Here is a 53,424-nt window from a genome sequence, read left to right on the forward strand (position 1 = left end):
ATGAGGTTCATCGGGCGCTGTAAAAAAGTGTCAACTTATATCAGGACTAGACACTGACATTTGAGATCCCCCCTCTTTTAATTTTTCTCTGCTCACGATCCTTGCCCGATAGGTGACTTGGCTGTCACGAATAAAACAAACGACTGTTTGAATTTGTTCGGAATTGGTTTAGGCTGATCTATCCTGCAAAACAGTCCTGGCCATTATTCATCCGGGAAAACAATAAAAATGAAAGGAGATTCCTATGGCATTCCGATTCCCATGTCGGGGAAAGACCAAAACCAACGTGTTGAGCGGATTTTTCGCTGCGTTATCTAAAAGTGCATTACTGGCACTGATGCTGGGTTTGTCCTGGCAAAGCCATGCCTCGGTCACACCCGATGCGCCATTACCGACAGTAAAGGTGCAGGATGGTGGTGAGCTGGTGCTTAAGGCTGGTGATATTGAATACCGTCCGTGGCAGAGTCAGCAGCTGACCGGCAAGGTTTATGTGATTCAGCATATTGCGGGCCGTTCTTCTGCAAAAGAGTTGAACGCTCCGTTGATCGACCGGATTAAAGCTGCCGAGCTGCCAAAAGACCGCTATCAGACCGTAACGGTCGTTAATACGGATGATGCGATCTGGGGGACCGGTGGCATTGTTAAAGGTAAGCTGGAAAACAGTAAAGAGGAGTTTCCCTGGTCAATGATGGTACTGGACGAGGAAGGGGTTGCCCGATCTGTCTGGAATCTGCAGGAGGAAAGCTCCGCTATTATCGTTGTGGATGGTGAGAACCGTGTTCGCTGGATGAAGGATGGCGCACTGAATGATCAGGAGCAGCAGGAGGTTATGACATTGATTCAGGGGTTGTTGCAGTAAGTCAGGCAAAAACTCTGAGAGGTTAAATAACCCGTTGAACCTGCTTTTTTCTCGCCCGGGGTTCAACGGGTTTCTTGTTTCAGGTATTCCGATAAAGATATCGGTTCTGCCGATAGCAAAATGCTCCCGAAGGAGCATCTGTTCGAATGGCGTGCGGGTTAGCGATTGCCCCAGGGAGAAGGTGCCCCTGATTTGGCAGAAAAACTGCGTTTAGGCTTGCTCTCAGAGCGCCTTGTCTGTGGTTTTGCGGTGGTTTTTTCAGACGCCTGATTTCCGGTGCCTTGTTTATCAGAACCACCTCGCGGGCTGTTCTGATTGCCTCCTGCTGCTTGTCCGCTGTGACGACGGTTCTTTCCGGTTGGCTTGTGGCCTCTGGCGTTTTCACCGGAACGTTGCCCGTCTTTGTGCTCTGACTGAGGGCGTGCGCGACGTGGCTTCTGATGTTTGGGAGCCTGAGGTTCCGGAGACGATCCCAGTTCATTGACAGGCTCGTAGCCTGATACGGTTTTGCGCTCAAGGTTTTGCCGTATTACTCGTTCGATATCTTTCAGTTGCTTAAACTCATCGGCGCTGACCAGCGATACCGCTTGTCCTGAAGCTCCTGCGCGCCCGGTACGGCCAATACGGTGTACATAATCTTCCGGAACGTTAGGCAGTTCAAAGTTAACCACCTGAGGCAGCTGGTCGATATCCAGACCGCGTGCCGCGATATCGGTTGCTACCAGTGTACTGATTTCACCGCTTTTAAACGCTGCCAGTGCTTTGGTGCGGGCACCCTGACTCTTATTACCGTGAATTGCGGCAGCGGTAATGCCATTTTTCTCCAGAACCTTGGTCAGCTTGTTAGCACCGTGTTTGGTACGGGTAAAAACTAGCACCTGATTCCAGCTTTCGCTTTTGATCAGGTGGGAGAGCAGAGCTGATTTGCGGTTCTTATCAACCGGGCTGATCCACTGGGTCACCGTGGTTGCTGTCGAGTTCGCTGGAGTTACTGAAACTTCTACTGGCTGGTGGACAATGCCTTTGGCCAGCGTCCGAATCTCGCTGGAAAAAGTGGCAGAGAACATCAGGTTCTGACGTTTTGGCGGCAGAATCGCCAGAATTTTACGAATATCGTGAATAAAGCCCATGTCGAGCATGCGGTCGGCTTCATCCAGAACCAGCACCTCAAGATGGTTAAAACGCACCGCGCCCTGTTGGTACAGATCCAGCAGTCGGCCCGGTGTTGCCACCAGAATATCGCAACCCTGACGTAGTCGGCTGATTTGCGGATTGATCTTCACCCCGCCAAAGACGACGGTGCTGCGAATTGGCAGATGCGTGCTGTACTGTTCAACGCTTTCAGCAACCTGAGCCGCCAGCTCACGGGTTGGTGTCAGGATTAACGCACGCACCTGATTGCCTTTGGTGGCTTGGCCCCGGCTCAGAACCTCCAGCAAAGGGAGTGTGAAACCAGCAGTTTTTCCGGTTCCTGTCTGCGCGGCTGCCATGACATCTTTGCCGGCAATCACGGGAGGAATCGCCTGGGCTTGAATCGGGGACGGTGTTTCGTAACCCTGCTCGCTGACAGCGGCAAGGATAGGGGCCGATAAGCCCAGAGAGGCAAAGCTCATAGAAGATGTTCTCTTAATGTATAAATGCAGGCTGCAAAGAGGACCGCGTTAAGCGGTGGTGCAGCTTACAGCATCAGTCTGGTCAGGGCTATGGGTTAATGTGTTTTTCTCTTCGTGAAGACTGCCAAGCAGGGATTTTTATCTGTGAGTCGATAAAAAAACACCCCGACAGAATGCCTGCCGGGGGAGGAGAGGGCTTAGGGTTAAGCCCGGGAGGAAGCGGTAGCATGGGGTGTTTACCGCAATATCTTTCTTTTTGGTGGGGGAGTTCCTTTTAATGATAAATGTCTGCAGCGTTACTCGGTTTTGGGGCCGACCCAAACCTGCTGAGTATTTACAAACTCCTTAATGCCGTGAGGGCCAAGTTCCCGACCAAAGCCGGAGCGCTTTATACCACCGCTTGGCAGTCTGGGGTCTGTTTTAACGATACCGTTAACCACGACCTGACCGGCCATGATCTCTCGGGCCATGGCTTCTCCCCGCTCTGTATCGGTCCAGACTGATGCTGCCAGACCGTATTCGGTGTCGTTGGCAATTTTAAGCGCTTCATCAGCGTCAGCGGCCTTCATGACCACTGCGATAGGACCGAAGGTTTCTTCCTGGCAGGCGAGCATCTCATTGGTCACACCGGTGAGCAGGGTAACCGGATAGAAGAAGCCGTCATGGTCCGGCACCTTGCCACCGAGCAGGCATTGAGCACCGGCATCCAACGTTTGTCGTACCTGACGATCCAGATTGTCTCTCAGGTCTTCACGGGCGATGGGGCCTATGTCGGTGGTTTCCTCTTTGGGATCACCCATCTGAAGTTTCTCCAGACGCAGCTTTAACTTATCCACAAAGCTGTCATGCACACTCTCTTCCACAATAATGCGTTTGGCTGCGATGCAGGACTGGCCGGCATTGATAATGCGGGACAGCGCAATGGCATCGGCGGCGGCTTCAAGATCAGCATCCGCCAGCACAATGGCAGGGTCGGAGCCTCCGAGTTCCAGCACAGAGGGTTTAATCTCCGATGCTGCAATTGAAGCAACGATGCCACCCGCCTTTCCGGAACCGGTGAAGGAAACCGCCTGAACCAGAGGGTGGCGAATTGCGGCTTCCACATCCGGGGTTTGCAGTGGCAGATTCTGCATGATGTTTTCCGGTACACCGGCCTGCATAAAGAGGCCGGCAATCGCTTCGGCACAGCCGGGAACATGAGGATCATGTTTCATCAGGCAGGTATTGCCTGCCATTAGCGCCGGGGCACAAAAACGAAACGCCAGCCAGAAAGGGGCATTCCACGGCAGCACGCCCAGAACCGGCCCTAACGGCAGATGCTGTACATAGCTGTGTGTTGCATCAGAAGACAGGGTCTGGTCACTTAAGTACTCTTCGGCATGCTCAGCGTAGTGCTCAGCACACCAAGCTGCTTTAAGGACTTCTGCACGGGCTTCTTTAATAGGCTTGCCCATCTCTTCGGTCATGGGAACCGCCAGCATTTCGACGCTTTCACGCATGATGCGCGCAACTCGGGTCAGTACGTCGGCTCTTTCTTTAAAGCTGCGTTTACGCCAGAGCTGCCAGGCATCAAAAGATGCCTGAATCTTGCTGTCCATCTCTTCCGGAAGAAGGGAGGGCTTCTGGTAAAGGGTCTGACCTGTTGTTGGATTAGTAACGGTGAACATATCAGGCTCCTTGTGATTTTTTGGCGTTAGCGTTTTTTCCACCGCTTTTTTTCGGTTTCTCCTGCTTGGCGCTTTTCAGGGCCTGTACCGTTTGCTGAGCATTTTCTGTTGTGAACGTGCTGATGACATCCTTGATTTCGGTTTCAGGCTTGATGACAAAATCTTCTTCCATACCGTCAAAGAAAGATGCGCAGCCCTTGTCGGTGATATAGATGGTGTCGGAGATACCGCAGGTTTTATCGCCATCAACACCCCACATCCAGGGGATGATATGGAAGGTCATACCAGGTTCCAGAATGGTACTGTCACCCTGTTTCAGGCTGATGATATAACCTTCATCCCAGCTTGGCGGGAAGGCGATACCGATGGAGTAACCGGAACGGGTAATCAGGCGGGCACCCACATCATTATCGGTAATGATGGTGCGTACCAGATTATCGGCATCGGATACGGTCATTCCCGGTCTCAGTTCCGCCCGTACATGTTTGAGGGCATTTTTCATGGTCTCCTGAGCTTTATACATGGAATCGGACAGGTCTCCGCAAACCACTGTCCGCATCATGGCGGTGTGATAGCGGCGGTAGCAACCGCCGACTTCCAGAAACACATGTTCTCCGGCCTGCACTTTGCGTCCTTCCCAGGTGGCGTGACCAATCATGGAGCGGGGGCCTGAGGTGACGTAAGGCATGACTGCCGGAGGTTCGCCACCAGCCCGGAACATCGCCTCACTAATTGCGGCACCGATCTCATTTTCGGTAACGCCGGGGTGAACGGCATCAAAGCCAGCACGCATGCCTGCCACTGTCGCTTTTGCAGCGATGCGCATAATCTCAAGTTCTGCCTCAGATTTGCAGGCACGACCCTCTTCGACGATGCCGAAGCAGTCCATCAGGCGGCCTTCAGTAAAGGCGGTATGCAGATAGTCCTGATGATAAGCAGGAAAGAAGTAACTGTTACGCTCATACCCCAGCACTTTGTCAGACAAGCCAAACTCCCGCAGAGACTCGATCAGCATCTGGATCGCATCCCCGGTATCCGGGTAGGGGCGGGTTTTCTCTACCCAGGTACGGGCATGGATGTTGGACTCTTCCATCTTGCGGGTGATCATGAAGGGCTCATCATCCAGAGGAACCACCAGTGCCTGAAAGTATGAATATCCTGTGGTCTGATAGTCCGTCAGGTACATCAGATTTTCCGGATCGGTGATAATCACGGCATCCAGTAACCGTTTTGCCATACGCTGGCGCAACTCGCTCAGCCGGCGTTCGTATTCGGCAAAAGGAAACGTCATGTCATCTCTTTGCTTCATGCGCGGCCCTCCATCACAGTGGCAACAGCACGTTCCAGAATTTGCAGGCCTTCCTCAAGATCGTCATCCGGAATGGTGAGTGGCGGAATCAGCTTGATTACCTGCCCACCAACACCGCATGGACCGACTAAAAGACCGGACTCGAAGCAGGTTTTGGCGATCGCTTTTGCGGCATCGCCATCTTTGGTATCCAGCGCCTGAATCATACCTTTGCCCCGGGAGGTAACGTTGGGGTAGCGGGCTGCAATATCTGACAGACGCGCAGCAATCATCTGGCCACGCTCTTTGGTCAGATCCATCAGCGCGTTATCTTCGAAATAACGCAGTGCCTCGCGACCCGCGACAAAGGAGAAGCCCTGTCCCCGGAAAGTGCCGGTATGTTCACCGGGTTGCCAGTGGGCATCATGCTCTGGTTTCACCAGATTCATCGCCAGAGGGGTACCAAAACCGCCGATGCCTTTGGCAAGGCAGATAATATCGGGATCGAGTCCTGTTTTATCAAAACTGAAGTAACTGCCCGTGCGGCCACAACCGACCTGAATTTCATCGATAATCAGCAGGGCACCCAGGTCTTTGGCCAGCTGTTGCAGTTCCATAAGCCAGGCTTCACTGGCGATGTTGACGCCCCCTTCGGCCTGAATGGTTTCCACGATAAAGGCAGCTGGAGGTTCGAAACCGCTGGAACTGTTTTCGAAACCTTCCCGCAGGGTTTTCAGGCAACCGGAACCACAGCCAAGATTGGTTTCAAAGGGAGCGTGGCTGACGTTGGTTAGCGGTACACCGGCGGCCTTACGGAAGTATTGGTTTGCTGTGCAGGCAAGAGCGCCTAATGTCATGCCGTGAAAGCCTTGGCTGAAGGCAACAACATGATGACGTCCGGTAACCCGACGGGCCAGTTTCAGAGCGGCTTCTACGGAGTTGGTACCGGTTGGCCCCATAAACTGCATTTTGTAGTTCATCTGACGGGGTTTGAGGATGGTTTCGGCAAAAGCGCTGATGAAGTCCCGTTTTACCGTGGTGCTCATATCCAGACTGTGGGCAACACCGTCTGCCTGTATGAAATCGATCAGAGCCTGTTTCATGCGCGGATTGTTGTGACCGAAATTGAGTACACCGGCACCGGCAAAGAAGTCGATGTAGCTTTTCCCCTGCTCATCAACCTGTCGGGCATTTGATGCGGATGCAAACACCGTTGGGTAAGCCCGGGAGTAGCCCCGGATCTCGGATTCCCATTGCTCAAAAATTTCCATAACCCCTCCAAAACTGCCTTAATGGGACAATAGTTGTTCCCTTTTAAGTCAGTGTGTCGGTACCACCGTTGCGGTGGCACGGTATTTAAATGCAGCCAGTTATGAACAAACAAAGCCGGGCAGATTGTGACCGGGTCAAACTTTGTTACCACTGACCAAAATGATGACAGACCGTGCCGGATACAGAGATCCGGCTGAAAAAAAGCCGCCGGTTGCAAAGTCCCTTCAGCCAGAATTGGCAATAAAATGAAAGGGCGCAATCGGCGGTTTTTTAATGGTCTGCCTTCACCGTAGGTGATATAGCGCTATCCTGCAAGCCGGTATAAAAAACTCATCTATTGATGGTGTTCAGGCTAAAAGGTGCGCATTTTTATGCTTTTTACTGGCTTTTAGCCTCTTTTGTGAGCATTTGACTCCGCAATCGGCAGGGCTTGATTCCAGGTCAGACTTTTAAAACATGAGTTGGCGGTAATGGGGCTCCGGTCAGCCGGGCGAACAGAGCAACAACCTGTGGCAGTAAACGGTCATTGAACTGATAGTGTGGGCTGTGGCATGGGGCGGTAAACTCATTGTTTTCGGCCATGCCGATTAGGGCAAAAGCACCGGGAATCTTCTGCAGGTAATAACTGAAATCTTCTGATGCCATGATGGGGACCGGTGTGCTGCTTTGCCAGTTATCTCCCAGCTGTTCTTTCAGCGCCTGCCGGAAAGCGGTTGCAGCTTGCGTGTCGTTTACGGTCGCTTCATAGCGGGAACGGATTTCGACATCTACCTCAACACCGTAGGTGCGGGCGGTATCCTGACAGATCTGTTCAATCAGGCTGTTGATGGGTTGGCGCTGGTCCGGTGATGAGAGGCGAATACTGCCTTCGATCAGGGCTTGTTCCGGGATAACGGTCGCGGCACTTTCCGCCTGAAACGAGCAGACGCTGACCACGGCGGCATCCTGTGGGGCAATGCGACGACTGATAATTTGTTGCAGGTTAAGCACCATCGCAGAGCCTGCCAGCAGAGGATCGCGGCAGAGTTCCGGCTGACTGGCATGGCCGCCTTTGCCCTTTACCCGGATATGGAAGGTACCGTTGCCCGCCATCACGGTGCCATCGGGACAGACCGCCTGACCGTAGGGGATTGCAGGCCAGTTATGCCAACCGTAGATACGGTCAATGCCTTTGAGGGCTCCGGCATCAATCAGGGCTTTTGCACCGTGACCACCTTCCTCTGCAGGCTGAAAGATCAATGTGACCGGGCCGGGGAGCTGATCTTCGTGAGCTTTCAGCCAGGCTGCGGTCGCCCAAAGGGCTGCGGTGTGGCCGTCATGGCCGCAGGCGTGCATACAGCCGGAGGTTTCTGACGCAAAGCTGACGTCGGCTTCTTCCTGAATCGGCAGGGCGTCGATATCTCCTCTAAGGGCGATATGCGTGCCGGGAGCATCTGCTGCCAGCGTTGCCAGCGTGCCGACTTTTTCATATGCCCGCCAGGGAATCTGCAGTTGATCAAGATGCTGTCGAATGGTTTGGCTGGTTTGGACTTCCTGCCAGGTCAGTTCCGGCTGACGGTGCAGTTGCTGACGAAGCCGGGTGGCCTGTTGAGCGATTTCGGACCAGTGGTCTTCAGCTGTTTTTTTGTTATCTGTTTGATCTTTATGGGTTTCTATCGAATTGTTCACAGGATCCTCCTAATCGTTGGCGTCATTACCTCATTCTGTTATTGCTCCCTTTACCCTAGTCATGGGGCGCAAAACTGCAAGCCCTGTGCCCAATGTTGTATTTCGTAAGAATATTAATCTTCATCTTTGAACGGTTTCTTATGGAGTATTTCTCTCATTGCTTGAGTAACGATTTGTTACACTTTGTATTGCAAGATAACAATAATGTGGGGACGTACTTATGAATCAGATAAAATTTCCGACAGTTCTGAAGCAGAGCAATCTTACTCAGTAACCCAAAGCTTTACTGGCACAGAAGCCTATCTTGCGATCCACTTTGAATCCTTTGGTAACTGTTTAGAAGAATCTGAGGGTGGTAATGGCAACTTCTGCCCTAAGAAAGATGAGAGTGAATAAGGCGGTCTGACTAAACCTGCCTAAGCCCCACCAAAAAAGCCCCGTCAGGGGCTTTTTTGCGTTTGGGTGATGCGATAAATATGAGAATCAGCGGATATATTTGTTGGCCAGTTTTTCAGCCAGTTCCTGCTGAACTTTCGTTTGTTCTGTCCAGATTTTCTCGGCCAGCCAGGGCTTTTTGGCATAGAACTGCCGGCTCAGCATCAGGTAATAATCTTCTTCATACAGACTGTATTCTGCCCGGCTGATCAGATCGCTCAGTTCCGGGTGCATGCGGGCAAGCGTTTCGACATGCTCTGCAACCAGAACGGCTGCCGGTACTTCACGCTGCAGCATCGCCTGTAAGGCTTCGGTGGTTGTTGCAAAGCTCACCACCGGATAATTGTTCTCTTCCAGTAGTGGAATCACCGGGCTGTCGGTTTTTACTGCCACACTTTGACCTTTCAGGCCATAGATACGGTCGCCGTCTGTGGTGACCCGGCGATTGTCCTTGATGCGATAGAGGGCGTATTCTTCACCGTAAAGCTTTTGGCGCGGATCAACTTTCGCTTTTGTGAAGGGGTACTTCCCGGTAAAAAGCCAGTGTTCACGGTAGGGAACATTAAAAAAACCATCCAACTTGCCGGTTTTGACCTGTTCCAGGCAGTCGTTAAATTCGCAGCGGACCAGCTGAAAGCGGACTTCTTTGACCCGCTTACCCACTTCCTGCATCACTTCCACGCTATAACCAGGGTTGTTAGCAGGAATTTCTTTACCGGAGTCCAGATAGTAAGGTGCATCGGCTTCGGTTGGATAACCCACCAGAAAACGTATCGGGGCAGCATCAGCCAGAGAAACAGGCAGTAAGGTCATCAGGCCGAGGCTAAGTAATGAGGCGGTTTTTTTAACCGCTTTGAAACGTGGAAAAGACATGAATGATGCACCTCCGGCTTATCAGTCGGGCTTTGTTACCTGTGTCGTTCTAAAGGAAAACAGGTGAGAAAGCCGTTTGCCAGCACCTCTTGTGATGGCTCAGGTATTAAGTGTCATGGTTCAGTTGTTGAGTGTCATGATGACCGTAAAACAGATTATCATAAGCGCTGTCAGAATAACCTTCTGCTTTCGCTTCAATGTGCCGCAGAGTTGTTGTTTAGCCTTGTTGATTGGATTGTTCTTATATTATGAGCCATAAGCCGGAATATTTTATGCACAGAGCCTTAGAGTTGGCTCAGCAGGCGGCGGATGAGGGTGAGGTGCCTGTTGGTGCTGTGGTGGTCTATAAAGGTGAGATTGTTGGCCGTGGTTGGAATCAGCCGGTTGCCGGATGCGATCCTACTGCTCATGCTGAAATTATGGCATTACGGGATGCCGCCAAGCAGTTGGACAACTATCGCCTGAATGAGTGTGATCTGTACGTCACGCTTGAACCCTGCACCATGTGTGCTGGTGCGATTATCCACAGCCGTATCCGTCATGTGTATTACGGTGCGGCAGAGCCACGAACCGGTGTTAATGAGAGCATTTGCAATTTGTTTGCTCAACCCTGGTATAACCACAGAGTCGAGGTGACAGGTGGTCTCTTATCGGGGAAAAGTAAACAGATCATGAAGGCTTTTTTTGCTACGCGCAGAAAGGATGGCTGATGAAACCATCCTTTACTGTTCTTTCTGATATTCCCTTAAACCGGGCTTTCAGAATCAGAGCGTTTCACCGCTAAAATTCAGGTGATAGCTAATGCCTGCCTGCAGCTCGCTGTCCTGCTCGTCCTGCCACAGATCACTTGTTTGACTGACATGCAGTGACCAAAACTGATCGTTTTCCGGTTGCCAGTTAATGGCCATTGTCACTCTTTCCGGAGTCTTTTCGGTAGGGAGACCAAATTCTGAGATGAGTTCCTGGTGACCGTCAGTACTCAGATCTGTTGTCAGGCGATCATAGCGTCCCAGAATTTGCCATTGAGGGGAAATCCTGAACGCTGCAATTGAATAAAAGCCTGAGCTTCTATCGTTGATATTCAGTAGCTGGCTGGTGGTGGTCGCTTCTGTATCCCGGGAGATCTGAAAGAATTCTCCACTTAGCTGCAAGTATTTGTTCTGCCATCGTCCTGACAATATCCACAGATCGAACTCCCCGGAGAGGTCGTAGCTCAGATCGGAATCCCCATGACTGTGACTGCTGTCGCTGGTTTGGTAGTTTTGCTGGCCGAATAGATAGGCGAGCCGGGTATCCAGATGTCCCCAGCTGCTCAGGTCTATGCTCTGATCCAGGTAGAGCGTTTGAGTCTGGCTGAAATCATCCGTTTTTTCACCGGAGATGCTATTGGTGCCGGAAAAAGCCTCGATACCGATCAGGGTGCCTGAACCTGCGCTTAGACTGGCTCTCAGGCCGTTATCACGTAACTCACCACCAAGGGCGTAGTGGTAGATTAAGGGCGCGTCAGGCATTAAGACGTTGCTGTATCCCTGTTCATTGTAGTAACCGAGGGACGAGTAAAACTGTCCTGCACGAAGCTGCAGGGCGCTCAGCGGGTTACCCTGAATAAAGCCCTGGTCGAGCTCTAAGCCGGTTTCACCATCGTGACTGTGATTGCTGATAGCCGCGTGAGCCATCCAGCGCCCGTTGAGCTGGGTGCTGACTGATAAACGGATCTCTGCAGGGTTAACACCGGATTCAAGGGATTCGGCCGTGTACATAAGAGGCGTTGTTAGCTGGTACTTTTCGCCGCTAACGTCCGATAGCAGATGTTGTTCAACCGACAGATCGAGAAGTAACCCGGTATCCGGAACCTTCAGTTGGTTTCCGTGGGCTGCCACATTCTCCGAAAAAAGCATCAGAAGTACCGTCACCGACGTCAGGGTCCTGGCGTACAAACCGGTGGATTTACTCATATGGATTTGCAAAACGTTCATCCTTATTAAAACTGTCGTCCGTCAGAGATTTAAGGAAGTTAATCAGGTCTGTTTTTTCCTGATTTGAAAGTTCGAAGCCGCCAACAAAACCACTTTTGTTCGGATTGAGGCGACCATCGCCAGTAGCCTGCCCATTAACGGTTGTTGGTGCTCGCCCTCCGGCTGCGTAGTGCTCGATGACTGCTTCCAGCGTAGCGATGGAGCCGTCATGCATGTATGGCGCAGTGACTTCGATATTGCGCAGCGAGACGGGGCGGAATTTTCCTTTGTCTGATGCTTTACCGGTCAGCTCAAACAATCCTTGGTTTTCAGCAGGGTAGCTACCGTTTCCGTCCAGGTTGTACAGGCCGTTATTGAAGAATGGCGCTTCAAAAAATACGGTTTTGCTATGCCGGGTCGATTGGGAGAAGTTAAAGCCTCCGTGACAATGGAAGCACTCTGTTCGCTCACTGAAAAACAGATCCATTCCTCGTTTTTGCGAGTCGGTCAGTGCCGTGCTATCCCCTGCTTCGTAACGGTCATAAGGCGTGTTAAATGAGACCATTGAGCGGATAAAAGACGCCAGAGCCTGTGATATTTGCTGGTAATTCAGGTCACTCTTGTCCGGGTAGGCAGCGCTGATTAGCTTTTGGTACTCGGGGTCCTGCGTTAGGCGTAAAAGGATTTCGGCCTTGTTGCTGTCATTCACTCCGAGCTCGACCGGGAATTCACCAAATAAAGGGACGGCATGCTGAGTCTCAAGGTCGGTTAATGAGTGATTACCCCAGGTGAAGGTCGAGTTATACGCAACATTTAATAAGCCCTGAGAGTTTCTCGCGAGCTGTTCACCCGTTGAGCCTGTGGGCAGGGCAATGCCATCAGCAAAACCGAGTTCAGGAAAATGGCAGCCGGCGCAGGATTGTGTCTGGTTGCCTGATAGGCGGGTATCAAAAAAAAGGTGCCGGCCCAGTTCAACCTTTTCCTGAGTGATCGGGTTGTTCTCGGGTACAAAGGGCTTGGGGATATGGCTTGGAATTCTGAAGTCATAATCCGAGTCACTACCCGTCTGAAACTCATCATGCTGCCAGGATGAATCACCGCAGGCGCTTAACAGAAGCGGGGCGGTCATGGCAAAAAACAATCTGAAAAACAGACCAGAAGAAGCCAGCATTGCTGGCCTCTCTGAGCTTTGCTTTAAAGCGGTTCGCATCATAGGCTTCCCTTGGCAAACAGCTTTTGTTCACCGGAAGCGCTCAGCCCCAGATTTTTGAAGATCTCGGTGCAATCTGGATCGGTTGCGCCTGACATGCAACCGAAAGGATACGGAGTACTGGTCGACAGATCTGTTGTAGCCATCAGTTTGCCGTAATCAACAATCACCTTGTTGGCTTCTGCATTGAAGTTATTCAGGGTAATGGTTGGGCGGTTTTCATTGGTGCAGGTGACGGTTTCGCCCTGGGTTGGGTCGCCAGAACAGTCGGTGCTGCCTAAGTGCAGGAACCAGGCTGTTGTACTCTGAGTGCCACCGGTATTATCGGTATAGTCGTAAGGGGTTGTTAGAGACAAATCAATGCGAGCGTGTTTATAGCCACTTTGCCAGCGCCAGAAAAGGCCCGAGATATTCAGAGGTGATGGTGCAGCGGTTGAGTCCTGATGATTGGTTTGGCCGGGTACGCCAACGCTGAATTCCAGACCGGTATAGTTACCTTCAGCAACCTTACCTTTGATCTGCATATTGGTGGCTGGAGTACCGGATGTGCAGGTACCGTCACCGGTTTCAAAATCAAGAAGAGCCACTTCATCGGTTTGCCAGGCGCCGTCGTTCGTTAAGCTGACAGCGTGTTTTTTGCCACTGGCATCGATAAGGTTAACGTCATGTATATAGAGGCGAAAGTCTTGGAAACTAGCCTGGGAGCCCTTTGTTCCAAGTCCTGAATAGGTGTCATTACAGCTAAAGCTTTGTTCATTAACCTGAGCTTCAAATTGGATGGCCACATCTCGGGTATTGCTTTGTTCTTTATTATTACCGTCATCGTCGCCCAAACAACCTGTTAACGTTGTTATGCTGGCAAAAGCGCCAAGTATCATCATTTTTTTCATTGTGAGCTGCTCCTCCTTGTTTGAAGGGGCAATCATAGTTGGGGCGATTTGCAGGGAAAATCTGACATAGTGTCGCGCGGCAATGCGCCTCAGCGGCAGAGTGTCGCAGGGATAGGAGAGGGAATGAATAGGATTATGTTGATTAGTTGATTAGTTGATTAAAGGACCGGTGGCACAATGCTGAAGCTAACCGCTTCATCTACGGTCTTTTCGGTTGCCTGATTCTGTGCCACCTGCTGCAGGCGGCTGTCGTACCAGGTCAGAATATCGTAGTACTGACGGATATTCTGCACGTAATGCACCGGTTCTTCGCCCCGGGCAAAGCCGTGTTTGGTGAAGCGATACCAGTTCCGTTTCTGCAGCAGTGGCAGGTGCTCACGGACATCGATCCATTTGTTAGGATCTTTCTTCATATGCTCGGTGATCTTACGGGCATCTTCCAAATGACCATAACCCACGTTGTAGGACGCCAGGGCCATCCAGGTACGGTCCGGTTCCAGAATCTGCTCCGGCATACGGCGAATCAGTTTGGACAGATAGCGGGCACCGCCATAGATACTTTGCTTCGGATCAAGTCGGTTGCTCACGCCCATATCGCTGGCCGTATTCAGGGTCAGCATCATGATGCCACGCACACCCGTTGGCGATTTTGCCCGGGGGCGCCAGTGAGACTCCTGATAACCTGTCGCTGCCAATAGCCGCCAATCCAGATTGTATTTTTCTGCTGCCTGTTTGAAGTGTTTTTCGTATTTGGGCATACGGTTACGGATATGGCGTAAGAAAAGTTGAACACCAACGTAGTTCAGCTCTTCAGTATGACCAAAATAGCGGTCTTTGATCTGAGAAAGCGTGCCATTGGCTTCGATCTGATTAAAAAAGTCCCGGACAGCGTTATAGAGAGTATTGTCACGATGCTTTGGCATCGCCCAAGCCAATTTATGAGGTTCATCAAGGGTGAAGGCTTGTTTGGCCCGTGAGTAATAGGCCTTATTGATATCAAATTCATTGGAATTGATAACCGCGGCATCCAGTTCCTGCTCATGGACCATGCGGATCAGGTCGGTGGCTTCCAGGTCGCTGGTTTCTTTCCAGCTGAGCTTTGGATGTTTCTGCTGAAGTTCCCGCAAGAGCTGCGCATTATTTGTACCGGCAATAACGGCGGTTTGCTTACCGATCAGGTCTTCTATGGTGCGCGGAGTTTTCTTTTTGCGGTTGTAGATCACAACCGGCTGAACATCCATATAACTCTGACTGAAATAGACCTGACTGGTGCGTTCAAGACTGATCTCAAGACCGGCGGCGGCCAGATGGGCATCACCGTTTTCCAGTGACTGATAGATATCCTGAATATCGTGGTTGCTGTCAATTTCCAGCTTTACACCCAGGTGATCAGCAAACATGCTGGCCAGCTCGTACTCAAGGCCTGCGGGACCATCAGAGCCTTCGTAATAGGTGGTGGGCGTATTACGGGTCAGAATCTTAAGAGTGCCGGTTTGCTTAACTTCTTCCAGAACCGTGGGTTGGTTACAGCCAGACAAAGACACCGCCGCCAGCAGCGTCGCTGTGGCTATTGTGAACTTTGTAAAATGTAAAAGAGGCTGTTTTAGCACAGTATTCACCATGTTCTGTAAAAGTGGCGGCAGAGATATTTACCGCTAAATTACCGACTGTCTCACAGAGGAAAAAAGTGTACAGAGACCCATTGTCGCATTTTTTTTGCTTAAAATGACACATCGGATAAACGAAGTATCAAGAAAGTCATCTTCAGATTGGCTTTAAACACAGGGTTTGCAGTATTATTGGCCCCCTCATCATTTCTGCTTTTTTTAACAGAGTAACTGAATTATATCTTTTCCTCCTGTTTAATAGAGTAGAACAAGTTCCGGTTTCCGTTTTTTTTAAAGAGGCTTCTTTTCGTCATGCTTAAATTGCGTGGAGCGCCCGCCCTTTCTGCTTTCCGAACCCGTAAGCTGTTATCTGCCCTGCAAGAGTCAGTTCCAGCGGTTCAGAATGTACACGCTGAGTTCATGCATTTTGCAGAGCTGACCGCTGATCTGACCGCTGAGCAGCAAACGGTTCTTGACCGTATTCTGCGTTACGGCCCCAAGTCTGATCTGCAGGAGCCTTCCGGCACCCTGTTTCTGGTGGTGCCCCGTCCGGGAACCATTTCGCCCTGGTCTTCCAAAGCGACAGATATTGCCCATAACTGCGGCCTGAATGAAATCAGCCGTATTGAACGCGGTATTGCTTACTATATCCAGGCAGAAAATTTATCAGCTACAGATTTGGCGATTGTTAAAGGTCTGTTGCATGACCGCATGACTCAGGCGGTTCTGACCGATCTGGATCAGGCTTCTGGTTTGTTCAGCCATGAAGAACCCCGTCCGCTGACTTCTGTGGATATTCTGGGCCGTGGCCGTCCGGCTCTGGAAGAGGCGAACCAGTCTCTGGGTCTGGCACTGGCAGACGATGAGATCGATTATCTGGTACAAAGTTTCATCGATCTGGGTCGTAACCCGAATGACGTTGAGCTGATGATGTTTGCACAGGCGAACTCTGAGCACTGCCGTCACAAGATCTTCAACGCCAGCTGGACCATTGATGGCGAGCAGCAGGAGAAATCGCTGTTCGGCATGATCAAGAACACCTATGAGCAGAGCCCGACGGATGTTCTTTCTGCTTATAAAGACAACGCCTCTGTGATTGTGGGTCATGAAGCGAACCGCTTCTTCCCGAATCCGGAGACTAAAGAATACGCGAAGCACAACGAGCCGGTTCACCTGCTGATGAAGGTGGAAACCCATAACCACCCAACTGCGATTGCGCCTTTCCCGGGTGCAGCGACAGGCTCCGGTGGTGAGATCCGTGACGAAGGTGCTACCGGCCGTGGTTCCAAGCCAAAAGCAGGTCTGACCGGTTTCACCGTCTCTAACCTGAATATCCCTCAGTTCAACCAGCCTTGGGAAGGCGCTTATGGTAAGCCGGAGCGTATCGTTTCTGCGCTGGATATCATGATCGAAGGTCCTCTGGGTGGTGCCGCATTTAACAACGAATTTGGTCGTCCGAACCTGAACGGTTACTTCCGTACGTTTGAACAGGAAGCGACCGGTGTGAACGGCAACGAGATGTGGGGTTACCACAAGCCGATCATGCTGGCCGGTGGTATGGGTAATATCCGTGCTGACCACGTTGAGAAAGGCGAAATTGAAGTTGGCGCTAAACTGATCGTTCTGGGTGGCCCGGCCATGCTGATCGGTCTGGGTGGCGGCGCGGCGTCTTCTATGGCGACCGGTGCAAGTTCTGAAGATCTGGACTTTGCTTCTGTACAGCGTGAAAACCCTGAGATGGAACGTCGCTGTCAGGAAGTGATCGACCAGTGCTGGCAGCTGGGTGACAAGAACCCGATCAGCTTTATCCACGACGTAGGTGCCGGTGGTCTGTCCAACGCACTGCCGGAACTGGTTAAAGATGGCGAGCGCGGCGGTCAGTTCAATCTGCGTAAAGTGCTGAATGACGAGCCGGGCATGAGCCCGCTGGAAATCTGGTGTAACGAATCTCAGGAACGCTACGTAATGGCGGTTTCTCCTGAGAATCTGGAAGCGTTTGAAGCGATCTGTGCCCGTGAGCGTTGCCCGTTTGCTGTAGTGGGTGAGGCCACTGAAGAGATGCACCTGACCGTTCAGGACACTGTGTTCAGCAATGAGCCGGTTGATCTGCCAATGAGCGTACTGTTCGGCAAGCCGCCTAAGATGCACCGCGAATTTAACCGCGTAAATCCTGAGCTGCCTGAGCTGAAACTGGAAGGCGTTGAGCTGAAAGAAGCCGCTAAGCGTGTTCTGCAGCTGCCGACGGTTGCCAGCAAAAACTTCCTGATCACCATTGGTGACCGTTCCATTACCGGTATGGTGGCCCGTGATCAGATGGTCGGTCCCTGGCAGGTGCCGGTAGCTGATGTTGCCGTAACCACCACCACTCAGGACTCCACCACAGGTGAAGCGATGGCGATGGGCGAGCGTACTCCGCTGGCGCTGATCAACCCGGCTGCTTCTGGTCGTATGGCGGTAGCTGAGGCGATCACCAACCTGGCTGCGGCTCAGATCAACAAGATGGGCGACATTAAGCTGTCGGCTAACTGGATGTCTGCGGCAAGCCACAACGGCGAAAATCAGGCGCTGTTCGACACCGTAAAAGCGGTCGGTATGGAACTGGCTCCTGAGCTGGATATCGCGATTCCGGTGGGTAAGGACTCTATGTCCATGCGTACTGTTTGGGACGATAACGGTGAAGAGAAAGCGGTAACGTCTCCGCTGTCTCTGGTGATTACCGGTTTTGCCCCGGTAGGCGATGCCCGTAAGACCCTGACTCCTGAACTGCGTACTGACAAAGGCGAAACAGACCTGCTGCTGATCGATCTGGGTCGTGGTCAGAACCGTCTGGGCGGTTCTGCACTGGCACAGGTGTTCAATCAGGTCGGTAACGAAGCCCCTGATCTGGATGATGCCGAAGACCTCAAAGCCTTCTTCGCGGTTGTTCAGGGGCTGAACCAGGATGGCAAGCTACTGGCTTACCATGACCGTTCTGACGGTGGTCTGTTCGCGACACTGGCTGAGATGTCTTTTGCCGGTCACACCGGTCTGAATATCAAACTGGATCTGATCGCTGACAGCAATAACGATCAGGACGTACTGGCGGCTCTGTTCAACGAAGAACTGGGCGCTGTAGTACAGATCAAGCGTGATGATTCCGAAGAAGTGCTGGCTCAGTTCCAGGCGGCAGGTCTGGGTGACTGTGTAGCGGTTATCGGTGAGCTGAACGACGAAGACTGGGTACGTTTCACTTATGACGGTGAAGCGGTTCTGGAAAATGCCCGTGTGAACTACCAGCGTAAGTGGAGCGAAACCAGCTACCGCATTCAGGCGCTGCGTGACAACGCGGACTGCGCACTGGAAGAGTTTGAAGGCCTGCTGGATTCCACTAATCCGGGGCTGCACGCTGAACTGACTTACGACGTAAACGACGATATCGCAGCGCCTCTGATCGCTTCCGGCAACCGCCCTAAAGTGGCTATCGTACGTGAGCAGGGTGTTAATGGTCAGATCGAAATGGCTGCAGCCTTCGATCGTGCCGGTTTCGCAGCGGTTGACGTTCACATGAGCGACATTCTGGAAGGTCGTGTCACCCTGGATCAGTTCCGTGGTCTGGTGGCTTGTGGCGGCTTCTCGTACGGTGACGTACTGGGTGCCGGTGAAGGCTGGGCGAAGAGCATTCTGTTCAACGCCACGGCTCGTGAGCAGTTCAGGAACTTCTTCCACCGTGAAGATACCTTCGCGCTGGGCGTATGTAACGGTTGTCAGATGCTGTCTAACCTGCACGAGCTGATTCCGGGTGCTGAGCACTGGCCGCACTTTGTTCGTAACCAGTCTGAGCAGTTTGAAGCCCGTGTTTGTATGGTTGAAGTACAGGACAGCCCGTCTGTGTTCCTGCAGGGCATGGCAGGTTCCCGTATGCCGATCGCTGTGGCACACGGTGAAGGTCACGCTGAGTTTGCAAGCGTCGCAGAGCGTGACGCTCTGATCGAAAGCGGCAAGCTGGCTCTGCGCTATGTGGATAACTACGGCAAGGTGACTGAGACTTATCCGGCGAACCCGAACGGTTCTCCGGCGGGTATCACCGGTCTGACCACTGATGACGGTCGTGTGACCATTATGATGCCGCACCCTGAGCGTGTTTACCGTGCTGTTACCAACTCCTGGGCTCCGGATGAGTGGAGTGAGGATGGTGCCTGGATGCGTATGTTCCGCAACGCACGCGTTTGGGTCGGTTAATACCTGACCCATTCGACACAAAAAAGGCAGCTTCGGCTGCCTTTTTTGCATTTTGAGGATAGTACCTGAAGCCTGTATCAGGCAAAGAAGTAGGTCGGATAAGCGCCGTGGGCGCGCCATCCGACATTGCGGTTTGCAGAGGTGCTTGATTGCATTGGTGTCAGGTGTCAGGTGTCAGGTGTCGGATGACACGCCAATCATCTTCTGCGCCGTTTTATCGTTTCGTTTATGGCGCTTATCCGACCTACATCGAGTGGTGTGATTTTCAAAACAAGGATTCCTGCAGTTGCTCCGGTGCGTCCGGCCAGTGGCTGAATAGGGCGGCATCGGGAATAACCTGATTCAGCTGTTCGGCAAAATAAGCCGCCACTTCCGGTGCGTGGCTGTTGCTGGGGGTGTGCAGAAACATATAGGGCGTGCGGCCTTCCTCGATCCACTGTACGATCTTACCGACCCAGGGCTTGAGGTAGTGCAGGGTGCTCTGCCAGTCTTTGGCGGTGATAAAACGCACCATAGGATTCTGGCCGGTGGCGATGACATGCAGAGGCAGGTTGGGTTTGGCTTTTAACGCTTCCAGCGTGTCTTCATCATCTGCTGGATTCTTAAACAGCGCCCGGGTATCAAACTGGATTCGGTTGATGCTGTGTTCTATCAAAAGCGCATTCAGCTGGCGCTCGGTGTCATCTTTATTGAAAAAGCCGCGGTGACGCACCTCAAGGCTGAAGTTCATCTCCTTTGGCAGCATGCCGACAAACTGTTTCAGCACGCCAAAATGTTGAGGACTAAACGCATCCGGCAGCTGCAGAAAGATCATGCCGAGTTTTTCCTGCAGCAGCGAAAAACGCTCAAGAGCAGTCATCAGTTCTTCGTGCGGCACCTGCAGCAGGCGATCATGGGTAATGGAGCGGGGCAGTTTAAAGCAGAAGCGGAAATGTTCCGGTGTCTGGGCGTACCACTCCTGAACCGTTTGCGCTTCCGGTAAACCGTAGAAGCTGGTATTGCCTTCAACGGAGGAGAAATAGCGGCTGTATCTGCTCAGGGTCGATAACTGACTGCCACCGGACAAAGGCCCCTGTTGCCAGTGTTTGTGATTCCACTGAGATAATCCGATATAGCACTTTGCGCTGGCCGTCATAGCTAAGGTTCTTTTGGCAGATCCGGAGTAAGGTTTTTTGGGCCGTTAACAGGTGCATCAAACAGACTGTTACCACAATGAGGGCAGTGCATCTGATGACCCAGTTCCAATGTTTTATTGTGGATAATCTGGTTTAGATCTTCTTCTGAGATGCCAAACTGCTGACTAAGTCGCGCCAGGGCATGTTTCTCTGTCTCACTGAGATGGCCGTCCTCAAGGGCGTTGACGACTTCGGCTGTCATGGCTGATTTCCGGTTTTGCAGCTCTTCGGAGAAACGGGCGGCTAGCATACCGGCGGGCAGTGCAACGGTTCCGACACCTAAGAGCATGATCATAATAGCCAGAATTTTCCCGCCTGCCGTTACCGGAGTGATATCACCATAGCCAACGGTTGTCAGTGTGACGACCGCCCACCAGATCGCATCTAAAACACTTTTAAAAGCATCAGGCTGGGCCTTGTGTTCCAGCGCGAACATCACGCAGGCGGCAAGGACTACCAGCACCAGTACGGCAAATACAGCAGAAGCCAGTGATGCCAGTTCAGAGCTGACTACCTTCAGAAAAATATCCATGCTGCGGATATAGTGAGACAGTTTCAGAAGACGAAGTAAGCGTAGTAGTCTGAGGTAGCGCAGATCGATACTGATAAACAGAGACAGATAAAAAGGAATAATAACAATAAGATCAATCAGGGCGATGGGGGAAAAAATATAACGCAGCTTGCCTTTAATACCGGGGCCAAATTTGGGGTTTTCGGGACTGATCCAAACCCGCACCAGATATTCGATGGTAAAGATAGCAACAGAGAAAAGTTCAAGAGCATAGAAATAGCCGGCATAGACTTTTCCAATCTCAGGTACGGTTTCCAGAATCACACCTGCCACATTAAGGACAATCAGGGCGATGATAAAGCCGTTGATCAGCTTGCCTGTAAGTGTAAAGGCCTGCTCTCCATCAAGCAGCTGAAAGCAGCGACGGCGAAGTTGGTTTGAGGTCATGGATGTTGCCTTGTGATCTGGTGTCCTTAACCTGATTGTAAAGGAAAAAAGATTAGGATAGTCAGCTATTGCTAATAAACCTCAGTAAAATCACAGGAAAAGTAAGTATCTTTGCTTATAAACGGTATTCAGTCACCGAAATTCAGCTATTCTGCAGTGAGTATATTTTCCGGCGTAAGTCGTCAGCGACAGGGATGAAGGATGTCTTCAATTAAATCAGAATCAGCGGCTCACAAAGTTGTCATGACAGCTTTAGACTGTTTCTCACCAGATAGGTTATTGCCACTTCATACCTCTCTTGAAAGCTGGCGTTTGCAGTTTAATGCGCTGCTGGCCATGCTTCCTCCAGAGAAAACAGTGGCAACACCGGAGGGGGCGCGACAGGCGCTGGCAGGCATTACCACCCGCTTTGTTTCACCGGGACCTGAACTCTTTCGGGTCGAAGATGCTGCTCTTGAATCTACGGATGCGTCTGAAAAATCTCTGCCCCTTAGGCTGTATCAGGCTACAGAGCAGCCGGATACTTTGGTGCTTTTTGTGCATGGGGGTGGTCATATGGCCGGCAGTATTGAGGTTTATGATCCTATCTGCCGCCGACTGGCTAAACAGAGTGGTCAGGCAGTGTTGGCGATGGATTATCCTTTGGCGCCTGAGAATCCCTGGCCTGCTGGCATTGAAAGCGTTGCCGATCTGATGAGACGTTTGCCTGAGGTGCTTGATGAGTTGCAGCTGGCATCCGGTATCAGAGTGGTCATGATGGGGGATTCTGGTGGTGCGGCTATGGCAGCGACGCTTTGTCTGCAGCAACCGGAAACTCTGGCAGGCTATCCGGAGGCCTTGGTTCTGCTTTACCCTAGCCTGGATTACCGCATGCTGGCGGATTCAATACAGCAGTTTTCTGACGGGTATTTTCTGACTGAAGAAAGAATGCGCTGGTACTTTGATCAGTACCTGCAGGGGAAGGCTGATCCGCTTTCCATTTCGCCCCTCGAAATGCCGGTGCCGGCTTATTTCCCCAGAACCTTGCTGATGAGTGCGGGGTACGATCCCCTGAGGGATGAGGCCGGGTATTTCTTCGATAAGTTAGTTGAAGCCGGAGTGGGTGTTGAGGGCGTCTGCTATGAGCAGATGCTACACGCATTCCTGAATCTGGAGTCGCTGGTGCCGGAAGTGTGTGAGCGGGCCTATAACGACATCAGCCGCTTTATAGCGGCTGATTGAGGCGTTGAATGAAGGGGGGGCGGCAGCGTTATGAGCTGCGCTTTTTCTTGCCCTTCTTCACTTCTTTACAACAGACTTTCTGTACAAAGTTGCCGCTGATCTCCAGAGTTTCCAGGCGATATGGACCAAAGCTCATACAAACGGGGGCTTCCGGAATCGCTTCAAGATGCTCAATGATCAGGCCGTTCAGGGTCTTAGGGCCATCAACCGGCAGTGCCCAGTCCAGTGTCTTGTTGATATCGCGGATGCTGGCCGCACCATCGACTTCAAAGTTACCATTGCCGTCCGGCTTGATCTCATCATTGTGACCGCTCATCGGTGAGGTAAAATCACCGACAATCTCTTCCAGAATATCTTCCAGCGTGACAATCCCGAGTACATCACCGTATTCGTCCACAACAATACCGATACGGCGCTTCAGGCGCTGAAAGTTCAGCAGCTGAGTCTGTAAAGGTGTGGTTTCCGGAATAAAGTAAGGCTCGCGGGCTTCTGCCAGCAGGTCTTCCTTTGTTGGCATCTGGCGGGCCATAAAGCGGGATGCATTACGCATATGCAGAATGCCCAGTACGTTGTTCACGTCGCCTTTGTAGAGAATCAGGCGTGTGTGTTCGCAGTTCTGAAGCTGCTCAATAATAGACTCAAGCGGGTCATCCAGATTGATACCCTGTATTTCATGGCGCGGAATCATGATGTCGTTCACGGTCATGGATTCCAGATCCAGAATGCTTAGCAGCATCGTTTTGTGGCGGCGGGGAATCATAGCACCGGCTTCGAGTACAACCGTGCGTAGCTCTTCCGGGGTCAGCTGGTCATTGCTGCTATCGTTCTGGTTTACCCCCATCACTTTCAGTAGCCCGTTGGTAATGGAGTTGACCATAAAGACCAGCGGATACATCAGTTTCAGTAAAGGCGTCAGAAGCAGTGATGCAGGATACGCCACGCGCTCAGGGTGGAGTGCCGCCAGTGTTTTCGGGGTGACCTCAGCAAAAATCAGAATAACCAGAGTTAGCAGAGCAGTGGCGATGGCGATACCGGCATCGCCGTACAGACGAACGGCAATAACCGTGGCGATAGCGGATGCGAGAATATTAACGAAGTTGTTACCGATCAGGATCACGCCAATCAGGCGATCAGGGCGTTCCAATAGTCTGCTGACACGCAGCGCCCCTTTGTCGCGGTTCTTTGCTTTGTGGCTTAACCGATAGCGGTTAAGTGACATCATGCCGGTCTCTGAACTTGAGAAGAAGCCGGAACAGATAATCAGAAAGGCTAAAAGTCCAAATAAAATGCCAAGGGGGGTGTCGTTCAAGAGATCGGGTATCCTGCTTTAATTAAAAACTGACGATTTAACGACTGCTGTGTGACAGCAGCATGACCTCCTTGGGTCGGTATTCGATTAATTCGCCGCGGGTAATGCGCTTCAGCTATCAGTGTTACTGCTTTTTGTTGTCGGCTGCGAAAAATAAGCGCAGCACTACTTTTAAATTTTCTGTCCGGTGTCGTCAAGAGGGTTGCCTGGCCGAGTCAGCTTAGTAAGCCCAATCTCGGGTTAGTTCAGCAAAATTTCAAGCGCCACCTTGCTGCCGAAGTAGCCAAGAACAAGAAGTGTTGCTCCGCCCAACGTCCATCGTACGGCAGTCATACCCCGCCAGCCCAGCCAGCGGTGTCCTGCCAGAAGAATGGCAAAAACCAGCCAGGCCATTAGGGTGAGAACCGTCTTGTGAGCCAGATGCTGAGCAAACAGGTTTTCAATAAAGAGGAAACCGCTGCCGATGGCGATAGTCAGCGCGATGAGTCCGCTACAGATAAGCTCAAACAGCAGGCGTTCCATGGTTTGCAGAGGTGGTAAAACCTGAATAATGCCGCGGGTCTGTTTGTGTTTCAGTTGGTAGTTTTGCAGGGAGACCAGCAATGCCTGACAGGCGGCAATAATGATGAGGCTGTATGCCACCAGAGAGGTCAGAATATGCAGTGTCAGCCCCGGTGCCAAACCGTTGCTCGGCGCTGAAACGGGTCCCCAGATAGCAAAGATGAGTGCCAGCATGGACATCGGAAAGACGCCGATGCTGAGGTTAAGAACCGGTTTTTTAATACTGCTGATCAGTAGCATCAGGCTGATGGTAAAGGTTGCCAATAATCCCATTTCGGTCAGGCCGAGGTGTAGGCCGTCCGGTTGAAATATCGCCAGCCAGACGCTGATTCCGTGATTAAGAATGGCGGCTGCGCCCAAAAGGCGGATCAGGGGTGGGCGATCAGGGGCTTTGCGTTGTAAGGTCAGCAGCTGATAAGTGGCCGCTGCACAGTAGAAAACGATGGCGATCAGAGCTAGTGCGATAGCATCCATAATCTGTCAGTTGTCCCGTCAATTAAGAGCCCGTTGAAAAGGAGCAGGTTGGAGCAAAAAAAGGTACTGGCCTGCCTGAGTGAAACATCAGGAGCTTCCTGATAAAAGAAGGGTAATAGTAACCGATTGCAGATCGCACTGCATCATACCGGGTCCGGATTTGGGTGAGGTTCTTTGTCTCAGAGGGGGGTAAAACAGCCGATTAGGCTTTAAAGCCGATTTGCCCATAGATGGCAGGTGCCTGCGCTGGTTATAATGCCGTCAATTTTGAACCTTGCTTGTCCGGCGTATCTGTTGACGCTGTTGCCGGTAAGAGTTGATGTTGAATGTTTTTCTGCTGTTAAAGCGGCGAGGATGTGTGGATGTTTGAGAACTTAACCGAACGCCTTTCGAAGAGTTTGCGTTCTATTACCGGTCAGGCACGACTGACTGAGGACAACATCAAAGATACCCTGCGTGAAGTACGTAAGGCGCTGTTAGAAGCGGATGTTGCTCTACCGGTTGTTAAAGCTTTTATCGAAAAAGTTAAAGAGCGGGCGGTTGGTCAGGAAGTCAGTAAGAGTCTGAGCCCAGGTCAGCAGTTTGTTAAAATCGTTCAGCAGGAACTTGAACTCATCATGGGGGAAGCGAATGAATCGCTGAACCTAGCGGCAAATCCTCCGGCTGTGATTCTGATGGCAGGTTTGCAGGGTGCGGGTAAAACCACCTCTGTCGCTAAACTGGCGCGTTTCCTGAAAGAGCGTGAGAAAAAGAAAGTTCTGGTTGTTTCTGCTGACGTATATCGCCCTGCGGCGATTAAGCAGCTGGAAACGCTGGCTGGTGAAGTGGAAGCCGAGTTCTTCCCGAGTTCTACCGATCAGAAGCCTCTGGATATTGCGAACGCGGCCATTGCCCACGCTAAGATTCAGTTCTTCGATGTTGTTATTGTCGATACCGCAGGTCGCCTGCACGTTGATGACGACATGATGGGCGAGATTAAAGAGCTGCACGCCGGTATCAATCCTGTGGAAACCTTGTTCGTGGTTGATGCCATGACCGGCCAGGATGCGGCGAATACAGCAAAAGCCTTTGGCGATGCGCTGCCGTTGACCGGTGTGATTCTGACCAAGGCTGATGGTGATGCCCGTGGTGGTGCGGCGCTGTCTGTGCGTCACATTACCGGTAAGCCGATTAAGTTTATGGGTATGGGCGAGAAGGTTGATGCCCTTGAGCCATTCCACCCGGATCGTGTTGCTTCCCGTATTCTGGGCATGGGCGACATTCTGTCTCTGATTGAAGAAGCAGAGCAGAAGATCGATAAAGAAAAAGCGGAAAAGCTGGCCAAGAAAGTTAAGAAGGGCAAGGGCTTTGACCTGGAAGACTTCCGCGACCAGATCCAGCAGATGAAGAGCATGGGTGGAATGTCTGGCCTAATGGATAAGTTGCCGGGCATGGGGCAGATTGCGGAAGTGGCTAAAAACGGTGCCGCTGAGAAAGAGATGGGCAAGCTGGAAGCGCTGATCAACTCGATGACGCCTCAGGAGCGGCAGAAACCGGATATGATTTCTGGCTCCCGCAAGCGTCGTATCTGTGCCGGCTCCGGTCTTCAGATTCAGGATCTGAACCGTCTGCTGAAACAGCATAAGCAGATGCAGAAAATGATGAAAAAGATGGGTGGTAAAGGTGGCATGTCAAAAATGATGCGTGGTCTGGGTGGTATGTTGCCTCCGGGTATGGGCGGCGGCGGTATGCCTCCACGTTTCTGATATATCCATAGCGCCCTTCAGATAAGGGGCTGTGGCAGGAAAAGGTCTGATTCGTCAGGCCTTTTTTACTTGATTGTTTAGTTGTTGATATGACAATGCTTGCAATTAAGTTTTTTAAATCATGAGGTTACCTGTGTATCCTCTTGCTGATCTGCAGCTTTAGTGTGATTTTTACGCAAATTGTTGCAGAAAATGGTGCTACAGACTTGCGTTTAGTTTGTGTAAGCCTACAATAGCGCGCACATTTTCAGACTGACATTTCTGCTCGGCCCGGTGAAAATCGCGGTTGCGGTGGAATATTGTGCTTTTGTGGTTCCAAAAGTCGGTGTTTTCCCTTAGAATATGCCGCCTTTCGGGCTGAAAGGCCGTAAATGAAAGTCTGTAGCGAAATTTTGAGAACTCCGAACATAGGATAAAAAGGCAATGGTAACCATTCGTCTTGCTCGCGGTGGCTCTAAGAAGCGCCCGTTCTATCACTTGACTGTAACTAACTCTCGTAGCGCCCGTAACGGTCGTTTCATCGAGCGTGTTGGTTTCTTCAATCCACTGGCAAAAGGCCAGGAAGAGCGTCTGCGCGTTGATCTTGAGCGTGTAGAACACTGGAAAGCTCAGGGTGCAACTATCTCTGATCGTGTTGCTCAGCTGCTGAAAGACGCTGCTAAGTAATTTCTGATTCTTCGGAACTCAGAACCAGTATGACGCTATTACAGCTATTCTTAGTTGTTAATTAGTGGTTGTAGTTTGAACACCGAGTCTGGCTATTAGCTATCTAATGCCGGTCTGGGTGAATTGAGAGAATAAGTCAGGCTTATGTCAGATCCAAAAGATTTTGTAGTCCTCGGTAGAATTACAAGTCCTTTTGGTATTCAGGGCTGGGTTAAGGTTTATTCTTTTACCGATCCTATGGACGGTATCTTCCAGTATAAAAAGTGGTCTTTGTGGAAAGATGACAAGCCAATTGGTGAGTTTGAGGTCGCAAAGGGCAAAAAACACGGTAAGGGTCTTGTTGCCCGTCTGAAGGTCGTTACTGATCGTAATGGTGCTGAAGAGATGTGTGGCTGCGAAATTCGCATGCCAAAAGACGCATTGCCTGAACTGGAAGATGGTGATTACTACTGGCACCAATTAGAGGGGCTGAAGGTAATCACAACCGAAGATGTAGTTCTGGGTTCGGTTGATTACCTGCTGGAGACCGGCGCAAATGATGTGCTGGTAGTGAAGGCAACACCGGAAAGTCTTGATGACGCAGAGCGTCTGATTCCTTATCTGGTGGATCAGGTAGTCAAAGAGGTCAATCTCAGCGACGGCATTGTGCTTGTTGACTGGGATCCTGACTTCTGAGCTGGTTAAAGCAATGAAACCGGTGCTTTTAAAAGAGATTAAACTGTGTGGTTAGGCGTTGTATCCCTGTTTCCGGGGATGTTTGATGCGGTCACCGAATACGGTGTCACCGGGCGGGCAGTTAAAAAAGAACTGCTATCGCTTGAATTCTGGAATCCTCGTGATTTCGCAACAGATAAACACCGCACAGTCGATGATCGCCCTTATGGCGGTGGTCCTGGCATGCTGATGAAAGTTCAGCCTTTGCGCGATGCTATTTTAGCCGCCAAAGAAAAAGCCGGGCCTGATGCCAAGGTGATCTATATGTCTCCCCAAGGACGTCCCCTCGATCAGGAAGGTGTACGTGAGCTGTCTCAGCGCGACCGCATGGTTATTGTTGCGGGTCGTTATGAAGGCATCGACGAGCGCGTGGTGGAGACATTAATAGATGAAGAGTGGTCAATCGGTGATTACGTTCTGAGCGGTGGTGAACTAGCTGCTTTGACCCTCATCGATTCAGTATCACGGTTGGTTCCCGGTGTTCTCGGACATGAAGACTCTGCTGAAGAGGATTCTTTTTCGGATGGACTGCTGGACTGTCCGCACTATACAAGACCTGAACAGGTTGATGATCTTGAAGTGCCGGATGTTCTGCTGAGCGGGAATCACGAAGCCATTCGTCGGTGGCGCCTCCAGCAATCTCTGGGCCGAACCTGGTTAAGGCGGCCGGATTTGTTGGAAAAGGTCGACCTGGACGATGAGCGCCAGGCATTGTTGGAAGAATTCATCCGCAATCATGACGGTTCGCGCTAATGCGCAAGTCGAGCGGCTTAAATCTAGGAGCGAGCTAATGAGCAGCAAAAATACAGTAATTCAGGCTCTTGAAGCCGAACAAATGAGCAAAGAAGTTCCTGCGTTTGCACCAGGTGACACTGTTGTTGTTCAGGTTAAAGTAAAAGAAGGCAACCGTGAGCGTCTGCAGGCGTTCGAAGGTGTTGTTCTGGGTAAGCGTAATCGTGGTCTGAACTCTGCGTTCACTGTGCGTAAAATTTCTCACGGTGTTGGCGTTGAGCGTACTTTCCAGGTTTACAGCCCACTGGTAGACAGCATTTCTGTTAAGCGTCGTGGTGACGTTCGTCAGGCTAAACTGTACTACCTGCGTGAACTGAGCGGTAAAGCTGCACGTATTAAAGAAAAGCTGTCCTGATTCGCTAAGATCAGTTCGACTTGCTGAAAAAACGGGTAACCTTTCGGGGTTGCCCGTTTTTTTATGTCTGATGTTTATGTGGTTGTGGGTCAGAGGTGTATGCCGTGAGTAATGAGCGGACATCTGATGCGTTAATTCAGGGCTATCTGGATTATCTGATTCTGGAAAAAGGTCTTAGCCGCAATACGCAGTTGGCCTACCGGCGTGATCTTAAGCATTTGGTGTTGTGGCTGACAGAGCCTGAATGTTTCCTGCGCAAGGAAAGCAGCAAAAGGGCTGTTTGTCATGAAGCCTTGCTGGTTGAGCTGAATACGGAGCAGTTAAGCCGGTTTCGGGAGGATTGCGATAAAGCGGGACTGGATAAGCGTTCTGTCGCCCGGATTATCAGTGCCATCAAAGGCTTCTACTACTGGCTGATGGATGAAGAACGGGTCGAGCTGAATCCGGTGAGTCTGCTGCCTAAAGTGAAGGCTGATAAAAAGCTGCCGTCGGTTCTGTCCGAAGAGCAGGTGGAGGCGCTTTTGAACCAGCCGGATCGTTCCGATCCGACTCAGGCCCGTGATCATTGTATGCTGGAGTTGCTGTATGCTACGGGGCTTCGGGTTTCGGAGCTTGTCAGTCTGACCGCAGGTCAGGTGAGTCTGCAGCAGGGGGTTGTCCGGGTTACCGGTAAAGGACAGAAAGAACGTCTGATCCCGTTGGGGGAGATCGCTTTGGATGAACTGAGTTTGTATTGGCAGGATATCCGACCTTCTTTGCCGGGATTTAAGGAGAGTGACACTGCGCTTTTCCCCAGCCGCAAAGGTGGTTGTATGACGCGCCAGGCGTTCTGGTATCGTATTCACAAGTACGCTGTCGAGGCTGGCTTGCCAGAAAGTCTTTCCCCTCATCAGTTGCGGCATGCTTTTGCGACTCATCTTTTGAACCATGGCGCAGACCTACGGTCGGTACAGTTGCTGTTAGGTCACTCCAGTGTGACAACGACTCAGATTTACACGCATGTGGCGAATCAACGCTTAAAGCAGCTTTATCAGGCACATCATCCGAGAGCCTGATTGATGAATAGGGCTCGTATTAGTCGGTTGACGGTTAAGGCTGGCTAAGGTTTGATGTAGCGCTTTATGGAACATTCCCACAGGTAGTGGGTCACAGGGAAACATTGTGCTGTTCGGTTTGCTTTGAGATTGATGTTTGCGCCCCTTCGGTACAGCGTATTTCAGGTTCAGGATATCTATTATGGAAACACGGTCTATGAAAGTACTGTCACGTCTGCTTCCGGGCAGCCAATCTCTGCTTGTGCTCGGCCTTATGCTGGTTGCTGCCTTATTTTCCTTTTCTGCGCAGGCCGCGACGCCGGAAGAGGTGATTCTGAAAAAACTGGAAGGGGCTGGCCCCAGTATTCCGGTAGATGAGATTCGGCCGTCTCTTATTGAGTCTATCTACGAAGTTAAGCTAAAGAGCGGAGAAGTGCTCTACAGCACGGCCGATGGTAGTTATATCTTTACTGGCGATCTGTATCAGGTTGCGCCCCAGGGCTTTAAAAATATCTCTGAAGAGCGCCGTATGAGTGCCCGTGCGACTGAGATCAGTAATCTTGATGAGTCTGAAATGATCGTTTTTCCCGCTAAAGGTGAGAAAAAAGGACAAATAACAGTCTTTACGGATATCGATTGTGTCTACTGTCGCAAGCTGCATAAAGAAGTTTCTGAGCTGAATGAACTGGGCGTTACCGTGCGCTATCTGGGCTTCCCTCGTGCGGGTATCGGGTCCGGCTCTTACTATTCCATGGTTTCTGTCTGGTGTGCCGAGAACCAACAGCACGCAATGACGCGAGCAAAGTTAGGCGAATCTATTGAAGAAAAACAATGTGAGAATCCGATTGCTGATCAGTACCGTCTGGGGCAAAAGTTAGGCGTCCAGGGTACGCCGGCTATTTTCCTTGAGGATGGTCGTCTGTTGCCGGGATATATGCCCGCCAAGCGTCTGGCAACGGCACTGGGGATCACGTTGTAACTCCATTTAAATCATCGGTTAGCTTGAACACCCCGGAAGAATTTCCGGGGTGTTTTTATTTCAGAGCCTGTCATCGAAGTTTTTTTGGAAAATACCGAAGGCATTTGCTTTTTCAGGCATCAGACTTGGTTTTTCTCAGCTCTAAAAAGCGCTAAGATGTTGGGTTCTAAACAGGCAGTTGCTGTTTGTCTATTGTTTTAACCGAGTGTTTTAACTAACAAGCTGCACGCGCTGATAAGAGGATATGCTGAAACAGGCATACCAGTCGTTTATGCAAGAACAGGTAAGAGGGTATCGTATTGAAACCGGTAAAAGTGGGTGTATGTGGTTTAGGTACTGTAGGTAGCGGTACAGTTAATGTTTTGATCCGCAATGCTGAAGAGATTGCCCGTCGTACTGGTCGCCCTATTATTGTTGAGCAGATTGGTGCCCGTCGTGACAATCCGGCCTGTGACACCACAGGTATTGATGTAACCCGCGATATTTTTGATGTGGTTAACAACCCGGAAATCGATGTGGTTGTTGAACTGATCGGTGGTTACGATGTTGCCCGTGAGCTGGTGATGAAGGCGATTGAAAACGGCAAGCATGTCGTGACCGCCAACAAAGCACTGATAGCTGTCCACGGTAACGAAATTTTTGAAGCGGCCAAAGCGAAAGGCGTTGTGGTTGCGTTTGAATCTGCGGTTGCCGGTGGTATTCCGGTTATTAAAGGGATTCGCGAAGGTCTGGCGGCCAACAAGATTAACTGGCTGGCTGGCATCATCAACGGCACCGGCAACTATATCATGACTCAGATGCGTGATTATGGCCGTGATTTTGCCGATGTACTGGCAGAAGCACAGGAGCTGGGTTATGCCGAAGCGGATCCGACCTTTGATGTTGAAGGTATCGACGCAGCACACAAACTGACCATTCTGGGCTCCGTTGCCTTTGGTATCCCGCTGCAGTTTGATAAGGCTTACACCGAAGGCATCAGCAAAATTACGCCGCTGGATATCGAGCAGGCTGATGAACTGGGTTATGTGATTAAACATCTGGGTATCGCCCGTCGTTCGAAAGAAGGTGTTGAACTGCGTGTTCACCCGACTCTGATTCCGAAGGATCGTCTGATCGCCAATGTGCACGGCGTTCTGAACGCGGTTATGGTACACGGTGATGCCGTAGGCCCGACCATGTATTACGGTCCGGGTGCCGGTGCTGAACCGACCGCATCTTCTGTCATTGCTGATATTGTTGATGTTGCACGGGGTATGAGCACCGATTATGCCGATCGCGTTCCTCCGCTGGGCTTTACTCAGGATACCCTGGACGCTGAAGCACCGATTCTGTCTATGGATGATGTCTCTACGGCTTACTATGTTCGCCTGCAGGCGGTTGACCGTCCGGGTGTACTGGCCCGTGTGGCCACTATTCTGAGCGACAAAGGCATCAGCATCGAAGCGATCATCCAGAAAGAAGATAAAGAGAGCGAGATGGTGCCGATCATCTTTATGACGCACCTGTGTCAGGAACTGCAGATGAACGAAGCGATTCGCGAGATCGAATCTCTGGTGGATATCTGTGGTGAAGTGGTACGCATCCGCGTCGAAGATCTGGATAGCTGATTTAAGCTCCGGACTATTGCTCTGAGCAACTGAACCGAAAAAGTCCGGCACCTTACCCCGGTGCCGGATCATAACCGTCCCGTACCCTATCGGGCCGTTATAAACCTGAATACGAGAATCTCACCGTGCGTTATATCAGTACTCGTGGCCAAGCGCCCGCCCTTAACTTTGAAGATGTTGTTCTGACCGGTCTGGCCAGCGATGGTGGCCTTTATGTGCCTGAAACGATTCCGCAGTTTTCTGAGGAAGAGATCGCTTCATGGGCGGGACTGTCCTACACCGAAATCGCCTACAAAGTGATGCACGCTTTTATCGGTGATGAGATTCCTGCTGATACGCTGAAAAGCATGATTGAAGATACCTATGGCACCTTCAAACATGATGCGGTAACACCACTGAAACAGCTGGACAGCAATCACTACCTGCTGGAGCTGTTCCACGGCCCGACGCTGGCCTTTAAAGATGTGGCGTTGCAGATGCTGGGCCGCCTGCTGGATCATTTTCTGGGTAAGCGTAACGAACATGCGGTGATTATGGGCGCAACCTCCGGCGATACCGGTTCTGCTGCCATTGAAGGTTGTAAGCCGTGCGAGCATGTGGATATCTTTATTCTGCACCCTTACAACCGTGTATCTGAAGTACAGCGTCGTCAGATGACTACCGTGCTGGCCGATAACGTATTTAACATCGCTGTGGAAGGTAACTTCGACGATTGTCAGGCGATTGTGAAAGACAGCTTCAACAATCAGGGCTTCCTGGGTGGCAATACCCGTCTGGTAGCGGTGAACTCCATTAACTGGGCACGCATTATGGCTCAGGTGGTGTACTACTTTGTTTCCGCAGTGGCGGTTGGTGCTCCGGGCCGTAAAGTCTCTTTCAGTGTACCGTCTGCTAACTTTGGTGATGTTTTTGCCGGTTATATCGCTTACAAAATGGGCCTGCCGGTGAATCAGTTTGTGGTGGCAACCAACGCTAACGACATTCTGCACCGCGTCATCAGCAAGAACGATTTCAGCAAACAGCCGCTGTTGCATACCTTGTCGCCAAGTATGGATATTGTGGTATCCAGCAACTTTGAGCGTCTGCTGTTTGATCTGTACGACAACGACGGTGCAGCCGTGGAAGATCTGCTGAAACGCTTTAACAACGAGCCGGTTCAGATCGAACAGGCCCGCTGGGACAAAGCCCGTGAGCTGTTCGACAGTCTGAGTGTGGATGACGAAACCACCATCGAAGTGATCAAAGAAGCCTTTGAGCGCACCGGTGAGCTGCTGGATCCGCACACTGCAACCGGCTATCGCGCTGCAGAAACCTGCAATCGTGATAAGTCCGTACCTATGATCACGCTGGCTACAGCGCATCCGGCTAAATTCGAAGATGCGATCGTCAAAGCGGGTTTTGAAGGTGCGCCTCTGCCGCCGCATATGGCCGATCTGCTGAAGCGTGAAGAGCGTTTCTCGGTACTGCCAGCAGACGCTGAGACTATTCAAAAGTTTGTGGTTGAGAACAAGCGTTAAGCGGAATTATTCTGCTTTCTCGCGGTATATAAAGGGAGCTTTGCTCCCTTTATTTTTATTGATGACGTAATGAGGACCAATTGTGGAGCAAAGTAAAAAGCCATCCAGGCTGACAATGATCCGTTGGGTTGGCTGGTATAGCCTTTGGACCAGCTTTCTGCTGATGCTGGTTTTTAGCCGATATGCTGTCTACATGGATTTTCCTAGTAGTATTCTGGGATGGTCCTACCTGACAACGACATGGATCGGGCATGGCTTTTTTCTGACGCTGTTGTTTTTCCCTCTATTACTGCTTATCGCGTTATTGATACCAAAGAAGCCCTTTATCCTGACGATCGGTGTTCTTCTGTCCAGCCTGAGCATCGCCTTAGTGATTTTGGATACCCTGGTATTTGATCAGTACCGTTTCCATATCAACGGGTTCGTTATCAGTCTGTTAATTAACGATACGGACGGTCAGATCTTTGACTTCTCAATCACCTCTCAGCTGATGGCTTTGGCTGGAGTGGGTGCTATTGTGGGTATTCAGTTTCTGGTGGCAAAGGTGCTGTTTGATCGATTACCGAGCCATCCGCGATTACGTTATGTCATGCCGTCAATGTTTATGATGATTTTGGCGAGCCATGGTATTCATGCTTATGCCGACGCACTTTACAAATTTGATGTCACCAAACAGGCGCGCTTTTTTCCTGTGCACTTTCCGACGACTGCGCAAAAACAGTTTGCAAAATGGGGTGTCAGTGACCCGGAAGCTGCTGAGAAGGCGCGCTTATTAAAAGTCGGCAGCGGTTTGCTGGACTATCCGAAAAAACCGTTGCAGTGTGTTGGTAGCAAAACGAAGAAAAACATCCTCCTGATCGCCGTTGATTCTTGGCGTTATGACACTGCTAATGATCTGACATCTCCGAATGTGGCCCGGTTTGCTGATCGCTATGGAACCCGGTTCGTTAACCACTATAGTGGTGGTAATGGCACCCGGACAGGGGTTTTCAGCCTGTTTTACGGTATACCCGGTACCTATTGGGATGCTATGAAATCCAGTGCAACGCCTCCGGTACTGATTCAGGAGTTGCAAAAGCAGGATTATGATCTTGGTATTTTTGCCAATGCCAGGCTTACAAGTCCCGCATTTGATAAAACGGTGTTTTCCTCTGTGCCCGGCTTGAGAACAGAAACTGATGCACCTTCATCTTCTCTCAGGGACATTAAATTGACTGATGAGTGGCTGGAGTGGTTGGATAATCAGCAACATGGTGAGCAACCCTTCTTTGGTTTTCTTTTTTATGATGCCCCTCACTCATATAGCGCTCCGGAAGGTTATCCGGAAATATTTACGCCAGCCTGGAAAGAAGTTAATTACCTTAAGCTCAATAATGACTTTGACCCGAAACCCTATCTGAACCGTTATAAGAATGCGGTTCACTTTACGGATAGTCAGATTGGTCGTGTGCTTGATGATCTGGAGTCCCGGGGGCTGCTTGAAAACACGCTCGTTGTGATAACTGCAGATCATGGGCAGGAGTTTAATGACCTGAAGAAAAATTACTGGGGACATGGAGGTAATTTTTCTGATGCTCAGGTTAAGGTCCCTATGATTGTTGCTGGCGAAGGCTTTCCTAAAGGTGGCTCTGTCGATAAAACAACAAGTCACTTTGATCTGGTTCCGACAATGCTCCAGGGGCCCATGGGTTGTGAAAACTCTCCGAGAGATTTCAGTAGTGGTCACCATTTACTTGAGCATGAAGGCCGGAATTGGGTTATAGCGGGCTCTGTAACTAACTATGGCGTTATCCAGCAAGATAAAATAACGGTGACTTATCACTCAGGGCAATATGAAGTGGTCACACCTAAGTATGACCCTCTGGGTAGTGATGAACTCGATATCAAGGTGATGAGTGAAGTGATGAAAGAGATTGGCCGTTTTTATAAATGATGCTGCGAACTGAGTTTCAGCCAAGAAAGCTCAACCCCGAAGTACTTAGGCAAGCAGAGAGTTTAGGTCTGAACCCTCTATTGGCAAGAATTCTTGCCGGTCGCATTCGGAGTGAGGGTGTTAATTTGTCAGGGATCGTTCAGCCTGCTTTGAAGCATATCCCGCGCCCGACATTGTTGAAAGATTGTGAAAAAGCAGCTCAACGTCTGGCACATGCGGTGATTGACGGTGAACAGATAGGCCTTTTAACCGATTATGATGTGGATGGTATTACATCTCATGTGGTGCTTTATCGGGCTCTGACGGAGTTTTTTCGGGTGTCACCCGATAAAATTCATAGCCTGATTGGGCACCGGATTAATGATGGTTATGGCGTCAGTGCAGGGCTTATTGCCCGCATCCTGGAGCAGGGAGTTCTGCCGGATCTGATTATCACTGCGGATTGTGGTTCCAGTGATGAGTCCCGATTGGCTCTGCTTAAACAAGCTGGCATCGACGTCATCGTGACTGATCACCATGCGTTGCCGGAAGAGGGACCGCCGGCTTCTGCTTATGCGGTTGTTAATCCGACACAAAGTGATTGTGATTATCCCGATACGACCATTGCGGGTTGTATGGTGAGCTGGTTGGTTATGGCGCAGCTACGTGATCAGCTGATCCGACAGCAATGGCTACCCATGGAAGCACCTAAATTGGGCGGGCTGCTTAGCTATGTAGCCCTTGGAACGGTAGCTGATTGTGTTTCATTGGGAGACAGTGCCGTAAACAGAGCTGTTGTATATAACGGGTTGTCGCTTATCAATCGTTTTGATCTGCCTTGCTGGCGTGCGATTAGAAAGTTGCTCCGTAAAGAAAACGAGTTTTTTGATGCTGGAACCTTGGGTTTCCAGCTTGGCCCAAGAATTAATGCTCGCGGGCGGCTGGATGATCCTTATGCGGCATTGCATTACATGTTGGCGCTTACCGATCATCAGGCAGAGCATTATCTTGCGATTCTGGATCAGGATAATGAAGATCGAAAAGCGATTGAGCAGGAGATGGTTCAGGATGCGTTTCATCGGATTCAGCCCCAGCTGAATAAAGATTATCAGGGGCTCTCGGTTTTTCTGGAAAATGGTCATGCTGGCGTTCAGGGTATTGTTGCTTCACGAATTACTCAGAAGACTGGTAAACCTTGCGTGGTCATGTGCCCAGCGCTGAATCCGGATCATCTTTCAGGCTCAGCCAGAAGCGTTGAGGGCATCCATATTCGGGATATCCTGCAGCAGGTGCATGATTCAGATCAGGATTTGTTAGTAAAATTTGGCGGGCATCGCGGTGCAGCAGGATTAACACTGAACAAAAAGAGGCTTGATGATTTCTCCTGGCGCTTCAATAAGAGCGTTTCCGAAGCGTTGCAGGGAGTATTTTTACAACCTGTTGTAAAAATAGACGCAACGTTACAGGCAGAAGAGGTCACAGAAGAAACCTGGGGGATTTTGCAGACTTTACAGCCTTTTGGCCGAGAGTTTGAGCAGCCGTGCTTCTCCGGACATTTTTTAGTTGAGCAAATGAAAGCGGTCGGTGCGGACCAAAGCCATCTGCAAATATTACTGAGTAATCCCGAAAAAAGCTGCTCGCTTAAAGCGATCTGGTTTAGAGCCTTATCAGCTCAACAGCAGGTAGACTTTGCTGAAGGGGATCTTATTGAAGTGGCTTTTCAGATGAATCTAAATGAGTTCAGAGGAAGGCGATCAATACAGCTTCTGATCGAATATGCGAGGCTGGCAGCCTGATTCTAATGTTTTGTGAGTCTCTTTAAGCCTTGCTTCCCTCTAGGCTGTCACCAAATTGTCAAAAACATGGTCTAGGGTGGCTGAACGTTAAGGCCGCAACAATAAGTTAGCCTTGATTAATGCAGATCAAAGCCAATGAAATTCATTGAAAAAAGGGCGAATCTGACTATTGCCATGCGGCGGCAGGATGTTTAAAGTAACTCCTGCGATTGAAACAATAACGGTTATTGATTGGCTGAATTCTTTTTTGTTCAGTCAGCACACCGAAAACTTCTGCTTTTATGCAGAGCGATTGAGTAGAGAAAGGAAATTATCAAATGAAAAAGACTCTTATTGCTACCGCTATTGCTGGTGCTATGAGCTTCTCTGTAGCTGCACAAGCTGCTCCTGTTGTTTACGGTAACATCCAGGTTGTTGTAGATGTTGAAAATGACAACACCGCTGCAGATAACGGTTCTACTTTCGGTATCATGGGTGAAACTGCTCTGGATAACGGCTTGACCGGTATCTACAAAATCGAAATGGATGTTAACGCTGCTGGTACTAAAGGCGACAACTCTCCATTCACTGGTGATCAGGCTTACCTGGGTGTGAAAGGTGGTTTCGGTACTGTTCGTGTTGGTTCTATGGACACTGTTGCTGATGACCTGATCTCTGATGCTATCTTCGGTGAAGAATACAAAGGCGGTGAGTTCTCAGCATTCGCTGGTAACAACCGTGAAATCCAGCAGGTTCAGTACTCTAACGATTTCGGTGGTTTCGAAGTTCGTGCTTCTGTAAACATGAACGGCACTGAAAAAGCTGATTCTCGTGCCGATGGTGACGATGATCTGAACAATGCTATGCAGATTGGTGTTAAAGCTGGTGTAGCTGAAGGTGTTGCTGTTGCTGTTGCTGCTGACACTTATAAGTCTGCAGTTGGTGTAGCTGCTACTATGGAAATGGATGCTCTGTCCGTTGGTGCTGCTTTTGAAACTCAGAAAGACATTGATACTGTGATCTCTGCTTCCGGTGCATTCAACTATGGCATGGGTAGCGTATACGCAATTTTCTCCATGTTTGACAATGATGATGTAGACGGCAACCGTACTACTGCAGGTGTTAATTACAACCTAGGTGAGTCCATGTACGTTTACGCAGAAGTTGTTTCTGGTGACGACGAAAAGCTGAACGATGCTAAGAGCACTGCTCTGGGTGCTGTTCTGTCTTTCTAATCTTTTGATTAGCTAAGATTCAGTACGAAAAACCAGCCTTCGGGCTGGTTTTTTTATGTCTGGAATTTGACCAGATAGCCTCGCGCTTTAACCTTCCTTAGAAATCCTTTAGTATCCCTCGCTTGTTTTCTCCCTGGTCATTCAGGCACTGATTTGCTTTCTTTGAGGTTACCGACTTGGCTGCACCCCGCCCAAAAATCCAGACCGATAAAATCTTTAACGGTTTAGCCGAAAAGTTTCGCAATAATGTTTATGGCACCAACAAAGGCTGGTTACGTCAGGAGCTTTTGTCCCGTGATTTTCAGCAGATCCCTTTTATAGCTGAAGGGTGTCCGGTTGATGTGCTGGATATTGGCGGTGGATTGGGGCAGATGAGTGACTGGTTGGCCCGACAGGGGCATAAGGTAACCTTTACTGAACCTGCTGATGATATGCGGGCTGAGGCTGACCGGCTGTTTCAGGAGCAATCCGCATCCTATGATAGTCCTGTGGCAAGCTATCCTTATCGTTTGCAGGAGTTGGCAGATCAGGTGCCTCCGGCGCAATTAGTGGTATGCCATGCGGTGCTCGAATGGTTGCATCAGCCGATGGATGCGCTATCGATTATTGCGGATCAGATCCAGTCCGGCGGTTGGTTGTCACTGATGTTTTTTAATGAGGATGGCCTGCGGTTCAGTAATATTGTGAAAGGTAACTATGATAAGGCACTGCGGGATACGCTGGATGGTACCGGCCAGCGTTTGCGTCTGACACCGATCAGTCCGCAAAAACCGGAACAGGTTATCGATGAATTAAAGGAACAGGGCCTTGAGATTGTCTCGGTCGCGGGTATTCGTGTGTTTACCGACTATCTTCGTGATAAAACCCCTTCGGATGAAGATCTGGAAAAGCTGCTGGAGCTCGAATGGCGTTATTGTCATCAGGAGCCCTACTGGCGAATGGGGCGCTACATTCATGTTATTGCAAGAAAGGGCATGTAATCGCAAAAAAGGCATGTGGTGGCCAGAAAGCCCTGATTTAAAAAAGCCTGCGGGCTATTGTGATACAAGCTTGAAAACACTTCTGATTCTTTTCTAATTTGGTAAACAATTATGAGCGCTTTGTCCCCAGCTGCAGAACTGTTAATGCGTAATCAAGATGCCGTTGAAGGTGATGTTCTGATGGCGCATCTGCCTGTGGGCGATGGCTTTGGCAATTTTATTCAGCCGATGCTGACGGAACAGGTGACAGCACTGCACCTGTTGACCGATGACTGGCGGAGCTTTCAGTCACTGCAGCAGCATTCCCAACATGAAAGCCGGTTTTTACCGTTGTTTCAGGCCTATCTGGGCCAGGACAAAGAGTCCGGGTTATTGACCGGTTATGACGCCATTCTGCTCTTTATGCCGAAGGCGAAAGAGCAGGCGCGCTACCTGATTGCTCAGGTTTTACCTCTGCTGAAGGCCGGAGGTCGCTTTTGGCTGGTGGGTGAAAATAACGGCGGTATTAAATCAGCGGATAAGCTGGTTAAGGCTGCTGCCGAGGTTCAGTGGCCGGAAGGCGGCTACAGCCTGAGCAAAGCGGACAAGGCGAAAAAAAGCACACTGCTGAGACTGGACCTGAGCGAAGAATCCGCATCCGGAACTCCGGAGGCTTTTGACGCCACGCCATGGGAATTGCACTGGCAGCTGCCGGAAAAAGAGGCGTTTCCGGATGAATTGTCTGATCTTAAGCTGATCAGTTTGCCCGGCGTGTTCAGCCACGGACGTTTGGATGAAGGCACGGCCCTGATGCTGCAGAATATGCCGCGCATTAAGCCTTCTAAGGTGCGTAATCGCCGTGTACTGGATATGGGCTGTGGCACCGGCGTGATCGGTCTGAGCCTGTTAAAGCAGCACCCTGAGCTGGAAGTCACCTTTTGTGATGTGAACGCTATGGCGCTGGAAGCGACCCGTCGAAGTATCCTCGCCAATGAGATGCAGGGACAGGTCTACGCCTCTGACATGTGGAGTGATATTACCGATCGCTTTGATCTGATTATCTCCAATCCGCCATTTCATACCGGCCAGAAAACCGATTACGAGCTGGCGGACCGCTTTATCCGTCAGGCTAAGAAGCACCTTAAGCGCAGTGGTGAGCTGCGGATCGTTGCCAACCGGTTCCTGAAGTATCCTGATATTATCGAAGCTACTTTTGGCCATTGTGAGCGCATTGCTGAGACCGGTAAGTTCTGCATCTGGTCTGCCCGGATTTAACCTTTAGGTACCTGACGTGAAACACGAGCAAAAAGACGCGATCTTCGCTAACCCATTGGATAAAGTGGCCACCTTTTCATTTGATGACAAGGTCGTTCAGGTCTTTCCGGATATGATCAAACGATCTGTGCCGGGTTACAGCAATATGATTGGTATGACCGGCGTGATCGCCCGCCGTTACTGGCAGCCGGGAACCCGTATCTATGATCTGGGTTGCTCTCTGGGCGCGAGCATGTTGTCGGTATTGCATCAGATTGAAGAACCCGGACTTGAGATTGTGGGGTTGGATAACTCTGAGGCGATGATTGAGCGCTGCCGTGAAGTTCTGTCGCAGGAAGTCTCCGAAGCTCAGCGTAATAGCGTGCATCTGGAATGCGCCGATATCTGTGACGCACCGATTGAAAATGCCTCTGTCGTGATTCTGAACTTTACCTTTCAGTTTCTGCCGATGGAGCAGCGTCTGCCGCTGTTAAAGCGGATCCATGAAGGGTTGGCCCCCGGTGGCGTGATTATCCTGTCAGAAAAGGTACGTTTTGACTCTGCAGAGCAGCAGGACACTCTGTTTGACCTGCATCTGGATTTTAAACGTGCCAATGGTTACAGCGAGCTGGAGATCAGTCAGAAGCGGGCCGCGCTGGAAAACTTCCTTCAGGCCGAAAGCTTCGAAACCCATCATCAGCGTTTCAGTGATGCAGGCTTTGCCCAAAGTACCGTGTGGTTTCAGTATCTTAACTTTGCTTCCCTGTTAGCGATTAAAGCCCGATAGCCATCACTCATAGCAAGCAGCCCGGCTGTTCCTGAACTCTATTCCAACCCGATCTAAGTGAGCGACAACATGCAGGATTATGCACCTCTGTATCAGAAATTTGCTGAAGAAGGCCTGACCCGTTGGTTAGCGAAAGTGCCGGAGCAGCTGGAAGAGGCGTTGGATACTAAGCGTTATTCGGATCTGCCCGGTTGGCAGCGGGTTGTGGATAAATTTGATACGGCAGACACTCTGGCGGAACAGGGCTATCAGGTTGAAATTAATTTGGAGCAAAGCGCTGTTCAGGTGCGTACTCAACCGAAACTGCCCGCACCTCAGCAGGCGAAGTATCGCAACCTGCTGAAAAAACTGATGCCCTGGCGTAAAGGCCCGTTTGATCTACACGGCTCTTATATCGATACCGAGTGGCATTCTGACTGGAAGTGGGATCGTCTGGCGGAGTTTATCGCACCCCTGCACAACCGTAGCGTGCTGGATGTGGGTTGTGGCAGTGGCTACCACTGTTGGCGCATGGCCGGTGCCGGTGCGCGCTTTGTGGTGGGTATTGATCCATCGCCGCGTTTTCACATGCAGTTTCAGCTGATACGGCGTTTAATGGGGCTGGCTGATGGTAATCGCGTATTCCATCTGCCGGTGGGGATCGAAGATGTCCCGGCTAATCTGGATTACTTTGATACCGTGTTCTCTATGGGGGTGCTCTATCACCGTCGCTCCCCTATCGACCATCTGTATCAGCTGAAAGAAACGCTGCGTCCCGGTGGCGAGCTGGTGCTGGAAACGTTGGTGGTGGATGGTGATGCGCAAACCGTACTGGTGCCGGAAGATCGCTACGCGATGATGAACAATGTCTGGTATCTGCCAAGTCCCGATGCACTGGTACTTTGGCTGGAGAAGTGTGGCTTTGTGAATGTGCGGGTGGTGGATGTGTCGGTTACAACAACGGAAGAGCAGCGCAGCACGGAATGGATGAGCTACCAGTCTCTGAAAGATTTCCTGGATCCAAACGATCCGACAAAAACGGCAGAAGGCTACCCGGCTCCGAAGCGTGCCGTGATTATTGCCGAGCGCCCTTATTGATAGCAGAAAAGACAGTATTGGTCTCTTATTCTTAATAGTTATATCTAAATTCTATTTAGAATTAAGCGGTATTTCTTTGATTAAGTATTTTCTAATATTATCTCCCTCAATTGGTCAGTCTCTCTGACCGGTATGAGTTTTGGAGAGTGTTATGAATATTGATCGTCTGATGTTTGTTTTTGCGGGTTCTATGGTACTGCTAAGTGTTGTGCTGACTCAGTATGTGCACGCTAACTTTATGTGGTTTACCGTCTTTATCGGTGCGAATCTGATTCAGTCTGCATTTACCGGTTTCTGCCCGGCTGCGAAAGTGTTTAATATGATGGGTATTAAGACCGGTTGCGCTTTTAAGTAAACTGCAGCCTCGCAGAGCGCGTTTTAAGCTCAGCTACAGAAAAGAGACCCGGACCCTGTCCGGGGCTCTTTTTTTGGCTTGTTGATGGGGCTCATTTTTTAAGCTGTTCAGTCGTAATCCACGGCCAGCACGTAGTAAGTCTGTTCGCCACCGGGAGCTTGTACCCGGATTTCATCATCCAGTGTTTTACCCAGAAGCGAGCGCGCCAGAGGTGAATCGATATTGATTTTGCCTTCTTTCAGGTCGGCCTCATCCGGCCCGACAATGCGCACCCGCATCAGCTCGCCTTCATCATCTTCCAGCTCTACCCAGGCAGAGAAGAAAATACGCTCCAGATCATCGGGCTTTTTGTCCACAACCGTCAGCGCATCGAGCCGTTTGTCCAGATGCCGGATCCGGCCCAGCGTTTTGTTCAACAGCTGCTTATTGTAGGTGTAGTCGGCGTTTTCACTGCGATCGCCCTGTGCGGCGGCTTCCTGAACCTTTTGTGCCAGTTCAGGGTGGCGTACTTTCCAGAGAAAATCCCGTTCACTTTGCAGTGCATCGTAACCCTCCTGAGTGATCAGGTTGGTTTTTTTCTCTCTTCGGGGATCTTTAGCCGGATCCCGCCAGCGCTGCATATTACGACCTTTCATACCGGCTCTTTGGCTCCGTTTCAGTTGGTCAGAGGTTGGTGAGTGTGAGGCAAAAATAAAAAAGCCTGTGGCCGATTTTAAAGCGACACACAGGCTGTTTGAAGTGGGATGCCGTGATGGTCAGGTTTTAAACTGCTTGATCAGGGTTTCAAGATTGTGAGCATTCTGCTGTAGCTCTCGACCGGATTCACGAATCAGGCTGGTGCCCTGTTCCGTTTCTTCCGAGACGTTAGAGATTGAAACCAGGTTCTGGCTCATCTCATTGGCGACATTACTTTGCTCATCGGCTGCGGTCATAATCTGGGCATTCAGCGAGCTGATCTGCTGCATCGACTCTGCAATGGTACGGAAAGCTTCACCAGCCTCATTCGCTTTGGTTACCGTAGTTTCGGCTTTTGTTCGGCTGGTATTCATCACATCCACAGCTATTTTGGAACGGCTCTGCAGTTCGTGAATCATCTCCTGAATTTGCTGTGTCGATTCAGCCGAGCGTTGCGCCAGTTGACGCACTTCATCGGCAACAACCGCAAAGCCACGACCCTGTTCACCGGCTCGTGCCGCTTCAATGGCAGCATTCAGTGCCAACAGGTTGGTTTGTTCCGAGATGCCACCAATCACATCCAGAATACTCTCAATTTTGGCGGTATGATCTTCTAGGGCATTAATCACGTTACTGGCTTCTTCTACTTCAGTTGCCAGTTCACTGATACTGCCAGTGGCCTCTTCCACAATACGCAGGCCATTTTCTGTTTGTTCGTGGGCCTGACGGGTCGTCTCGTTGGCCTGATCGGCAATGTGGGCCGTCTGCTGAGCGGATGCTGCCATCTCGTTCATACCTGCCGCGCTTTGTTCTGTTTCTGAACGCTGGCGGGTGACGCCATCAATGGTGCTTTCAGTGATATCTGACATCTGAGTAATAGCGTGGGAAAGCTGCTGTGTGGATTGGTCAACAGAGTTCACAATATTCTGGAACTTATCCATCATGTGGTTAAACGCTCCGGCCATATCGCCCAGCTCATCTGTGGTGTTGATATCCACACGCTCCCGCAAATCACCGGAATCTTTTACATCCACCATGGTGTTTTTCAGTGTTGTGATCTGAACGGTGATGATATGGATGATGAACAGAGCCAAGCCACCAATCAGCAAACTCAGAATACCCACTGTTACGGAGTAGTGCAGCAGCGTCTTCCAGAAGATTTCATCCATATCGTTCAGGTAGATACCGTTACCCACAATCCAGCCCCAGGGAGCGAAGCCTTTTACGTAGGAGACTTTTGCCTGTGGGTCATCGTGCCCCGGCTTTGGCCACAGGTAATTGACATAACCTTCGCCTGAGGCTTTTACGACACCGACAAATTCACTGAAGATTTTTTTGCCGTTAGCATCTTCCAGGTTTGTCAGATCTTTACCATTAAGTGCTGGTTTGATCGGATGCATAACAACGACAGCGTTCATGTCATTGATCCAGAAATACTCATCTTTATCGTAGCGCAGGCTTTCAATTGCCTTTTTTGCAGCTTCCTGGGCCTGTTGGCGGTTGAGCTGCCCGGATTTCTCCAGCCCATAATAGTGATCGAGAAAACCGTGCACGGTTTCAACCACATGTTTTGTTTTGGTTTTACGGTCTTCCAGCAGATTATCTTTCAGTGACATCAGGGATACGCTGATCAGAACAGCGGTTCCCATCGCCATCAGGCCGATAATGACCCAGAGTTTGTACTTAATTTTGATATTGCCCAGGAGGTTATGCATTGCAACGCTCGCTCTTATGACTTAGTCGTTATAGTTCTAATTCTAATTTGGGACATTAGGTAAAAGCCGACTCTTTAAAGCTTATAACCTGTTAAAAATTCAGCTTTTTGTTTGTTGTTATTATTCAATTGCCTAATAGTGGATTTTAACCCTTATGTTTGCAATAAAACTGCATAGTTTCCGTCATATTGTGTTACATGTATTTTTTGCAGCTGTTTGGGGATTGATCTGTCTCAGAGTCATCCCTGCTTGTGGTGCTCTCAGCACTTGCTCTGACCTCTAAAATCTCTTAATTCTCCGGTGGCGGTAATCCTTTCAGTAAAGGATAGGTCAGAAGAGAAGATACTCCTTCTGTTTGCAGCTGCTCAGCCCAGTCTTTTGCATCATAGGTAACGCGCTCAATTCGGGGGATCAGTTTGTCTCTGAAGGGCTCTATCAGCAGATAGTGAACATCAGAATAAAGTGGGTGGCTGGCAAAACCGCTGGCGCCACAACTGGCGACAAAGCGGCCTTCCGGCAGATGCTCTATCCAGGGTTGATGATCACTGCCAATAATCAGACCCTGACAATGATATTGTTCCAGCCAGCTCAGAATTTGCCCCTTATCGAGATTATGTTGGTTCACCGCCCCTGGGAGCATATAGTCCGGTGAGTTATGGCAGGCCAGAAGTGCCCCGTTTGGTGTCTGAATACGTATCAGATCTGTCCACTGAGTCAGGTGCCGCATATTGTGATAGCTGAAACTGCTTTGTGCCCGCCTTAGACGCGTGTCGTTGTGCAGCCATTGCCAGGCATTTTGGTTGGCTGGTATGTGATTGTCTTGAGGGGAATTGAATCGGCTATCTGAAGGCTTATCGTGCCGTGTACCGTTGGGCGGGCTGAAGCGTTGTAGCAGCAAGCGTTCATGTTGTCCCCTGAGCAGCCAGGTGCATTGGGTTTCCAGTTGGAACAGGGTTTCATCACTATGGCCAAAAGCGCCAAAGGCATTCCCCAGAAAGATACGTATATTGGCACTTTGTCGCTTCGCCTGTTGCAGACAGGCTTTAAGGGCTGGCACATTACCTTCTGCTCCGGCCAGGAATGCCAGTGGACGCTGGTTCAGATAATTAAGCTGTACAAAGGCCATAGTTGCCTCCAGTATCTCGCTGCCTGCAATAAGAGCCGTTGCTGTCGAATTGCTGATTAGGATGTTTAATCCCTTGTACTGTTTCAGTATAGTGCGCAGAATTTTTCTGGTGTGCTGAGATTTGCTGCTCTGAATGGGCTTCTTGAGTGTTGTTTGAAACTTGCTATGCTGAAAGGCTGTTGCTCGAAAGGAATGAAGATGAGTCAAAAATTAGTACCAACATTTCAGCAGGATGCGGTTGAAGTTATCGATCAGAATACCGTATTTCAGGGGTTCTTCCGTTTCGATAAGCTGCGCCTGAAAACTCGTCGCTTTGATGGCGGCTGGTCAGAAGAGATGAGTCGTGAGGTCTTTGTCCGTGGCAATGCTGTTGGTGCGCTTCTTTATGACCCTGTAGCTGATAAATTGCTGATGCTGGAGCAATTCCGCCCCGGTTGTATATATGATTCAGCCCAAAGCCCCTGGCAGTTTGAGTTGGTGGCGGGTATGACAGAGCCCGGTGAAAGTGATGAAGATGTGGTTCACCGGGAAGCCGAAGAAGAAGCTGGCTGTAAAGTGCTTCACCTGGAACATCTGTACAAATACTGGGTCAGTCCTGGTGGTATGGATGAACAGATCGACCTTTTTCTGGGCATTATTGACAGTCGTGAGATTCAGGAAGGAATCTACGGCCTGGAAGAGGAAAATGAAGATATCCGCGTTGAGCTGATCGACACTGACGAAGCCTTTAAGGGACTTGAGGATGGCCGCATTAACAATGCCATGGCCATTATCGGTTTGCAGTGGTTGCAGCTTAACCGACAACGCCTGCAGCAGGTTTACCGCGTTTAAATCGACAGGATTTAGATGCAGCCAGTGATATTAATCATAGGTGTAAAGGCCTGATCGTTATTTTGGTGATGTTTACAGCCAAGGTCAGCCTGCTGTGGCGGGAGTGTTTCCCTATGAATTCAAATTCCGATAAAAAGCCGGCGTCCGGTACTCGTTTCGGCAGTTGGCAACAGCACAATGGCTGGCGAACCAAACCCAACTATTCCGTAGACTTAAAAAGACAGATGGCTGAGTGCGAAGCTAATTATCTGCGTCTGCTGAAGCTTCTGCCGGATCTGGATGAAACTGAGCAGTGGCATTTTGCGGTGAGTGATGAATCCCTGCATCTGGGTGAGCTGGTGATTAAGGTCACTGAGCGTAGTAAGTACACTACGCTGTTACGTATTTTTCAGAAAGACAGCTGGGGCCATTGGCTCAGCCAGCCGGAGCTCTCAGTGCGACTGTACCATGATGCCCGCATGGCTGAGGTGGTGGGCTATCAGAAGCAGCGTCACTTTGATGGTCGCTATCTCTATCCCAATGACAAGATGCGTCAGCCGGATGAAAAGCTGCAGATCAATCTGTTTCTGGGAGAGTGGCTGGCACATTTGCAGCGGTATGGTCATGTCGCAGAGCCTGTTAACCTTTCATTTTAATCAGTAGGAGGGGGTTCTCCCTCCGGCGACCTGACTTTATATATCGACTCAGGATTCTTTTTTGATGTCCGTTTCTGTTATTCAGCTTACCGACCTGCACCTTTTGGCCGATACTCATCAGAAGTTTAAAGGCCAGAATCCCTGGAGTAATTTCAATCGTTTGCTGGCGCAGATCGCCTGTGGCGACCAGCCGGACCTGTATCTGCTGACAGGTGATCTCTGTCAGGATCATAGTCCCGAGGCGTGTCGGGCGGTTTACCGAATGCTGGCTGAACGTATGGATCAAACCGGCTGCCTTTGGCAGTGGATTCCCGGTAACCATGATCAGCCAGAACTGATGGCTGAGTATAAGGCTCAGGAGTCTTCTGTTGTGGTTGGTGACTGGCAATGGCTATTGCTGAACTCCAATTCCGGAAGCCCCCATGGTGAACTGGCCGATAGTGAGCGTCAGACACTGCAGGCTTCTTTGGATAATCCTAAAGCCCGTTTTCAGGCGGTAGCTGTGCATCATCAGCCGTTATTGGTCGGGCCGCGACGTCAGGGGCTGTTCTATTCGGAGCTGCCTGAACCAGAGGCTGTTGCTGGCATCGACAGTATTCCTCTGCGGGATAATGGCTGGCTCTGGCAGGTGTTATGTGAGCAGGCTCAGGTAAAGGCCGCAATCTGTGGCCACGTACATCAGGAACATGAGCTTGAGCGTGACGGACTGACACTCTTTACCACACCGGCTACCAGTATCCAGTTCACTGCTGATATTAATGGTTTTGAGTTGGATCCTGCTCCGCCCGGCTACCGTTGCTTTGAGCTGCTGAATGATGGCTCGGTTAAAAGCTGTACCGAGCGTTTGAAGAGCGCTTATTAAGTACAGTTTGAAAGCTTTTTGTACCTTTCGGCCCTCTTTTGCCTGTTTTACCGCGCTGGCGTTAGTCTTCTGGCCGAAGGGGTTTTCTTACCTGGGGTTCTTGCCTGTTTTAAAATCTCTTATATTAAAAAGTTATCAGCCAATGATTTTAAATAATTTGACGTAATTAAGGATTCCGTTTTAACTACGCTTATTAAAATCGCGCACAATAGGCTTATTTGTATCTGATACAGGCCGATGGAAAGCTTTAAAAGCGGCTGCGATAACAGATTTGACTTGAAAAGCCGCCCTGTCGGGGCTTGCTTATGACCTTTAGCAGGAGTGGATCACAACGATGATATCGCCCGAACGCCTGACTCACCTGAAACAGCTGGAAGCCGAGAGCATCCACATTATTCGGGAAGTAGCTGCTGAGTTTGATAATCCGGTAATGCTGTACTCAATCGGTAAAGACTCGGCGGTAATGCTGCATCTGGCCCGTAAAGCCTTCTACCCGGGAACGCCTCCGTTTCCGCTGATGCATGTGGATACCACGTGGAAATTCCGTGAGATGATCGAATTCCGCGACAAGATGGCGAAAGAAGCGGGTATGGACCTGATCGTTCATACCAACGAAGAAGGCCGCGCGGCAAATATCAACCCGTTTGATCACGGCAGTCGTAAGTACACCGACGTGATGAAAACCGATGCCCTGAAGCAGGCGCTGAACAAGTACCGCTTTGATGCGGCGTTCGGTGGTGCCCGTCGTGACGAAGAGAAATCCCGCGCTAAAGAGCGTGTTTACTCGTTCCGTGACAAATTCCACCGCTGGGACCCGAAAAACCAGCGTCCTGAGCTGTGGAACCTGTTTAACGGCAAGGTCAATAAAGACGAATCGATCCGTGTATTCCCGCTATCCAACTGGACCGAGCTGGATATCTGGCAGTACATCTATCTGGAAGAGATTCCGATTGTGCCTCTGTACTACTCAGCAGAGCGCCCGGTGGTTGAGCGTGATGGCACCCTGATCATGGTTGATGATGAGCGTATGCCGCTGGCGGAAGATGAGAAGCCTGAGATGCGTTCTGTGCGTTTCCGTACGCTGGGTTGTTACCCGCTGACCGGTGCGGTGGAATCGACGGCTGCAACGCTGCCGGACATTATTCAGGAAATGCTGCTGACCACCACTTCCGAGCGTCAGGGCCGTGTGATCGACCACGATGGCACCGGTTCTATGGAAGAGAAAAAGCGCGAAGGCTATTTCTAGGAACGGTCTCTGTCTGAGAACCGTCGCACAAGTGCACGGTTCTGAGCTGCCGGCTTACCCGGCTTGCTGAGTGAAACAAGATTCTGGTCGGGTGTGTGCTTCAGGCCATATCCGCCCCAAGTGAATGAGGACACAAAATGTCTCACCAATCCGATCTGATTGCGGAAGATATTGAAGCGTATCTGAAACAACACGAACAGAAAGATCTGCTGCGTTTTATCACCTGCGGCAGTGTTGATGATGGTAAAAGTACCCTGATCGGCCGTCTGCTGCATGATTCCAAAATGATCTATGAAGATCAGCTGGCAGCGATCAGCCGTGACAGCAAGAAAAGCGGCACCACCGGTGAAGAGATCGATCTGGCACTGCTGGTTGATGGCTTGCAGTCTGAGCGTGAGCAGGGCATCACTATCGATGTGGCTTACCGCTATTTCTCTACCGAAAAGCGTAAGTTCATCATCGCGGATACTCCGGGACATGAGCAGTACACCCGTAATATGGCGACCGGTGCGTCTACCGCATCCTTGGCGATTATTCTGATCGATGCCCGTCACGGCGTACTGACTCAGACCCGTCGTCACAGCTTTATCGCTTCTCTGCTGGGTATTAAGCATGTGATCGTTGCCGTCAACAAAATGGATCTGGTGGATTATTCTCAGGCCCGTTATGACGAGATCGTGGCGGACTATAAAGAATTTGCTAAAGATCTGGATCTGCCGGATACCCGTTTTGTGCCGGTTTCTGCCCTGAAAGGCGAAAACGTGACCAATAACAGCGAGTTGATGTCTTGGTACACCGAAGCTCCGCTGATGGATATTCTGGAAAACGTGGAAGTGAATCACGACATCGCACTGCAGGAGATGCGATTCCCGGTGCAGTACGTGAACCGCCCGAATCTGGATTTCCGTGGTTTCTGTGGCACCGTTGCCGCCGGTTTTGTTAAGAAAGGCCAGTCGGTTACTGCGCTGCCTTCCGGCAAAACCAGCACCGTTAAATCCATCGTCACCTTTGATGGTGAGCTGGATCAGGCGCAGCCGGGTCAGGCCGTTACGGTTACCCTGAACGATGAAATTGATATCTCCCGTGGTGACGTACTGGTTGAAACCGGTAGTGAAGCCAAGGTCAGCAACAGCTTCAGCGCACACATGGTGTGGATGCATGAGCAGCCGTTGGAACTAGGTAAACAGTACAGCTTTAAGGTTGGTACTCACTTCACCAGCGGTTATGTGACTCATATCGAGCATCAGATCGATGTGAACACCATGGAAAAATCCGAAGCCCGTGAGCTGCCATTGAACGGTATCGCGCTGGTAACGGTTGAGCTGACCGCTCCTGTGGTATTTGATGCGTACAAATCCAGCAAGTTTACCGGTAGCTTTATCGTTGTTGATCGTTTGAGCAACGTGACAGTCGGTGCCGGTATGATTGAAGATGTCGCTCAGGCTGGCGCACAGACTGCGGCAGGCCCAATCAGTGCCTTTGAACTGGAACTGAACGGTCTTATCCGCAAGCACTTCCCTCACTGGGAAGCGAAAGATATCAGCGAACTGCTGAAGTAATCTTTCTTCCGAGCGCTTCTTCGGTTATCAAACCGGAAATAAAAAGCGGCCATCACTGAGCAGTGATGGCCGTTTTTGTTTTAAGGCATTCTGTTGATCCGGGAAGTCTCAAGCCCAGGGCGCTGTTTTGACGTTCAGCGAATCAAAGCACTTCTTCGATATGCTCTTTCCACTCATTCATGGCGGCTTCACGACGTTTCTGGTGGTTGATCAGCAGTTTGTGATGATCTTCCCAGTGGTCGATAAAGTGCTGATGGCACTCTGACGGATCGGATGTTGCGCAATCCTGCCATAAATCGAACCAGAGATGGTTGTATTCCATCATTGCTTCAAGCTCGAGATTCACGAGATTATTCATCCCATCAAGCCAATGTTGCTGCACTTTTTGCATCGGCAGTGGTTGAGGAAGAACTTGCGCGAATAATGAAAAGTCGGGAAAGAATTGGTTTGCCATGACTGCGATCTCCGTATTAGGCCATAAGATCTTGCTGCCCCTAAGGGCCGGCTTAAAGTCTGTGCCCGTCCTTCGGTTCCCTTCCATTCTAGAAGAGTTTTGATTCTTTCGTTATGACTTCTGCTTGTTGTGTATCAAGTAATCGGCTGTTTTCTTTTGACCTGCTTAGAATAGAAAATTGTACTTTATATAAGCACCTGTTTAATAAAGAGAACTTGTTCTTAAGCCAAAAACTGAAAAGCCCTCACAAGTGAAGTGACCCCCAATAGTTGGACACCCAACATTGGGGGTTCTTTTTATGGCGA

At 50.4% G+C, this 53,424-nt stretch carries 45 protein-coding genes; 27 read left to right on the forward strand and 18 right to left on the reverse strand.

What is annotated here, in order from left to right:
• Window positions 1-244: 244 nt before the first annotated feature.
• Entirely contained in the window at window positions 245-859 is a 615-nt protein-coding gene (locus AC4GL5_RS10065) for a YtfJ family protein (protein ID WP_490382650.1), read from the forward strand.
• Window positions 860-1,017: 158 nt separating this feature from the next.
• Here the strand turns inward: AC4GL5_RS10065 and AC4GL5_RS10070 are convergent, their stop codons facing one another.
• From AC4GL5_RS10070 to doeB2, 5 genes are all read right to left on the reverse strand, one after another.
• Window positions 1,018-2,472, reverse strand: coding sequence for a DEAD/DEAH box helicase (locus AC4GL5_RS10070; RefSeq protein ID WP_490382651.1), 1,455 nt, complete (start codon window positions 2,470-2,472; stop codon window positions 1,018-1,020).
• A 296-nt stretch (window positions 2,473-2,768) separates the two neighbouring features.
• Complete coding sequence (locus tag AC4GL5_RS10075) at window positions 2,769-4,139, reverse strand: NAD-dependent succinate-semialdehyde dehydrogenase (RefSeq protein ID WP_490382652.1); 1,371 nt, start codon at window positions 4,137-4,139, stop codon at window positions 2,769-2,771.
• 1 nt (window position 4,140) lies between these two features.
• Window positions 4,141-5,448: an ectoine hydrolase gene (gene doeA / locus AC4GL5_RS10080; protein WP_490382653.1), complete on the reverse strand. Its 1,308-nt coding sequence runs from the start codon at window positions 5,446-5,448 to the stop codon at window positions 4,141-4,143.
• Complete coding sequence (locus AC4GL5_RS10085) at window positions 5,445-6,698, reverse strand: aspartate aminotransferase family protein (protein WP_490382654.1); 1,254 nt, start codon at window positions 6,696-6,698, stop codon at window positions 5,445-5,447. The genes doeA and AC4GL5_RS10085 overlap by 4 nt, the downstream gene beginning before the upstream one ends.
• A gap of 442 nt (window positions 6,699-7,140) precedes the next feature.
• On the reverse strand, window positions 7,141-8,367 hold the full coding sequence (gene doeB2 / locus AC4GL5_RS10090) for a N(2)-acetyl-L-2,4-diaminobutanoate deacetylase DoeB2 (protein ID WP_490382655.1): 1,227 nt from the start codon (window positions 8,365-8,367) through the stop codon (window positions 7,141-7,143).
• Between the two features lie 204 nt (window positions 8,368-8,571).
• On the opposite strand from doeB2, the gene AC4GL5_RS10095 reads away from it, so the two are divergent.
• On the forward strand, window positions 8,572-8,763 hold the full coding sequence (locus AC4GL5_RS10095) for a hypothetical protein (RefSeq protein WP_490382656.1): 192 nt from the start codon (window positions 8,572-8,574) through the stop codon (window positions 8,761-8,763).
• An 87-nt stretch (window positions 8,764-8,850) separates the two neighbouring features.
• Here AC4GL5_RS10095 and AC4GL5_RS10100 read toward each other — a convergent pair whose 3' ends face one another.
• On the reverse strand, window positions 8,851-9,675 hold the full coding sequence (locus AC4GL5_RS10100) for a substrate-binding periplasmic protein (protein WP_490382657.1): 825 nt from the start codon (window positions 9,673-9,675) through the stop codon (window positions 8,851-8,853).
• Window positions 9,676-9,923: 248 nt separating this feature from the next.
• Between AC4GL5_RS10100 and tadA the strand changes: the two genes are divergently transcribed.
• On the forward strand, window positions 9,924-10,385 hold the full coding sequence (gene tadA / locus AC4GL5_RS10105) for a tRNA adenosine(34) deaminase TadA (protein WP_490382658.1): 462 nt from the start codon (window positions 9,924-9,926) through the stop codon (window positions 10,383-10,385).
• Window positions 10,386-10,439: 54 nt separating this feature from the next.
• On the opposite strand, the gene AC4GL5_RS10110 is transcribed toward tadA, so the two are convergent.
• The 4 genes from AC4GL5_RS10110 to mltF all read right to left on the reverse strand — a co-directional run bounded on the left by AC4GL5_RS10110 (window position 10,440) and on the right by mltF (window position 15,352).
• The gene (locus AC4GL5_RS10110; RefSeq protein ID WP_490382659.1) at window positions 10,440-11,642 is read right to left on the reverse strand and encodes a hypothetical protein; all 1,203 of its coding nucleotides are present in this window, start codon (window positions 11,640-11,642) and stop codon (window positions 10,440-10,442) included.
• The gene (locus AC4GL5_RS10115) at window positions 11,623-12,801 is read right to left on the reverse strand and encodes an MbnH family di-heme enzyme (RefSeq protein ID WP_490382660.1); all 1,179 of its coding nucleotides are present in this window, start codon (window positions 12,799-12,801) and stop codon (window positions 11,623-11,625) included. Before AC4GL5_RS10115 ends, AC4GL5_RS10110 begins: the two co-directional genes overlap by 20 nt.
• Before the next feature lie 38 nt (window positions 12,802-12,839).
• Window positions 12,840-13,730, reverse strand: coding sequence for an MbnP family copper-binding protein (locus tag AC4GL5_RS10120; RefSeq protein ID WP_490382661.1), 891 nt, complete (start codon window positions 13,728-13,730; stop codon window positions 12,840-12,842).
• Between the two features lie 158 nt (window positions 13,731-13,888).
• Window positions 13,889-15,352, reverse strand: coding sequence for a membrane-bound lytic murein transglycosylase MltF (mltF, locus tag AC4GL5_RS10125; RefSeq protein ID WP_490382662.1), 1,464 nt, complete (start codon window positions 15,350-15,352; stop codon window positions 13,889-13,891).
• 297 nt (window positions 15,353-15,649) lie between these two features.
• Here mltF and purL point away from each other — a divergent pair, with 297 nt between their 5' ends.
• Window positions 15,650-19,555: a phosphoribosylformylglycinamidine synthase gene (gene purL, locus AC4GL5_RS10130; protein ID WP_490382663.1), complete on the forward strand. Its 3,906-nt coding sequence runs from the start codon at window positions 15,650-15,652 to the stop codon at window positions 19,553-19,555.
• Between the two features lie 265 nt (window positions 19,556-19,820).
• Here the strand turns inward: purL and AC4GL5_RS10135 are convergent, their stop codons facing one another.
• Window positions 19,821-20,690, reverse strand: a complete 870-nt coding sequence (locus tag AC4GL5_RS10135; RefSeq protein WP_490382664.1) for a DUF72 domain-containing protein — start codon at window positions 20,688-20,690, stop codon at window positions 19,821-19,823.
• 2 nt (window positions 20,691-20,692) lie between these two features.
• On the reverse strand, window positions 20,693-21,688 hold the full coding sequence (locus AC4GL5_RS10140; protein ID WP_490382665.1) for a potassium channel family protein: 996 nt from the start codon (window positions 21,686-21,688) through the stop codon (window positions 20,693-20,695).
• Between the two features lie 201 nt (window positions 21,689-21,889).
• On the opposite strand from AC4GL5_RS10140, the gene AC4GL5_RS10145 reads away from it, so the two are divergent.
• Window positions 21,890-22,909 (forward strand): alpha/beta hydrolase, encoded by a 1,020-nt coding sequence (locus AC4GL5_RS10145; RefSeq protein WP_490382666.1) that lies wholly within the window; start codon window positions 21,890-21,892, stop codon window positions 22,907-22,909.
• A gap of 28 nt (window positions 22,910-22,937) precedes the next feature.
• Here the strand turns inward: AC4GL5_RS10145 and AC4GL5_RS10150 are convergent, their stop codons facing one another.
• Complete coding sequence (locus AC4GL5_RS10150; protein WP_490382667.1) at window positions 22,938-24,218, reverse strand: HlyC/CorC family transporter; 1,281 nt, start codon at window positions 24,216-24,218, stop codon at window positions 22,938-22,940.
• A gap of 240 nt (window positions 24,219-24,458) precedes the next feature.
• Window positions 24,459-25,253, reverse strand: a complete 795-nt coding sequence (locus AC4GL5_RS10155; protein WP_490382668.1) for a cytochrome C assembly family protein — start codon at window positions 25,251-25,253, stop codon at window positions 24,459-24,461.
• 362 nt (window positions 25,254-25,615) lie between these two features.
• Here AC4GL5_RS10155 and ffh point away from each other — a divergent pair, with 362 nt between their 5' ends.
• The 17 genes from ffh (at window position 25,616) to AC4GL5_RS10240 (ending at window position 44,016) form a co-directional block, all read left to right on the forward strand.
• The gene (gene ffh, locus AC4GL5_RS10160) at window positions 25,616-26,998 is read left to right on the forward strand and encodes a signal recognition particle protein (RefSeq protein ID WP_490382669.1); all 1,383 of its coding nucleotides are present in this window, start codon (window positions 25,616-25,618) and stop codon (window positions 26,996-26,998) included.
• Window positions 26,999-27,421: 423 nt separating this feature from the next.
• Window positions 27,422-27,664: a 30S ribosomal protein S16 gene (gene rpsP / locus AC4GL5_RS10165; RefSeq protein ID WP_490382670.1), complete on the forward strand. Its 243-nt coding sequence runs from the start codon at window positions 27,422-27,424 to the stop codon at window positions 27,662-27,664.
• A 144-nt stretch (window positions 27,665-27,808) separates the two neighbouring features.
• Window positions 27,809-28,339, forward strand: a complete 531-nt coding sequence (gene rimM / locus AC4GL5_RS10170; protein ID WP_490382671.1) for a ribosome maturation factor RimM — start codon at window positions 27,809-27,811, stop codon at window positions 28,337-28,339.
• Window positions 28,340-28,384: 45 nt separating this feature from the next.
• Window positions 28,385-29,131: a tRNA (guanosine(37)-N1)-methyltransferase TrmD gene (gene trmD / locus AC4GL5_RS10175; RefSeq protein WP_086481035.1), complete on the forward strand. Its 747-nt coding sequence runs from the start codon at window positions 28,385-28,387 to the stop codon at window positions 29,129-29,131.
• 37 nt (window positions 29,132-29,168) lie between these two features.
• Window positions 29,169-29,525: a 50S ribosomal protein L19 gene (rplS, locus tag AC4GL5_RS10180; protein ID WP_077243221.1), complete on the forward strand. Its 357-nt coding sequence runs from the start codon at window positions 29,169-29,171 to the stop codon at window positions 29,523-29,525.
• 104 nt (window positions 29,526-29,629) lie between these two features.
• Complete coding sequence (gene xerD / locus AC4GL5_RS10185; protein WP_490382672.1) at window positions 29,630-30,580, forward strand: site-specific tyrosine recombinase XerD; 951 nt, start codon at window positions 29,630-29,632, stop codon at window positions 30,578-30,580.
• 181 nt (window positions 30,581-30,761) lie between these two features.
• Entirely contained in the window at window positions 30,762-31,538 is a 777-nt protein-coding gene (locus AC4GL5_RS10190; RefSeq protein WP_490382673.1) for a thioredoxin fold domain-containing protein, read from the forward strand.
• A gap of 299 nt (window positions 31,539-31,837) precedes the next feature.
• Window positions 31,838-33,145 (forward strand): homoserine dehydrogenase, encoded by a 1,308-nt coding sequence (locus AC4GL5_RS10195; RefSeq protein ID WP_490382674.1) that lies wholly within the window; start codon window positions 31,838-31,840, stop codon window positions 33,143-33,145.
• A 125-nt stretch (window positions 33,146-33,270) separates the two neighbouring features.
• Window positions 33,271-34,662, forward strand: a complete 1,392-nt coding sequence (gene thrC / locus AC4GL5_RS10200) for a threonine synthase (protein WP_490382675.1) — start codon at window positions 33,271-33,273, stop codon at window positions 34,660-34,662.
• A 115-nt stretch (window positions 34,663-34,777) separates the two neighbouring features.
• The gene (locus AC4GL5_RS10205) at window positions 34,778-36,595 is read left to right on the forward strand and encodes a DUF3413 domain-containing protein (RefSeq protein WP_490382676.1); all 1,818 of its coding nucleotides are present in this window, start codon (window positions 34,778-34,780) and stop codon (window positions 36,593-36,595) included.
• Window positions 36,592-38,370: a single-stranded-DNA-specific exonuclease RecJ gene (gene recJ / locus AC4GL5_RS10210; protein WP_490382677.1), complete on the forward strand. Its 1,779-nt coding sequence runs from the start codon at window positions 36,592-36,594 to the stop codon at window positions 38,368-38,370. Before AC4GL5_RS10205 ends, recJ begins: the two co-directional genes overlap by 4 nt.
• Before the next feature lie 317 nt (window positions 38,371-38,687).
• A complete protein-coding gene (locus tag AC4GL5_RS10215) occupies window positions 38,688-39,584 on the forward strand; it encodes a porin (RefSeq protein ID WP_490382678.1) in 897 nt (298 codons plus the stop codon).
• A gap of 176 nt (window positions 39,585-39,760) precedes the next feature.
• Window positions 39,761-40,564, forward strand: coding sequence for a methyltransferase domain-containing protein (locus AC4GL5_RS10220; protein WP_490382679.1), 804 nt, complete (start codon window positions 39,761-39,763; stop codon window positions 40,562-40,564).
• A 144-nt stretch (window positions 40,565-40,708) separates the two neighbouring features.
• A complete protein-coding gene (locus tag AC4GL5_RS10225; RefSeq protein ID WP_490382680.1) occupies window positions 40,709-41,818 on the forward strand; it encodes a methyltransferase in 1,110 nt (369 codons plus the stop codon).
• Window positions 41,819-41,834: 16 nt separating this feature from the next.
• On the forward strand, window positions 41,835-42,584 hold the full coding sequence (cmoA, locus tag AC4GL5_RS10230) for a carboxy-S-adenosyl-L-methionine synthase CmoA (protein ID WP_490382681.1): 750 nt from the start codon (window positions 41,835-41,837) through the stop codon (window positions 42,582-42,584).
• 69 nt (window positions 42,585-42,653) lie between these two features.
• Complete coding sequence (cmoB, locus tag AC4GL5_RS10235; RefSeq protein ID WP_490382682.1) at window positions 42,654-43,661, forward strand: tRNA 5-methoxyuridine(34)/uridine 5-oxyacetic acid(34) synthase CmoB; 1,008 nt, start codon at window positions 42,654-42,656, stop codon at window positions 43,659-43,661.
• Between the two features lie 151 nt (window positions 43,662-43,812).
• On the forward strand, window positions 43,813-44,016 hold the full coding sequence (locus AC4GL5_RS10240; protein WP_490382683.1) for a YgaP family membrane protein: 204 nt from the start codon (window positions 43,813-43,815) through the stop codon (window positions 44,014-44,016).
• A gap of 107 nt (window positions 44,017-44,123) precedes the next feature.
• On the opposite strand, the gene greB is transcribed toward AC4GL5_RS10240, so the two are convergent.
• From greB to AC4GL5_RS10255, 3 genes are all read right to left on the reverse strand, one after another.
• Complete coding sequence (greB, locus tag AC4GL5_RS10245; protein ID WP_490382684.1) at window positions 44,124-44,651, reverse strand: transcription elongation factor GreB; 528 nt, start codon at window positions 44,649-44,651, stop codon at window positions 44,124-44,126.
• Window positions 44,652-44,771: 120 nt separating this feature from the next.
• Entirely contained in the window at window positions 44,772-46,406 is a 1,635-nt protein-coding gene (locus AC4GL5_RS10250; protein WP_490382685.1) for a methyl-accepting chemotaxis protein, read from the reverse strand.
• 289 nt (window positions 46,407-46,695) lie between these two features.
• Window positions 46,696-47,532, reverse strand: a complete 837-nt coding sequence (locus AC4GL5_RS10255) for a hypothetical protein (protein ID WP_490382686.1) — start codon at window positions 47,530-47,532, stop codon at window positions 46,696-46,698.
• A 198-nt stretch (window positions 47,533-47,730) separates the two neighbouring features.
• Here AC4GL5_RS10255 and AC4GL5_RS10260 point away from each other — a divergent pair, with 198 nt between their 5' ends.
• The 5 genes from AC4GL5_RS10260 (at window position 47,731) to cysN (ending at window position 52,665) form a co-directional block, all read left to right on the forward strand.
• Window positions 47,731-48,363, forward strand: coding sequence for an NUDIX domain-containing protein (locus AC4GL5_RS10260; protein WP_490382687.1), 633 nt, complete (start codon window positions 47,731-47,733; stop codon window positions 48,361-48,363).
• Window positions 48,364-48,476: 113 nt separating this feature from the next.
• On the forward strand, window positions 48,477-48,998 hold the full coding sequence (locus AC4GL5_RS10265) for a DUF1249 domain-containing protein (RefSeq protein ID WP_490382688.1): 522 nt from the start codon (window positions 48,477-48,479) through the stop codon (window positions 48,996-48,998).
• A 64-nt stretch (window positions 48,999-49,062) separates the two neighbouring features.
• Window positions 49,063-49,860, forward strand: a complete 798-nt coding sequence (locus AC4GL5_RS10270; protein WP_490382689.1) for a metallophosphoesterase — start codon at window positions 49,063-49,065, stop codon at window positions 49,858-49,860.
• 334 nt (window positions 49,861-50,194) lie between these two features.
• Window positions 50,195-51,106: a sulfate adenylyltransferase subunit CysD gene (gene cysD, locus AC4GL5_RS10275; protein ID WP_490382690.1), complete on the forward strand. Its 912-nt coding sequence runs from the start codon at window positions 50,195-50,197 to the stop codon at window positions 51,104-51,106.
• 137 nt (window positions 51,107-51,243) lie between these two features.
• The gene (gene cysN, locus AC4GL5_RS10280; RefSeq protein WP_490382691.1) at window positions 51,244-52,665 is read left to right on the forward strand and encodes a sulfate adenylyltransferase subunit CysN; all 1,422 of its coding nucleotides are present in this window, start codon (window positions 51,244-51,246) and stop codon (window positions 52,663-52,665) included.
• 142 nt (window positions 52,666-52,807) lie between these two features.
• Here the strand turns inward: cysN and AC4GL5_RS10285 are convergent, their stop codons facing one another.
• Window positions 52,808-53,119, reverse strand: a complete 312-nt coding sequence (locus AC4GL5_RS10285) for a hypothetical protein (protein ID WP_490382692.1) — start codon at window positions 53,117-53,119, stop codon at window positions 52,808-52,810.
• Window positions 53,120-53,424 lie beyond the last annotated feature (305 nt).

The organism is Oceanospirillum sp., assembly GCF_982874595.1.

Coding starts and splice junctions, on each gene's coding strand:
- AC4GL5_RS10065 (WP_490382650.1), top strand. CDS start 245: ATGGCATTCCGATTCCCATGTCGGGGAAAGACCAAAACCAACGTGTTG.
- AC4GL5_RS10070 (WP_490382651.1), bottom strand. CDS start 2,472: ATGAGCTTTGCCTCTCTGGGCTTATCGGCCCCTATCCTTGCCGCTGTC.
- AC4GL5_RS10075 (WP_490382652.1), bottom strand. CDS start 4,139: ATGTTCACCGTTACTAATCCAACAACAGGTCAGACCCTTTACCAGAAG.
- doeA (WP_490382653.1), bottom strand. CDS start 5,448: ATGAAGCAAAGAGATGACATGACGTTTCCTTTTGCCGAATACGAACGC.
- AC4GL5_RS10085 (WP_490382654.1), bottom strand. CDS start 6,698: ATGGAAATTTTTGAGCAATGGGAATCCGAGATCCGGGGCTACTCCCGG.
- AC4GL5_RS10095 (WP_490382656.1), top strand. CDS start 8,572: ATGTGGGGACGTACTTATGAATCAGATAAAATTTCCGACAGTTCTGAA.
- AC4GL5_RS10100 (WP_490382657.1), bottom strand. CDS start 9,675: ATGTCTTTTCCACGTTTCAAAGCGGTTAAAAAAACCGCCTCATTACTT.
- tadA (WP_490382658.1), top strand. CDS start 9,924: ATGAGCCATAAGCCGGAATATTTTATGCACAGAGCCTTAGAGTTGGCT.
- AC4GL5_RS10115 (WP_490382660.1), bottom strand. CDS start 12,801: ATGCTGGCTTCTTCTGGTCTGTTTTTCAGATTGTTTTTTGCCATGACC.
- AC4GL5_RS10120 (WP_490382661.1), bottom strand. CDS start 13,730: ATGAAAAAAATGATGATACTTGGCGCTTTTGCCAGCATAACAACGTTA.
- mltF (WP_490382662.1), bottom strand. CDS start 15,352: ATGGTGAATACTGTGCTAAAACAGCCTCTTTTACATTTTACAAAGTTC.
- purL (WP_490382663.1), top strand. CDS start 15,650: ATGCTTAAATTGCGTGGAGCGCCCGCCCTTTCTGCTTTCCGAACCCGT.
- AC4GL5_RS10135 (WP_490382664.1), bottom strand. CDS start 20,690: ATGACGGCCAGCGCAAAGTGCTATATCGGATTATCTCAGTGGAATCAC.
- AC4GL5_RS10140 (WP_490382665.1), bottom strand. CDS start 21,688: ATGACCTCAAACCAACTTCGCCGTCGCTGCTTTCAGCTGCTTGATGGA.
- AC4GL5_RS10145 (WP_490382666.1), top strand. CDS start 21,890: ATGTCTTCAATTAAATCAGAATCAGCGGCTCACAAAGTTGTCATGACA.
- AC4GL5_RS10155 (WP_490382668.1), bottom strand. CDS start 25,253: ATGGATGCTATCGCACTAGCTCTGATCGCCATCGTTTTCTACTGTGCA.
- ffh (WP_490382669.1), top strand. CDS start 25,616: ATGTTTGAGAACTTAACCGAACGCCTTTCGAAGAGTTTGCGTTCTATT.
- rpsP (WP_490382670.1), top strand. CDS start 27,422: ATGGTAACCATTCGTCTTGCTCGCGGTGGCTCTAAGAAGCGCCCGTTC.
- rimM (WP_490382671.1), top strand. CDS start 27,809: ATGTCAGATCCAAAAGATTTTGTAGTCCTCGGTAGAATTACAAGTCCT.
- rplS (WP_077243221.1), top strand. CDS start 29,169: ATGAGCAGCAAAAATACAGTAATTCAGGCTCTTGAAGCCGAACAAATG.
- AC4GL5_RS10190 (WP_490382673.1), top strand. CDS start 30,762: ATGGAAACACGGTCTATGAAAGTACTGTCACGTCTGCTTCCGGGCAGC.
- AC4GL5_RS10205 (WP_490382676.1), top strand. CDS start 34,778: ATGATCCGTTGGGTTGGCTGGTATAGCCTTTGGACCAGCTTTCTGCTG.
- recJ (WP_490382677.1), top strand. CDS start 36,592: ATGATGCTGCGAACTGAGTTTCAGCCAAGAAAGCTCAACCCCGAAGTA.
- AC4GL5_RS10215 (WP_490382678.1), top strand. CDS start 38,688: ATGAAAAAGACTCTTATTGCTACCGCTATTGCTGGTGCTATGAGCTTC.
- AC4GL5_RS10225 (WP_490382680.1), top strand. CDS start 40,709: ATGCGTAATCAAGATGCCGTTGAAGGTGATGTTCTGATGGCGCATCTG.
- cmoB (WP_490382682.1), top strand. CDS start 42,654: ATGCAGGATTATGCACCTCTGTATCAGAAATTTGCTGAAGAAGGCCTG.
- AC4GL5_RS10240 (WP_490382683.1), top strand. CDS start 43,813: ATGAATATTGATCGTCTGATGTTTGTTTTTGCGGGTTCTATGGTACTG.
- greB (WP_490382684.1), bottom strand. CDS start 44,651: ATGAAAGGTCGTAATATGCAGCGCTGGCGGGATCCGGCTAAAGATCCC.
- AC4GL5_RS10250 (WP_490382685.1), bottom strand. CDS start 46,406: ATGCATAACCTCCTGGGCAATATCAAAATTAAGTACAAACTCTGGGTC.
- AC4GL5_RS10255 (WP_490382686.1), bottom strand. CDS start 47,532: ATGGCCTTTGTACAGCTTAATTATCTGAACCAGCGTCCACTGGCATTC.
- AC4GL5_RS10260 (WP_490382687.1), top strand. CDS start 47,731: ATGAGTCAAAAATTAGTACCAACATTTCAGCAGGATGCGGTTGAAGTT.
- AC4GL5_RS10265 (WP_490382688.1), top strand. CDS start 48,477: ATGAATTCAAATTCCGATAAAAAGCCGGCGTCCGGTACTCGTTTCGGC.
- AC4GL5_RS10270 (WP_490382689.1), top strand. CDS start 49,063: ATGTCCGTTTCTGTTATTCAGCTTACCGACCTGCACCTTTTGGCCGAT.
- cysD (WP_490382690.1), top strand. CDS start 50,195: ATGATATCGCCCGAACGCCTGACTCACCTGAAACAGCTGGAAGCCGAG.
- cysN (WP_490382691.1), top strand. CDS start 51,244: ATGTCTCACCAATCCGATCTGATTGCGGAAGATATTGAAGCGTATCTG.
- AC4GL5_RS10285 (WP_490382692.1), bottom strand. CDS start 53,119: ATGGCAAACCAATTCTTTCCCGACTTTTCATTATTCGCGCAAGTTCTT.